General features: G+C 26.6%; 48 protein-coding genes and 1 riboswitch. Of the genes, 39 read left to right on the top strand and 9 right to left on the bottom strand.

Annotation, left to right across the window (positions count from 1 at the left end):
* Positions 1–160: 160 nt before the first annotated feature.
* From ACYUE0_RS13930 to ACYUE0_RS13945, 4 genes are read right to left on the bottom strand one after another with little or no spacing between them, the layout of a single operon-like run.
* Positions 161–487 (bottom strand): CGGC domain-containing protein, encoded by a 327-nt coding sequence (locus ACYUE0_RS13930; protein ID WP_460271053.1) that lies wholly within the window; start codon positions 485–487, stop codon positions 161–163.
* A 60-nt stretch (positions 488–547) separates the two neighbouring features.
* Positions 548–1,312, bottom strand: coding sequence for an ABC transporter ATP-binding protein (locus ACYUE0_RS13935; protein ID WP_010299543.1), 765 nt, complete (start codon positions 1,310–1,312; stop codon positions 548–550).
* 6 nt (positions 1,313–1,318) lie between these two features.
* Positions 1,319–2,398 (bottom strand): FecCD family ABC transporter permease, encoded by a 1,080-nt coding sequence (locus ACYUE0_RS13940; RefSeq protein ID WP_010299542.1) that lies wholly within the window; start codon positions 2,396–2,398, stop codon positions 1,319–1,321.
* 7 nt (positions 2,399–2,405) lie between these two features.
* Positions 2,406–3,461 carry an ABC transporter substrate-binding protein gene (locus ACYUE0_RS13945; RefSeq protein WP_460271054.1) on the bottom strand — a complete coding sequence of 352 codons (1,056 nt, stop codon included), beginning with the start codon at positions 3,459–3,461 and terminating at the stop codon, positions 2,406–2,408.
* A gap of 110 nt (positions 3,462–3,571) precedes the next feature.
* Positions 3,572–3,726, bottom strand: a riboswitch (cobalamin riboswitch).
* A 661-nt stretch (positions 3,727–4,387) separates the two neighbouring features.
* Here ACYUE0_RS13945 and ACYUE0_RS13950 point away from each other — a divergent pair.
* The 13 genes from ACYUE0_RS13950 to ACYUE0_RS14010 all read left to right on the top strand — a co-directional run bounded on the left by ACYUE0_RS13950 (position 4,388) and on the right by ACYUE0_RS14010 (position 14,617).
* The gene (locus ACYUE0_RS13950) at positions 4,388–4,759 is read left to right on the top strand and encodes a GntR family transcriptional regulator (protein ID WP_460271055.1); all 372 of its coding nucleotides are present in this window, start codon (positions 4,388–4,390) and stop codon (positions 4,757–4,759) included.
* Positions 4,760–4,773: 14 nt separating this feature from the next.
* Complete coding sequence (locus tag ACYUE0_RS13955; protein WP_460271056.1) at positions 4,774–5,643, top strand: ABC transporter ATP-binding protein; 870 nt, start codon at positions 4,774–4,776, stop codon at positions 5,641–5,643.
* Between the two features lie 36 nt (positions 5,644–5,679).
* Positions 5,680–6,324 carry an ABC-2 transporter permease gene (locus ACYUE0_RS13960; RefSeq protein ID WP_460271057.1) on the top strand — a complete coding sequence of 215 codons (645 nt, stop codon included), beginning with the start codon at positions 5,680–5,682 and terminating at the stop codon, positions 6,322–6,324.
* A gap of 12 nt (positions 6,325–6,336) precedes the next feature.
* A complete protein-coding gene (locus ACYUE0_RS13965) occupies positions 6,337–7,014 on the top strand; it encodes an ABC-2 transporter permease (protein ID WP_216450934.1) in 678 nt (225 codons plus the stop codon).
* 18 nt (positions 7,015–7,032) lie between these two features.
* A complete protein-coding gene (locus tag ACYUE0_RS13970) occupies positions 7,033–7,407 on the top strand; it encodes a GntR family transcriptional regulator (RefSeq protein ID WP_216450935.1) in 375 nt (124 codons plus the stop codon).
* 49 nt (positions 7,408–7,456) lie between these two features.
* Positions 7,457–8,308, top strand: a complete 852-nt coding sequence (locus ACYUE0_RS13975; protein ID WP_460271058.1) for an ABC transporter ATP-binding protein — start codon at positions 7,457–7,459, stop codon at positions 8,306–8,308.
* A 26-nt stretch (positions 8,309–8,334) separates the two neighbouring features.
* Entirely contained in the window at positions 8,335–8,973 is a 639-nt protein-coding gene (locus tag ACYUE0_RS13980) for an ABC-2 transporter permease (RefSeq protein ID WP_460271060.1), read from the top strand.
* A gap of 289 nt (positions 8,974–9,262) precedes the next feature.
* Positions 9,263–10,309, top strand: a complete 1,047-nt coding sequence (locus tag ACYUE0_RS13985) for a hypothetical protein (protein ID WP_460271061.1) — start codon at positions 9,263–9,265, stop codon at positions 10,307–10,309.
* Between the two features lie 25 nt (positions 10,310–10,334).
* Positions 10,335–11,222: an ABC transporter ATP-binding protein gene (locus ACYUE0_RS13990; RefSeq protein WP_460271062.1), complete on the top strand. Its 888-nt coding sequence runs from the start codon at positions 10,335–10,337 to the stop codon at positions 11,220–11,222.
* Between the two features lie 20 nt (positions 11,223–11,242).
* Positions 11,243–12,028 (top strand): ABC transporter permease, encoded by a 786-nt coding sequence (locus ACYUE0_RS13995; protein ID WP_061994326.1) that lies wholly within the window; start codon positions 11,243–11,245, stop codon positions 12,026–12,028.
* 21 nt (positions 12,029–12,049) lie between these two features.
* On the top strand, positions 12,050–12,259 hold the full coding sequence (locus tag ACYUE0_RS14000) for a zinc ribbon domain-containing protein (RefSeq protein WP_199870831.1): 210 nt from the start codon (positions 12,050–12,052) through the stop codon (positions 12,257–12,259).
* Positions 12,260–12,469: 210 nt separating this feature from the next.
* On the top strand, positions 12,470–13,189 hold the full coding sequence (locus ACYUE0_RS14005; protein WP_061994327.1) for a response regulator transcription factor: 720 nt from the start codon (positions 12,470–12,472) through the stop codon (positions 13,187–13,189).
* A 3-nt stretch (positions 13,190–13,192) separates the two neighbouring features.
* A complete protein-coding gene (locus tag ACYUE0_RS14010) occupies positions 13,193–14,617 on the top strand; it encodes a HAMP domain-containing sensor histidine kinase (RefSeq protein WP_061994328.1) in 1,425 nt (474 codons plus the stop codon).
* Between the two features lie 91 nt (positions 14,618–14,708).
* On the opposite strand, the gene rlmD is transcribed toward ACYUE0_RS14010, so the two are convergent.
* Together rlmD and ACYUE0_RS14020 are read right to left on the bottom strand one after the other, a co-directional pair.
* Positions 14,709–16,064: a 23S rRNA (uracil(1939)-C(5))-methyltransferase RlmD gene (rlmD, locus tag ACYUE0_RS14015; RefSeq protein WP_010299487.1), complete on the bottom strand. Its 1,356-nt coding sequence runs from the start codon at positions 16,062–16,064 to the stop codon at positions 14,709–14,711.
* An 11-nt stretch (positions 16,065–16,075) separates the two neighbouring features.
* Positions 16,076–16,519 (bottom strand): RDD family protein, encoded by a 444-nt coding sequence (locus ACYUE0_RS14020; protein WP_460271063.1) that lies wholly within the window; start codon positions 16,517–16,519, stop codon positions 16,076–16,078.
* A gap of 364 nt (positions 16,520–16,883) precedes the next feature.
* Between ACYUE0_RS14020 and ucpA the strand changes: the two genes are divergently transcribed.
* The 4 genes from ucpA to ACYUE0_RS14040 all read left to right on the top strand — a co-directional run bounded on the left by ucpA (position 16,884) and on the right by ACYUE0_RS14040 (position 20,459).
* Positions 16,884–17,675 (top strand): SDR family oxidoreductase UcpA, encoded by a 792-nt coding sequence (gene ucpA, locus ACYUE0_RS14025; RefSeq protein WP_460271064.1) that lies wholly within the window; start codon positions 16,884–16,886, stop codon positions 17,673–17,675.
* A gap of 234 nt (positions 17,676–17,909) precedes the next feature.
* Positions 17,910–18,956: a helix-turn-helix domain-containing protein gene (locus tag ACYUE0_RS14030; protein WP_460271065.1), complete on the top strand. Its 1,047-nt coding sequence runs from the start codon at positions 17,910–17,912 to the stop codon at positions 18,954–18,956.
* A 246-nt stretch (positions 18,957–19,202) separates the two neighbouring features.
* Positions 19,203–19,637, top strand: coding sequence for a MarR family winged helix-turn-helix transcriptional regulator (locus tag ACYUE0_RS14035; RefSeq protein ID WP_061994332.1), 435 nt, complete (start codon positions 19,203–19,205; stop codon positions 19,635–19,637).
* 45 nt (positions 19,638–19,682) lie between these two features.
* Positions 19,683–20,459: an EFR1 family ferrodoxin gene (locus ACYUE0_RS14040; protein WP_460271066.1), complete on the top strand. Its 777-nt coding sequence runs from the start codon at positions 19,683–19,685 to the stop codon at positions 20,457–20,459.
* A gap of 125 nt (positions 20,460–20,584) precedes the next feature.
* Here ACYUE0_RS14040 and ACYUE0_RS14045 read toward each other — a convergent pair whose 3' ends face one another.
* The gene (locus ACYUE0_RS14045) at positions 20,585–20,935 is read right to left on the bottom strand and encodes a winged helix-turn-helix transcriptional regulator (RefSeq protein ID WP_061994334.1); all 351 of its coding nucleotides are present in this window, start codon (positions 20,933–20,935) and stop codon (positions 20,585–20,587) included.
* Between the two features lie 128 nt (positions 20,936–21,063).
* Between ACYUE0_RS14045 and ACYUE0_RS14050 the strand changes: the two genes are divergently transcribed.
* The 3 genes from ACYUE0_RS14050 (at position 21,064) to ACYUE0_RS14060 (ending at position 22,679) form a co-directional block, all read left to right on the top strand.
* Positions 21,064–21,564, top strand: a complete 501-nt coding sequence (locus ACYUE0_RS14050) for a nitroreductase family protein (protein ID WP_010299477.1) — start codon at positions 21,064–21,066, stop codon at positions 21,562–21,564.
* A gap of 156 nt (positions 21,565–21,720) precedes the next feature.
* Positions 21,721–22,350 carry a flavodoxin family protein gene (locus ACYUE0_RS14055; protein ID WP_010299476.1) on the top strand — a complete coding sequence of 210 codons (630 nt, stop codon included), beginning with the start codon at positions 21,721–21,723 and terminating at the stop codon, positions 22,348–22,350.
* Positions 22,351–22,391: 41 nt separating this feature from the next.
* Positions 22,392–22,679 (top strand): putative quinol monooxygenase, encoded by a 288-nt coding sequence (locus ACYUE0_RS14060; RefSeq protein ID WP_199870179.1) that lies wholly within the window; start codon positions 22,392–22,394, stop codon positions 22,677–22,679.
* 122 nt (positions 22,680–22,801) lie between these two features.
* On the opposite strand, the gene ACYUE0_RS14065 is transcribed toward ACYUE0_RS14060, so the two are convergent.
* The gene (locus tag ACYUE0_RS14065) at positions 22,802–23,242 is read right to left on the bottom strand and encodes a transcriptional regulator (protein WP_061994336.1); all 441 of its coding nucleotides are present in this window, start codon (positions 23,240–23,242) and stop codon (positions 22,802–22,804) included.
* A 100-nt stretch (positions 23,243–23,342) separates the two neighbouring features.
* On the opposite strand from ACYUE0_RS14065, the gene ACYUE0_RS14070 reads away from it, so the two are divergent.
* The 16 genes from ACYUE0_RS14070 (at position 23,343) to ACYUE0_RS14145 (ending at position 41,102) form a co-directional block, all read left to right on the top strand.
* Positions 23,343–24,542, top strand: coding sequence for a protein kinase domain-containing protein (locus ACYUE0_RS14070; RefSeq protein ID WP_460271067.1), 1,200 nt, complete (start codon positions 23,343–23,345; stop codon positions 24,540–24,542).
* A 122-nt stretch (positions 24,543–24,664) separates the two neighbouring features.
* Positions 24,665–25,357, top strand: coding sequence for a hypothetical protein (locus ACYUE0_RS14075; RefSeq protein WP_460271068.1), 693 nt, complete (start codon positions 24,665–24,667; stop codon positions 25,355–25,357).
* Between the two features lie 26 nt (positions 25,358–25,383).
* Positions 25,384–25,737: a hypothetical protein gene (locus ACYUE0_RS14080; RefSeq protein WP_460271070.1), complete on the top strand. Its 354-nt coding sequence runs from the start codon at positions 25,384–25,386 to the stop codon at positions 25,735–25,737.
* Positions 25,738–25,997: 260 nt separating this feature from the next.
* A complete protein-coding gene (locus ACYUE0_RS14085; protein WP_460271071.1) occupies positions 25,998–27,545 on the top strand; it encodes a chitinase in 1,548 nt (515 codons plus the stop codon).
* A gap of 137 nt (positions 27,546–27,682) precedes the next feature.
* Entirely contained in the window at positions 27,683–28,213 is a 531-nt protein-coding gene (gene thpR, locus ACYUE0_RS14090) for an RNA 2',3'-cyclic phosphodiesterase (RefSeq protein ID WP_460271072.1), read from the top strand.
* A gap of 206 nt (positions 28,214–28,419) precedes the next feature.
* Positions 28,420–30,087, top strand: coding sequence for an ABC transporter substrate-binding protein (locus ACYUE0_RS14095; protein WP_460271073.1), 1,668 nt, complete (start codon positions 28,420–28,422; stop codon positions 30,085–30,087).
* 115 nt (positions 30,088–30,202) lie between these two features.
* Complete coding sequence (locus ACYUE0_RS14100; RefSeq protein WP_460271074.1) at positions 30,203–31,171, top strand: ABC transporter permease; 969 nt, start codon at positions 30,203–30,205, stop codon at positions 31,169–31,171.
* 19 nt (positions 31,172–31,190) lie between these two features.
* Complete coding sequence (gene opp4C, locus ACYUE0_RS14105; RefSeq protein ID WP_460271075.1) at positions 31,191–32,036, top strand: oligopeptide ABC transporter permease; 846 nt, start codon at positions 31,191–31,193, stop codon at positions 32,034–32,036.
* An 8-nt stretch (positions 32,037–32,044) separates the two neighbouring features.
* Entirely contained in the window at positions 32,045–33,016 is a 972-nt protein-coding gene (locus ACYUE0_RS14110; protein WP_460271076.1) for an ABC transporter ATP-binding protein, read from the top strand.
* A 14-nt stretch (positions 33,017–33,030) separates the two neighbouring features.
* On the top strand, positions 33,031–34,038 hold the full coding sequence (locus ACYUE0_RS14115) for an ABC transporter ATP-binding protein (protein WP_460271078.1): 1,008 nt from the start codon (positions 33,031–33,033) through the stop codon (positions 34,036–34,038).
* An 89-nt stretch (positions 34,039–34,127) separates the two neighbouring features.
* A complete protein-coding gene (locus ACYUE0_RS14120) occupies positions 34,128–34,802 on the top strand; it encodes an HD domain-containing protein (RefSeq protein ID WP_199870192.1) in 675 nt (224 codons plus the stop codon).
* Positions 34,803–34,905: 103 nt separating this feature from the next.
* Complete coding sequence (locus ACYUE0_RS14125; RefSeq protein WP_460271079.1) at positions 34,906–35,595, top strand: response regulator transcription factor; 690 nt, start codon at positions 34,906–34,908, stop codon at positions 35,593–35,595.
* Positions 35,592–36,659 carry a sensor histidine kinase gene (locus tag ACYUE0_RS14130; RefSeq protein WP_199870194.1) on the top strand — a complete coding sequence of 356 codons (1,068 nt, stop codon included), beginning with the start codon at positions 35,592–35,594 and terminating at the stop codon, positions 36,657–36,659. Before ACYUE0_RS14125 ends, ACYUE0_RS14130 begins: the two co-directional genes overlap by 4 nt.
* A gap of 232 nt (positions 36,660–36,891) precedes the next feature.
* Positions 36,892–37,566, top strand: a complete 675-nt coding sequence (locus ACYUE0_RS14135) for an ABC transporter ATP-binding protein (protein ID WP_010299449.1) — start codon at positions 36,892–36,894, stop codon at positions 37,564–37,566.
* Positions 37,567–37,571: 5 nt separating this feature from the next.
* Complete coding sequence (locus ACYUE0_RS14140) at positions 37,572–40,163, top strand: ABC transporter permease (RefSeq protein ID WP_460271080.1); 2,592 nt, start codon at positions 37,572–37,574, stop codon at positions 40,161–40,163.
* A gap of 171 nt (positions 40,164–40,334) precedes the next feature.
* Positions 40,335–41,102 (top strand): sugar phosphate isomerase/epimerase family protein, encoded by a 768-nt coding sequence (locus tag ACYUE0_RS14145; RefSeq protein WP_460271081.1) that lies wholly within the window; start codon positions 40,335–40,337, stop codon positions 41,100–41,102.
* A gap of 118 nt (positions 41,103–41,220) precedes the next feature.
* Here the strand turns inward: ACYUE0_RS14145 and ACYUE0_RS14150 are convergent, their stop codons facing one another.
* Positions 41,221–42,264: a YdcF family protein gene (locus tag ACYUE0_RS14150; protein ID WP_460271082.1), complete on the bottom strand. Its 1,044-nt coding sequence runs from the start codon at positions 42,262–42,264 to the stop codon at positions 41,221–41,223.
* A gap of 308 nt (positions 42,265–42,572) precedes the next feature.
* On the opposite strand from ACYUE0_RS14150, the gene ACYUE0_RS14155 reads away from it, so the two are divergent.
* The 3 genes from ACYUE0_RS14155 (at position 42,573) to ACYUE0_RS14165 (ending at position 46,303) form a co-directional block, all read left to right on the top strand.
* The gene (locus ACYUE0_RS14155; RefSeq protein WP_010299430.1) at positions 42,573–43,046 is read left to right on the top strand and encodes an HAD family hydrolase; all 474 of its coding nucleotides are present in this window, start codon (positions 42,573–42,575) and stop codon (positions 43,044–43,046) included.
* Positions 43,047–43,077: 31 nt separating this feature from the next.
* Complete coding sequence (locus tag ACYUE0_RS14160; protein WP_460271083.1) at positions 43,078–44,997, top strand: sigma-54-dependent Fis family transcriptional regulator; 1,920 nt, start codon at positions 43,078–43,080, stop codon at positions 44,995–44,997.
* Between the two features lie 232 nt (positions 44,998–45,229).
* Entirely contained in the window at positions 45,230–46,303 is a 1,074-nt protein-coding gene (locus tag ACYUE0_RS14165) for a 2,3-butanediol dehydrogenase (RefSeq protein WP_460271084.1), read from the top strand.
* The last annotated feature ends 453 nt before the right edge of the window (positions 46,304–46,756 follow it).

The raw sequence follows: 46,756 nt of genomic DNA on the forward strand, positions 1-46,756 counted from the left end.
TAACTACCTAAAAGAACAAGGGTTTATAACGTTAACCGAGAGTTATTTAAGATTTAGGTAATTCTATTGAACCGCCGTGTACCGAACGGTACGCACGGTGGTGTGAGAGGACGGAAAATAAAATAATTATTTTCCTCCTACTCGATTATAATATATGTATTTACTTATGGGTTCCATGTATTACTTTAAAGCCATTAGCTTTTAATATTTTTTCATGTTTAGAGTAGTTATCACATTCGACCTCTATGCAAAGAGCAATATGAATAGTATCAACATTTTTATTTTTTAATTGATTTATTTTATGTTGCCAATCTTCATCACTTCCTAATGTACTTGAACAGCCACTACAATAGAAAAAACTAGCCAAAGTCTCCTTTTTATTTTTATAAATAGTAAAAGCATCTAAATCGTTATTAAAAGCATTAAGGCATCCAGTTCCAGCGCATTTACCAATTAGTTTTCTACAAGACATAATTGCTATTGACATAAAAACACCTCCTTTAGGTATAATCAAATAAATGTGTAGTCTCTTATTTTTTCATATTCATTAAAAGTCTTCAAAAGTTATATAAATTGAATTTTTATTTGGATATTTGTGAATAGTACAGTCTACTTCATAAACATCTTTAATAAGCTCTTTTGTTAATATTTCATTAGGTGCTCCAGTTGCAGCAATATTACCATTATGCATAACATATAATTTATCACAATAAGAAGCAGCTAAATTTAAATCGTGCAATGCAGCAATTACAGTAATACCTAAAGATTTTGTTAACTTTAATATTTGAAGTTGATACTTTATATCAAGGTGATTAGTGGGCTCATCAAGAATAAGTAATTTCACTTGTTGAGCTAGTGCCCTTGCAAGTAGAACACGTTGTTTTTCACCACCAGATAAAGTTAAAAAACTTCTATATCTATAGTCAAACATATCAACTTTTTTAAGCATTTCATGAGTTATGTCAATATCCTTATCGTTATCAATTTCAAGAAGACCTTTATGAGGGCTTCTACCTAGTAAAACCATTTGTTCTACAGTCATATCAAAAGCAAGATTGTTGAATTGACTAACAACTCCTAAATTTTTAGCAACGTCTCTAATTGGTATATTTAAGAGGTTTTTTCCATTCAAAAGCATAACTCCAGATTTAGGAGAATATACTCTGTAAATAGACTTTAAAAGGGTAGATTTACCACTTCCATTTGGACCTATTAATCCAACAAACTCACCATTTTTTACAGTTAAAGAGACATTATTTACAATAGTTTTATTACCAAAAGCAACATTTAAATCTTTAATATCTAAATTCATAATAAGCTACCTTTCTCCAAATCCGTAAGCACGTGTTATCATAATATAAATAAAAAATGGTGCACCTAAAAGTGAAGTAATTATGCCAATAGGCATTTCCATATTTTTCAGTATTATACGGGATAGCACATCTGCCCAAACTAAGAATATAGCACCTAGAAGTACAGTAGTTGGTAAAAGTTTCTTATGGTCTGAACCAACTAAACTACGGGTAATATGAGGAATAACTAATCCTACAAAACCTATCATTCCACAACATGAAACAAGAACCCCTGATAAAATTGAAACGCTAATTAAATAAAACTTTCTATATTTATTTAAATCTATACCTAAAGTTATAGCAGTTTCATCACCTAAAAGCATTACATCCATAACCCTAGATTGTATAATAAAGATTATAATAAAAAATACAACTACGATTGTAGGTATCAATAAGTTTGTCCATTTAGCACCAGTTAAAGAACCCATACTCCAATATGAAAGTGAGTGAAGGGCACTGTTATCGTTTGTAAGATAAATCATAAAACTTGATAAGGCAGAACATATTAAGTTAACTACCATACCAGAAAGAACTAATTTTACAGATGTAGCTCTTCCACCTAAATTAGAAAGTTTAAAGACTACTATTGAGGCGAGTAAAGCTCCTATAAAAGCCCAAAAGGTTACACCTGTATTTTGTAAAACTCCAGTAAATAATGTGGAGGCACCAATTAATATTGAAAAAGTAGCACCTAGTGTGGCTCCGGAGGAAATCCCTAAAAGATAAGGATCAGCTAATGGATTTTGCACTGTAGCTTGCATAACCGTTCCACCAAGAGATAATCCTAACCCAGTTATTACACCAAGAAAAACTCGTGGCAATCGTATTTGCCAAACTATATCAATAGATGCCTGTGGAATTGACTTTCCTTTTAAACTTGTACCAAAAAGTTTATTTAAAATTATACTATAAACATCAGTGGCAGGAAGTTTTACAGAACCTATAGACACTGCTAAAACTATAGATACTAATAAAAGCAACATTAAAGCAATAACTATTAAATAATTATATTTACTTAGTATATTTGAAAAGTTTTTATTTTTCATAAATCACCTATTTATATAATTCAGGATATAATTCTTTAGAGTAGCGTTCAATAGCATCTACTACACGAATTCCACCGGCCCAAGTTTCAGCAAGCCCAGTAACAACTATTGCATTATTTTTAACGGCAGTTACATTTTTCAAGGCCTCATTAGAAGTGAAAATTTTAGCAATTTCAGGATCGTGAATATCTTTTCCATCGCCATCATGGATAAGAAGAATAGTGTCAGGATTTAAACTAACTATATTTTCTAAACTTACAGTTCCAGATTCTTCACCTAAATTTTCTAATCCAGCTTTTAAAGCCATATCACTTACAAGATCATTTTTGCCATATAATCTAAAATCACCTTTTTCTTCAGATTCTAAAATTAATGTTGTTTTTTTCTTGTCAATAGAATTTGTTTTTTCTTCTATTTTAGTTAATCTATCTTTATTGTCTTGGATATATTTATCTGTTTTATCCTTTATATTAAATATAGTTCCTAAGTCATCAATATCTTTAAATAAATTTTCAACAGTATAATTTCCAACGGATTTAACGGTATTACGCTGAGCAAATGTATTAGTACCTCTGCCTATCCATTCGCTTACATCACCAAGTGTTTTATCGGCAAAGACACTTTTCCATCCAAATATAAAATCTGGATTTAAAGATAAAACTTGCTCTTTAGTAGGATATTTTTCAGATACAACTGGAATTTTTGCATATTTGTCTTTAACTTTTTCTGATATAGGGTTGTCCAAATAGCATGTACCAACTAGCTTATCTTCTAATCCTAAGTCTAGCATCAATTCAGTTGTAGTTTGGTTAGTTGTTAAAACTCTTTCTGGTGCCTTATCAAAAGTAATTTCAATTTCTTCGTTATTCACATTATAATTTTTTATAGTTACAGGATAGCTTGAATTTTTATTTTCCTTGGTAGAACTGTTTTCAGTAGATACACTATTTGTATTAGTAGATTTATTATTACTAGAACAACCCATAAATGAAACTGTCATAGCAATGCAAAGTGTAGTACATAAAGTTTTCATAATTGTTTTTTTTATATTTTTTGATCTCATAAATAAAACTCCTTTAATTTTTTATAAATAAAAAAACCTATTTAACCTTAAGTGGCTAAATAGGTATAAGTACAAACTTATATAAACACTATCCCCATCTCTCGTAGGTTATTGTAGTGAAAAAATAGGCAGGTATTCTGGCTAAAGATTATTGATATAGAAAAAATAATCTTTTACAGTGGCGGGACCGCGTGGGATTTGCACCCAACTTCCCCTTTTATATAAAAGTGACTTTACTTTTATAACCTATTCTAAAAGTAAGTTAAATTGAATTTAACTTAAAATTTTATTGAATTATCATTGAAAAGCTTATCATAAATTAAAAAATATGTCAAATAATTTTGAAATGATTAATTTTTATAACTAATTGTTCAAATATATAGTGTTCCAAGTTAATTTTTAAACTTATTCAGTTATCAAGTGAGAAAACTCAAATTAATATTTTATCAATAACTAACAGATTATTTCAGTTAAAAGTTAATAGTGAACAGTTAAATAGTTGTGGTGATTATTACTAACTATGTTCCTAATAATACTAAACGTACTTTTTTAGAATCAGCTTTGATTGCTTTAGGTTTTATTTATATTTTTTCTTAACTGATAACAAAAATTTGATGTATAAATTTAAATATTTTTATAGAAGATAATTATAATTACAAAAAATTAATTTAAATTTTTATTGACAAGGTGTGTATATAGAGTATATACTGTGTATATAGGATATATACAAATTGAAAATAAAATTTATAAAGGAAATAGGATTTATGAAAATTATGTTTATAATTATAATGTTTTGTATAGCTATAGTTTTGGAGCATTTAATTTTCTTTAAAAAACGAGAAAAGATAGAAAAATAATTTTTTTTACTACAACTGTATATAGTGGGTATACTCACTATATAAATAATGTTGAAGAAGAGGGGTATTATGAATATTGTAATTGATAATTCTTCTGGAAAGCCAATATATTCACAAATAGAAGAACAAATTAAAAAATCAATATTTGAAGATAAACTTATATTAGATGATATATTACCATCTATAAGAGCACTGTCACAGGAATTAAAAATAAGTGTAATAACGACTAAAAGGGCTTATGAAGAATTAGAAAAGCAAGGATTTGTTTATACAGTTCCAGGAAAGGGAACTTTTATCTCAAATAAGGATAAAGAATTTATAAAATATACTATAATGGATAATGTTAAAAAATATCTTTTAAAGGGCATAAATGAAGGGAAAAAAATAGATTTATCCTTAGATAATATGAAAGAAAAATTAGAAATTATATATAAGTATTAAAGGAGTTGAGGAGTATGAAAAATGTTTTGGAGATAAAAAATATAACAAAAACCTATAAAAATTTTAAATTAGATGATGTATCTTTTAATTTAGAAAAAGGATATATAATGGGATTTATAGGTGAAAATGGAGCAGGTAAAACTACAACAATAAAATTAATAATGAATTTATTAAAAAGAGATAGTGGAGAAATTAAGATATTTGGAAAAGATAATGTTAAGTATTCTAAAGAAATAAAAGAAAAAATTGGTTTTGTATATGATGATTGTTTTTATTATGAAAAATTATCTATAAAGAAAAATGCTAAAATAATTTCTAACTTTTATAAGCAGTGGAGTTTTGAAACTTTTAGCAAATATTTAAAGATATTTGGATTAAATGAAGATCAAAAAGTAAAAGAACTTTCAAAGGGTATGAAAATGAAATTTGCAATTGCTATAGCACTTAGTCACAATGCTGAGTTTTTAATAATGGATGAACCAACTGCAGGTCTTGATCCAATTGTTAGAGAAGAACTTTTAGATATATTTCAAAAGGTAATTCAAAATGAAGATATAGCTATTTTAATATCAACACATATAACATCAGACCTTGAAAGAATATCTGATTATATAACTTATATTAATAAAGGAAAAATAGAATTTTCTAAACCTACAATTGATGTATTGGAAGAATATCGAATTGTAAAAGGTGATAAAAGTTTATTAAATGATGAAAATAGAAAAGCATTTATATCAATAAATATAACGAGTTTTGGATTTGAGGCTTTAACTAATAATGTATCAAAAATAAATGCTATATTTAAAGATAGTGTGATTTTGGAAAAGCCAACATTAGAAGATATTATGGTATTTAAAAGCAGAGAAGCAGTTGGAAATATATAACAACGAATTTAAAGATGTAATGGGGAGAGGATTAAGATGTTAAATGTAATAAAAAGAGAGCTGAAAATACAGCTTTTATCATTAAAAGGTTCACAATTTATAATGTTATTAATTGGTATGGCAGTAATAGCTATGACTCAAGGACAAGATTTTATAAATTATCTTATTATGGTTTTGGTAATAGGAGGACTTGGATATACAGAACTTGAAAGTAGAGACGGCGTTTATAAGTCTACACTTAGTTATCCTTGTACAAGGAAAGATTATGTTTTAGGCAAATTTATAGCTTCAATATTAGTGGCAATGATAGGATGTATATTAGCAATAGTATTAAATGAGATTTTATTGATAGCAATTCCTACAAAGTTTATAGGAGTAAATATACATTCATTAAAATCAATATTGCTTTATTCATTATTAATTATATCAATGTATTATTTGGCATATTTTTCATTAGGAATTAAAGCGGCTAAGATAAGTTATTATGTAGCGTTTATAGTTTTTATGATGGGATTTATGTTTATAAATAATATTTTCAAGTTTAAATTAGAGGGTAATATAGTAAAATTACTTTCTAATACAAGCATTCAATTTAATATAATACTTGTTATAGCAGTGTTAGCTATAACTGGGATATTAGCTACTTTATCTGTTGTAATATATGAAAAAAGAGATCTATAGGAGGTATAATATATGAATGCATTGCTTAAAAAAGATATAATAACTAGCAAAAATCCATTAATTATAATGAATTTACTTGTAGGATGCGTTATGGTAGTTTTAACGCTAATTGGTGCTAAAGCACCAGTTTATTTCCCAATATATATATTTGCAACTTTATTTATACCAATAATATTAAATAAATTTACAGCAACAGAAGAGACACGTAAATATTATGATATGTTAATAAATAGTTTTCCTGTTGATAGAAAAGATGTAGTAGTAAGCAAATATACTTTTTACTTATTAGTGTATTTTATAACATCAATATTTCTATTGTCTATAATTTTTATTTTGGGAAAAATAAGTGGTGAAGATTTAAAGATGTTGTTGTTTTCTCAATCATTCTCATTTTTATATTATGTAGTGATCATATGTGTTCCAAACTATATTTTTTATAAAGCTAGTTATGATGTGGCAGTAAAATATAGTGGATTTACACTATTAGGAATAATATATTTACCAATGTTAGTGCTTTTTTTAGCAGAAAAAATATTTCCAGCGGCTTCAAAAAAAGTTGTAGGTTTCTTTATGAAAAGCATAGAAAATGGATTTTTAATAATACCATTAATATTTTTAATAGGGCTAGTGATTTATGGGATAATAACAACTTTATCAATAAAGGGATATTGTAATAAAGATTTATCATAAACAGTTAGGAGGAGGAAGATGAATATAATAATAAACAATTCCTCAGGAGAGCCAATATACTCTCAAATAGAAAAACAGATAAAAGATGATATACTTATGAATAAATTATCTGCAAACGAACCATTGCCTTCAATAAGAGCTTTAGCTAAGGATTTGAGAATAAGTGTAATAACAACTAAAAGAGCTTATGAAGAACTTGAAAGAGATGGTTATATTTATACAGTACCAGGAAAGGGGTCTTTCGTTTCGGCTCAAGATAAGGAGCTTGTAAAGGAGCTTATTATAAGAAATATAGAAGAGTATTTTACAAAAGCAATAGAAGAAAGTGAGAAGATACAACTTTCATTAGATGAAATGAAAGAAATATTAGAAGTTTTATATGAAGAAAAGTAAATAGTTTGCAAAACTTATTTACAGATATAGTTAGAAGGAGAGAGCTTATATGGAAAATATATTAGAAGTAAAGAATTTAACCAAGGCATATAAAAATTTTAAATTGGAAGATATATCATTTACTCTTCCTAAAGGATACATTATGGGTTTTATAGGACAAAATGGTGCGGGAAAAACTACCACTATAAAACTTATAATGAATTTAGTAAAAAAGGATAGTGGCGAAATAAAAGTTTTTGAAAAAGATAATTTAAAATTTGAAAAAGAAATAAAAGAACAAATAGGATTTGTATATGATGAAGGATGTTTTTATGAACATTTATCATTAGAGGATAATGCAAAGCTTGTTGCACCATTTTATAAAGAATGGAGTTTTGATACATTTTATAAGTATGCAAATAAATTTGGACTTAATAAAGGTCAAAAATTTAAAGAACTTTCAAAGGGAATGAAAATGAAGTATTCCCTTTCAATTGCCCTTAGCCATAATGCAAAATTTATAATAATGGACGAGCCAACAGCAGGATTGGATCCAGTTGTTAGAGCAGAAGTTTTAAATATATTAAGGGAATTAATACAAGATGAAAATGTAGGTGTATTGTTATCTACTCATATAACTTCAGATCTTGAAAAAATAGCAGATTATATAACTTATATAAACAATGGAAAAATTATATTTTCTAAAAGTAAAGAAGAAGTATTAGATACTTATAAAATAGTAAAGGGAGATATAAGCCTTTTAACTAAAGAAAATGAAAAGTATTTTGAAGGAATAAGAAAAAGTTCTTATGGATTTGAAGCGCTAACTTCTGATGTAGAGTGGGTAAAAAAAGAATTTAAAGATAGTGTATTAATACAAGATGCAACATTAGAACTAATAATGATACTAAAAAGAAAGTAGAATATAATGATTTGGTAGGTTAAAATATGATGATTAAATCAATAGGCAAAGAGGTTAAATTACAAATTTTTAATTATAAAGGCTATTTAAATATAATGTTTCTTTTATTGCCTATAATTTTGATGTTATTAACTAATAAGGGAAATTATTATAATTATTTAATTAGTATGGTGGCAATAGCTAATATTGCCACTATACAATATGAAGTAAGGCAAAAAAATCATATATTATTTTTAAGTGTAGGTATGTCTAGGGATGAATATATAATATCAAAGTTTTTAGGGTCAGCAATAATAATTATTCTAGGAGGAATATTAGGATTTGTTATTAATGAATTATTAGATAAATTTATTATAAAATTACCTATGGATATATTTATAAAAGATGCAATATTAACGTTAATAATATTATTATTATCAATAAGTATTTACTATTTAATATATTATACATTAGGAAATAAGGCTGGGATGGTAGCTTATTTTATTGTTTTTATGGTAATAATTAATACTATGTTTGAAAGTAAATTTAGTCAATACTTAAAAGTATTTAATGGGGGACAATTGCTAAATAATATTCAACTATTAATCTTTATAATATTAACCATAGTTATTTTTATGACTATTATGTATATAACAGTATTTTTTTATAGAAAGAAAGATTTTTAGACATACAATTAAAAAATAAGGATTTAAAAAGGATTTGGAAGTGTAAGAAATGGTAAAAGAACCTATAGTTTTTGTTATTGCACTTGTACTAGTTTGTATAGGTGGGATAGTTTCTAGTTTAACAAAAACTATTATTAAAAATTATATAATGCATATTTAATAAAATAGAATTTAATTCTAAACAACTAGGTTTACTAGTTGTTTTTTTTATTTAAGGTTTATTTAAGTTTATGGTTACTTAAGTGTAAGGTTAAATATTTAAAATTATATTTGTCAGGAGGAGATAATATTGTTTAGATTAGAATTAAATAAATTGATAAAAAATAAGAATGGAATAATTGCATTGGCAATATTTATAATTTTATCACTTGTCATGGTGTTTTTAAATCCGCAACTGGAAAGTGAGAAATCTTATTTAGAACAAGAAAATTATGGTTTTGTAGATATGAGAGAGGGCAGTGTTTTAGCATCAGAAAATTTTGAAATAAAAATTAATGAACTTGAACAGTTAGCAAATCAATCTGCGAATGATAGTAGTAGCAAAAAAATGAAAAATATGGCTCAAGAAAAATTAGATAAAGTAAAGGTCATGAACTATAAGGATGTAGATTTTTGGAAGGTATATAACCATAAAGTAGCTCATCCATTAGCATTAATAGGATTATTGTCTATAATTGCAATGTTAATTTGCAATATATATAGTGATGAAGTGGTTTCATCAATGGATACATTAATACTAACATCTAAAAATAAATATAAAGCACTTAGTTCTAAAGGGATGTTAGCAATTGTAGTTCCAATAGTAGCATACGTAGGGTTTTTAGCTATAACATTCATTGAGACATTTTTAAAGTATGGTAGGCCTATTAACGGAAATTTACAAGCTTTTAGAATTGTTGATAACTTTATGATGCTAGAGGGTTCTTTTACCATAATGCAATATGTAGCTTTAAAAATAGTTTTTGTATTAGTTTTACTTTTAAGTTTATCAATTATAGGAGCTATAATATCATTTAAAACAGAAAGTTCTATGGCATCAATATCTATATTTGGTGTATACATAATTTTAGGCAAAATATTAGTATTTTTAATAAAACCTATAAGTAAGTTTTTAACTCAAATAGGGGGAGCAGACATAATTAGTATATTAAATTTTGGTAATTATCCAGACTTAATATTTCAGGGGAATAATTTAATAGGAATGTACTTAGGTGATATAAGTGTATTGGGATATGATATAAGTTTAATTAAAGCCATATTAGCTATATTAGTAATGATAACTATAGCAAGCATTATATATATGCTTAATAGTTTTAAAAGAATAGAAAGTAAATAATAGAATTTTAGGAGGTATTTATACTATGAATAAATTAGAAATAAAAAATTTAAATAAAAGCTTTGGAAAAAAAAGAGTAACTAATGATTTAACAGTTACATTAGAAAGTGGTGTTTATGGTCTTTTAGGACCTAATGGAGCAGGAAAAACAACACTTATGAAGCAAATAACAACATTACTTACAAGTGATAGTGGAGAGATTTTATATAACGGTGAAAATATAAAATCATTAGATGAAAAATATAGAGATGTTTTAGGGTATTTACCACAGCACTTTGAAGGTTATGGTAATTTTACAGCAAAACAATTCTTAAATTATATGGCAGCGTTAAAGGGTATTTCAAAAGATGGGCTTAAAGAAAAAATAGATAAAATATTACACTTAGTTGGATTATATGATGTTAGAAATAAATCATTAAAGAAATTTTCTGGTGGTATGAAAAGAAGAGTTGGTATAGGACAAGCTTTGTTAAATAATCCTAAAATATTAGTTCTAGATGAACCTACAGCAGGTCTTGATCCTCAAGAGAGAACACGATTTAGAAATTTATTAAGTGAAATATCTAGAGATAAAATAATAATTTTATCAACTCATATAATATCTGATATAGAGTCTATAGCAAGAGAAACAATAATAATTAAAGATGGAACATTACTTGTAAAGGGCAGTCATAAAGAAATTCTAGAAAATATGAAAGATAAAGTATATGTAATAAATACAGACAATGAAGATATAATTAGAGATATTCAAAATAAATATAAAGTAGTAAATATACAAAGAGGAATAGATAAAACTGAAATAAGAGTAATAGCAGATAAAGAACCAGTTTATAAAGAAGTGCATAAAATAGAGCCAAAATTTGAAGATGTTTATATGTTCTATTTTGATATTGAAGATGCAAAAGAAGTTTAGTAGTATAAAGGAGGATTGAAATGTATAATTTAGTAAAAAGTGAATTAAGAAAAGTACTACTTAAAAAAAGAGTATTTTTAGTTTGGATATTAGGAGCGCTATTATGTTCAGTACTTGTAAGATTTGATAGCTCATATCCCAATTATATATTAGAAAATTATGCTTCCGTATTTGATAAAACTTATGGAATAGCACCAATAATGGGGATGCTTATACTTATAATAACTTCATCTATGTATAATGTTGAGTATAACTCATATATGACTGATTTGATAAACTCAAGTAAAAATGGAAAGAAAAAAGTTGTTATGGCAAAAAGTATAGCAGGGAGTATAGCTACATCAATAGTATTATTGTCACTATATTTAATTATTGTATTTTCTGCTATACATTACTCAGGTGCTGAAGGTTTAAATTTACAATTAAAAGAATTATGGTATTTTGGAAATAGTGGTTCAACAATAACAGTTCTTCAAATGATTATAATATTAGGAATAACAATGGTAATGGGATGTATATTCTTTACTCAGATAACACTTTTATTATCATCTATAAGTAACAATGCAGTAATGCCGTTTATGGTAAGTGGATTATTCATGGGAATACCATATATAGCAGCAAACTTTTTACCAGCACAAATTCAAAAATATGCAGGACTTACTCCACTATGGGCTATGTATTCATCGACTTTTATAAGGTATAAAACACCTATGTTCATAGCAGGAATAGATTTACTAATGTTTATATTAGTATTAATAATAGTTCCTAAAATAACTTATAAAAACTTTGTTAGTGAAAAAAGATAAAATATAGGAAGGAGATTAGATATGAATAAAAAACAATATGTTTGTCCAAAATGTGGATGTAATGAATATGAAAATGATGAATTTCAAGCTACTGGAGGGAATTTAGCTAAAATATTTGATGTTCAAAATAAAAAATTTATTACAATAAGTTGTGCTAGATGTGGATATACAGAATTATATAAATCTAAAACAAAAGCAGGATGGAATATACTAGATTTCTTAACATCATAATTTAAACCAATATAATATATAATTATTTTATAAAACTGTTTCAATATAAAGATTTAATATATTGAAACAGTTTTTTTAAACTAAATTATAAAAGTTAAATTTATTTATCTATAAGAATTATATTAATTTTAAAACATTTATATTTAGTTATTATATGTATATAATAAAAGATATAAATATATGGTTTTAATTAAGAAAGGATGAGGTAGTGTGGAGGATATATCAATTAATAATAAAAAAATACTTTTAGTAGATGATGAAGTTGAAATATTAAAACTTTTATCAACAGTTTTGAAAAAAGAAGGATTGAATCATGTTTTTACTGCAGAAACAGGAAGTAAAGCATTAGAAGTTTTTAAAAGAGAGCTTCCTGACTTAGTTATATTAGATATAATGCTTCCGGATATGGAAGGATATGAAGTTTGTAAAAAAATGAGAGAAAAGGCTATGGTACCTATATTATTTTTATCTGCTAAAAATGAAGAATTGGATAGAATATTAGGCTTTGCTATAGGTGCAGATGATTATATAACAAAACCTTTTAGTCCTAAAGAAGTGGCATATAGAGCAAAAGCCCATTTAAGAAGAAGTGTTTATGTTGAAAATGCTAATAAAGAGGAAAGTATAATAAAGTTTGGTCCATTTGTATTAGATGAGGAAAAATTTGAATTAAGAAAAAATGGAGAAATAGTAGAATTAAAAGCAAAAGAATTTAAACTATTAGCTTATTTGGCTAATAATAAAAATCAAATAATAAGTAAAGAAAACATATGTGATAGAGTATGGGGTGAAGATTACATAGGATTTGATAATACCATAATGGTTCATATGAGAAGACTTAGAGAAAAAATAGAAGAAAATCCATCTAAGCCTCAGTATTTAGTAACTGCTAAAGGTCTTGGATATAAACTTGTTGTAAAGGATGAGTAATTTATGAATATAAAACTTACTGCAAGATTTGTTATAACAATAGTACTTATAAATGTGTTTATATTTTTTATAAATGTAACATTAGGAATGGTATCTATAATTAAAAATTCATCACAAGGGTTTGTGCTAGTAGAACCGATGACATATAAAGAAGTCAAATTAGATCCAGAAAATTTCACAAGGGTTTTTGGGGATAATATAGAATTATCTAATAATGAAATAATTATAAGAGATGAAGGTAAAAAAAGTTTAGATGAGAATAATCTTTGGGTTCAAGTATTAGATGAAAGTGGAAAAGAAATTACAAATTATAAAAAGCCTAAAGAGGTACAAGATGAATATACTCCTGTAGATATTGTTAATGCTTATAAATATACAGGTGGTGCAGAAGGGTTAGAAAACATATTAGTATCAAGTGTTGATATAGGGGATAGAAAGTTAAGTTACATAATTAATTTTCCAATGGGTAAATTGAGCAAGACAGTTATAATGTATAGCGAAAATATTATGGGAAATCTTATGAAAGATATATTAACAGGGGTATTAATCATGGATAGTTTAATTGCTATAATAGGTGGATTATTATTTAGTAGAAGACTTACAAAGCCAGTTGGAAGAATTATAGATGGAGTAAAAACTTTATCTATGGGAAATTATAATTTAACATTTAAAGAAAAGGGTATTTATTTAAATGTATTTAGAAATTTAAATGCATTGTCGTCTATTCTTAAAGAAAATGAGGTTGAAAGAAAGAAAAATGAAAAAATGCGAGAGGAATGGATAGCAAATATATCTCATGACATAAAAACTCCACTAGCTTCTATAAGAGGTTATTCAGAACTTATAAATGGTGATTACGATTTTACAGAAGAAGAAATACAAGAATATGGTGAAATTATATATCAAAAATCTTTATATATAACAGAGTTAGTTAATGATTTAAATTTAAGTACTCGTTTAAAAAATAACGCATTATTTTTAAAAAAAGGTAGGGCCAATTTAGTAAGCCTAACTAAAGAAGTTATAATAGCTATATTAAATGATAACAAATATAGTAATAGAGATATTGAATTTATTCCTAAAACAGAAGTTGCAGAAAAAGAAGTAGATATTCTTTTATTGAAACGTTGCTTAACAAATTTAATTTTTAATGCAATAGTCCATAATGATGAAGATGTAAAAATTAGAGTTGAATTAGAAAAAAGAGAAAGAATATATATAACGATAAGTGATAATGGAAAAGGTATAAGTGAAGAAGACTTAAAGCATATATTTGATAGATATTATAGAGGAACAAATACAGGTGAACTTCACAAAGGTTCAGGTCTTGGAATGGCTATTTCCAAGGAAATAATTAAAAACCATGGTGGAGATGTACAAATTGAAAGTAAGTTAAAAGAAGGCACAAAAATAACAATAATTTTATAAAAAATATAATATAAGATGAACTAAGTTATTAATAAGTTACATTAAAAAAGCTAAGCAAACTTTTGCTTAGCTTTAATGTAACTTATTATAATTACTTATATAGTCTACATACAGTTTCCACGTGTGGTGTGTGTGGGAACATGTCTTTTAATTTTATCTTATCTATTTTATATCCAGCATTAGTAAGAACTTGCAAGTCAGTTACCAATGATTTTGGATTACATGATACATAAATTATTTCTTTAGCATCAAATTTTATTACATAATCTAATGCAATAGGGTGAACTCCAGCTCTTGGTGGATCTAGAATGATTATATCTGGTTTAATTTTTACATCTTTTATTACCTTAGCTACATCACCTGCTATAAATTCACAGTTATCTAAATTGTTTAATTTAGCATTTTCTTTAGCAGCATCTACTGCTTCTTCAATTAATTCTATTCCTAGGACTTTTTTTGCTTTTGGGGCTACTATTTGACCGATGGTACCAGTACCACAATATAAGTCAAAAACTATTTTATTTTCAGAGTCACCCATAAAATCTCTAACCATGGAATAAAGTTTTTCAGCACCCTTTGTATTTGTCTGGAAGAATGCAAAGGGATTAATTTTAAATTTTAATCCTAATAAGTCTTCAACTATGTAATCTTTACCGTATAAAACTTTTATTTCATCAGCTTGAACCACATCAGATAGTGAGTCATTTAATGTATGTATAATGCTTACTATTTTTCCATTAAGATTAAGAGATTTTAATTCTTCAACAAATTTTGTTAAATCATAACTATTTTGAGTTGTAGTTACTAAATTAACAAGTATTTCGCCGGTATTTATAGCTTTTCTAACTACTAAGTTTCTTAAAAAACCTTCATGCTTTAGAACTTTATAATATGGAAGCTCTGTATTTTTAAAATGATTTAATGTAGTTGTTAATATAGTTCTAAAATCATTATCAACTATTTTGCAGTTATCAACAGTTATTATACTAAAGTTTCTGTTTTTAACATGCATTCCTAACGTTAGTTCTCCGCCTTTTTCCATATCTCCAAAGGTAAATTCCATTTTATTTCTGTATTCAAAAACAACAGGACTTTCTTCTATACCTAAGAAGTCATAATCTTTAATATTACCCTCATCTAAAAGTTTTTTAACTTGTTCTGTTTTAAACTTTAATTGAGTTTCATAATCTAAGGATGCATGACTACAACCACCACATTGATTAGAAATATCACAATGTGGCTTTATTTTATAATCTACATCCTCTAATACTTCTATAAGTTTTGCTTGAACGCCATTTTGACTACTTTTTTTAGTAACTCTAGCCTTTACTTTTTGTCCTGGTAATGTGTTTTTTATAGCAACTTTTTCGCCTTCATAAAAAGCTATGCCTTTTCCAGGAAACTCAGTTGTTTCTATTAAAAATTCATACTCTTTTCTTTTTCTCAAGTAAATCGCTCCTAATTTTTATTTTTTGTTAAATGTATGTTTGATAGCTTTTGACCAAGTGTCATTTTGTTTTTCATTGTTGTCATTAATACATTATATAATATAAGTGCAGGAATAAACAATATAACTATAAATAAAAATTTGTCGCTTATATAAAATTTAAAAATTCTTAGAATAAAGTCTATAACAATGGTTCCTAATATAGATATACTAGCAGTTATAAGTACATCTATAAGTTGGCTTTGTAATGCATCTTTAAAAGTAATTGAATCGGTAAAAGTGTTATTATTAAGTTGAAGTTCTTCACCTTGCAATTCTTCAGAGTTTTCATTATTAGTAGCTATAGTTTCAATAGTATCATTAGATTCTGTAAACTCATCTAAAGATGCGTCATTAGATAGTTGCATATCCTCTTCTAAAGGTTTGTTATCATTTTCATTATTTTTTAAATCCATTTTAAATCCTCCTAAAAAACTTATTATTTATATTAAACATTAAAAAGTTTTATGTTTTTAAATATACCCATTAATTGGGTTTTCATAACTTACTATATTATAAATTCAAAAGGTTACAGTATAATGACAGATATATTTAATATATTTCCATATATAAGTTAAAAATTAAATCATAAAAAAGAGCATGAATTTTATTATTTAAACTGGAATTGGAATTTATTTCATTATAAGTATAACAAAGAGTGTAAATAAATACTAATATAGATTTAATTTAAATAGAAAAGTGTTTCGCTAATTTATGGAATATAATGTATATGCATATTATAATTGATGTAAAAATCATAGGTTTATTAGGAGGAAAGTTATGGGGAAATTAGAAGGTAAAGTTGCACTTATAACAGGAGCATCTAAGGGAATTGGAGAAGGAATTGCTAGAACTTATGCAAAGTATGGAGCAAAAGTTGTACTATTGGCAAGATCTTCATATGTTGATAGCTTAGCAGATGAATTAAATAAAAAAGGGTTTGAGGCTTTAGCAGTTAAAGCAGATATAGCTAATAAAGGAGAAGTAGAAAATGCAGTAAAAAGTGCTGTTAGTAAGTTTGGTAAAATAGATATATTAGTAAATAATGCAGGAGTTTGTAAATTAGGAAATTTTTTAGAAATGACAGATGATGATAGAGATTTTCATATTGATGTAAATATAAAAGGAGTATGGAATGTCACAAAAGCGGTTTTACCTTTAATGATTAAAGAAAAGTATGGAAAAATAATTATAATGTCATCAGTTACAGGGGATATGGTAGCAGATGCAGGTGAAACTGCTTATGCTACTACAAAGGCTGCATTAGTTGGTTTTACTAAGTCTTTAGCAATAGAGGTGGCTAAACATAACATAACAGTCAATGCTATTTGTCCAGGTTATGTAGAAACACCAATGGCAAAAAGTATTGCAATGCAATCAAATGGGGAAAATCCAGAAGAAGTAACTAAAGGAATAGAAAATGCTGTACCGTTAAAAAGATTGGCAAAACCAGAAGAGGTTGGAGAACTTGCTGCATTCTTAGGGTCAGATGAGTCATCCTATATTACAGGAACACAGGTTGTTATAGATGGAGGAAGTACTCTGCCAGAAACAGTTAGTGTAGGTGTTTAATTTATAAATAGATAAAGTAGATTATAAGTTATTTCAAATTAACTGAAAAAGTACAAACCTAATTCATTGTATCTGTTTAAAAATAATTATAAAGGGTAAACCACAAGAAAAATTTTTATCAACTTATAGGTTAGTTATGTAAAAATACAAGTTATTGTATATAAGATTGCAAGAATCTATAATTAAATTAATTCATGAATTAACTAATTATAGGTATAGGTGGAGGAGATTTTTATGGTTATTGAAATTGGAAAACAGATAAAAAATTTACGTATAGAAAAAGGAGTTACTCAAGAAGAATTAGCTAATCATTTAGGAATTTCGTATCAAGCTGTTTCTAAATGGGAAAATAATATTACAGCACCAGATATTCAATTACTTCCTATGATTTCAGTTTATTTTGGGATTACTATAGATGAGCTTTTTGTTATACCATATGATGCTCAAATGAAAAGAATAGAAAACATGTTATATAATGAAAGAATAATAAGTGAAGAGGTTTTTAATTATGCTGTTAATTTCCTTGAAGGAATTATTAATAGTGAACCTAAAAACGCTAAAGCATACTATCTTTTAGGAGAGCTTTATAATCATAGGGCTGAAAGTGATAATAAAAAGGCATCGAATTATATAAAAGAGGCTTTGAAATATAAACCATATGAAAAGAACTATCATACTGCACTTATTCATGCAGAAAAAGGTGTATTTGGAGATGAATATTATAATAGACATGATGATTTAATTAAGTACTATGAGGAGTTTACACAAAATCACCCTAAATATTGGAGTGGACATTTGTTTTATTTAGACCAATTAATTAGAGATGGTTATTATAAGAAAGCTAAAAAAGTATTAGAGCATGTAAAGCAATTAAATCATACCTGTTTAGATTTTATGTATGAAGGTGATATTGAGTTACAACAGGGGAATATAGAAAATGCTTTAAGATTGTGGAATAAGGGAGTAAGTGAATTCCAAGGAGATTGGAGAGCTTATGTTTCACGAGGAGATCGTATGATGAGATTAGGTGAGTATGATAAAGCACTTAAAGACTATGCAAAATCTATGGAATTACAAGAAAAACCTCGTATTGTGGATCCACTTGAATTTATGGCTAAAATATATGAAACACTAAAAAAATATGATAAGGCTATAGAAGTTTTGCAACAGGAGATATCAATTATACAGAATGAATATAATGTCTTTACAGGAGAACTGGTTGATAGACATAAAAGAGAAATTGAAAGATTAAAAAAGATTTATGAGAATAAATCTTTATAAGTTAAAATATTTAAACAATTATATAGATAATTAATTTAAAAATAATATTAATTTAATTTAAATTTTTAAGCTCATAAGGTTTTCTTGTGAGCTTGTTATTATATAAATATTAAAAAATATTTATGTAGTTAAGTTAAATATAATGAAGGGATAGTGTACAATTCATAAAATAGAAATTTTACAATAATTTTTAGTTGTGTGCACAACTAAAATGCTTTATAATAAATCTACAAAGGAGAAAATGATATGAACGATTATAGAGAAATAGGCGATTTAATTTATTTTATTTCAAAAGAAACTAAAACACGAATGGATGAAGGTGTTAAAGAAAATAAATTAGGTCAAGGGCAAATGCTTACCATAATGAATTTAATGAAATTAAAAGATAATATACCGATAAGTCAAGAATTGCTTGCTGAAAATATGGGAATTAATAAGGGAAATATAAGCAGAAATTTAATGAAACTTAGTGAAAATGGATTTATAGATATTATTCAAGATAATGACGATAAAAGAAAGAAGAATATAATATTAAAAGACACTTTTTTTAATGAATTTATTGAAATTAGCAAAGTTTTAGAAGATATTTTTAAGGATATGATAAAAAATATAAGAGAAGAGGACCTTTTAATTACATTAAAAGCTTTAAAACAAATGAAAAATAATTTATATAAGAAATAATGCAGTGCACTTATATTAATATATAAATTTTCAGGAGGATAAGATATGAAAATTTCGATAATGTACTTTTCAGGTAGTGGTAATACAAAATACATAGCAGATAAGTTAAAATCAAAATTAGAGGATATAGGATTTGATGTTAAGGCTAATAGTATAGAAGAAAAAATAAGTTTTAATGATGATATAGATTTAATTGTTATTGGAGGACCTATTTATGCTGGAAATGTTCCAGAAAAATTAATAAAGTGGTTATTAAGAAATGTGCCTAATACTATAAATAAGACAAAAGCTATAGTTTATTCAACATCGGCTGGTTTAATAAATGCTAATGGTGTAGATTCATTAGCATCAAAATTAGAAAAAAAGGGATATGAAGTTATAGGAAAAGAAACATATGTTATGCCTAAAAATTTTTATTTTGGTAAATATAAAAGGAATACAGAAGAAGAAATTGAGGTTATGTTTACAAATGTGGAAAGTCAAATAGACGTTTTAGTTAAAAATATAGAAAATAACAATATAGAAAAGATAAATGATAATAAGAGCATAGTTTCAAAGGATATTTTAGCAGAAGTATTTTCTATTATGGCTAAGTTTATGGGCAAAAGTTTTTCAACAAGTGATATGTGTAATGGATGTGGATTATGTGCTAAACAATGTCCACAAAATAATATAATTATTAAAAATAAAGTTGTTAAATTTAAAAATAAGTGTATGATGTGCACTAGATGTATACATAGTTGTCCTAATAATGCTATTAGATATAAAAAACAACAATACCCACAGTATAAAATAGAAAGTTATATTAATAAAAATAAATAAATATATAATAATTAAAGCACTTTGGAAATATTATTTTCTAGAGTGCTTTAGTTATAAAGAAATAGTTATTAAATACGTATAAAAAGGATTTTATGCATACTATAAAGAAATAGAACATGGAAATATTAAGTATTTGATTTATAGTATTCATCGCCCCACGTACACATCATTTTAAGAATAGGCATTAAACTTTCACCTAAATTTGTTAAGGAATATTCTACTTTTGGAGGAACTTGAGGATAAACTTTTCGGTTAATTAAATTATCAGATTCTAGTTCTCTTAGTTGCTGAGTTAGCATTTTTTGAGTGGTGTTAGGAAGCAATTTTTTTAATTCATTAAATCGTAAAATTCCTTTAGTACCTAAATGCCAAATTATAATTGGTTTCCATTTTCCACCGATTAAATCTACTGTAATTTCAAAGGTACATGTATAATTTCTATTTTTGAATTCTATAGTGTTACAACTAGAAGTCATATAAATCATCCTTTCTACAGTACCCTTTTAGGTACTATGGTACAAAATAGTGCGTACTTGTTATATATAAACTGATTTTTTATAATGATAGCATAACTTTTAACCAAAAACAATTAGGAGGAATATATATGGATGCAATATTAAAAAGAAAAAGTATAAGAAAGTATAAAGACATAAAGATAGAAGATGAGATTATTGAAGAATTGTTAAGGGCAGCAATGCAAGCACCTTCTGCTGGAAATGAGCAACCTTGGGAATTTATAGTCTTAAGAGATAAGGAAATTATGAGAAAAATTACTGATATTCATCCTTATTCGAAAATGTTATTAAATGCAGATGTGGCAATTGTAGTTTGTGGTGATGAATCAAAGGAAGTATTTAAAGGATATTGGGTGCAGGATTGCTGTGCTGCGACAGAAAATATATTATTAGCCGTTGAAGATAAAGGATTGGGAGCCGTATGGTTAGGGGTTTATCCTATGGAAGATAGAGTGAATGGTTTAAGAAGAATTTTAAATTTACCAGCTAATGTAACTCCATTATCAATAATCCCAATTGGATATCCAAATGAAAATAAAGAAGCAGTAAATAGATTTGATGAAACAAGAATACATTATGATAGATGGTAAATAAATTGTTTAGTGAATGCTAACTAAGTTAGTATTTTATTAATCAATTTAATATACAAGGACATGAATAAATTATATACATTATAAAAAATTATTAGATATTAAAATAAATCAGAAGTAAAAAATAGAAAACTTAATTTTACAGGAGGTAATTTTATGAAGGTTGTTGCATTTAACGGAAGTCCTAAGAAGGAAGGAAACACATATAATGCTATAAGGATGGTTGCAGAAGAGCTTGAAAATGAAGGAATAGAAGTTGAAATTGTTCATGTAGGTAATAAAATAATAAGAGGATGTCTTGCTTGTAATGCTTGCGCAAAAAATAAAAATGGGAAATGTATAATTGATAATGATGAAGTAAATGAATTTATACAAAAGATGAAAGAGGCAGATGGAATAATATTAGGTTCACCGGTACATTACTCAGGTATAGCTGGAACTATGAAATCATTTTTGGATAGAGCATTCTATGTTGCAAATGATGGGGCTTTAAGACATAAGGTAGGAGCATCTGTAGTTGCTGTTAGAAGATCAGGAGGAGTTGCTACTTTTAATCAATTAAATAATTATATTAATTATGCGGAAATGCTTATGCCAAGTACAAATTACTGGAATGTAATACATGGAGCAATGCCAGGTGAAGTTTCAAAAGATGAAGAAGGAAAACAAATAATGAGAGTTCTTGGAAAAAATATGGCTTGGCTTATGAAAACAGTTGAAAATGGCAAAAAAACAATTAAAGAACCGGAAAGGGAAAATAAAATACTTACAAACTTTGTTAGATAATTGATAATTCAATTATAAAAAATTAAAAGGTAGGGATTTAAATGATAAAGGTAGTTGCTAGAAATGTTGCTAAAGAGAATAAACTTACTGAAGTTATTCAGCTTTACAAAGAACTAGTAGGATTAACAAGGAAAGAAGAAGGATGTATAAAGTATGAATTGTATCAAGATGAAAATGATCCTACAATTATTACGATGATTGAAGAGTGGGAAAGTAAAAAGGCTTTGGATGAGCATTTGAAATCAGAGCATTTTACTAGAATTGTTCCAAAGATAAAAAAGTTCATGACGAAACAAACAGATATGAATGTATACAATAAATTAATTTAATACTTGTGATAAAAATTGGGCAACTTTACGCAAAGTCAATATTAATTTATGTATGAATAATATGTTAAAATAAAAAACTTCCAACATTGTAATCTAGGTTAATGTGTTGGAAGTTTTTTATTTTAACAATCGCCTAATAAATCAAAATTTAAATCGCTTAATAAATGATTAGTAGTAGTTACATTTAGCTTCTTTTTTATTGCAAAAATTATAGCTGAATCTCTTGAATCTTTTGCATATAATTGTCCTACGTTTCCAAGGGTTAAAATTCTTTGTATTTCTTCAAGACTTAATTTAGCAGCAATACAAAGTTGTAAAATTTTATCACGGCTAGGTTTTTTCTTTCCGCTTAAAATTTGATAAGCATAAGTTCTATCAAGATTAGAGTCATCTATGATTTTACTTTTTTTAAGTTTTTTTTCATGTAGAATATTTTCAAAATAAGTGCAAAAATCTAAGTTGTTAAAAGCAGTTTTAGTTTCATTTATGTATGTATTTAATTTGGTTGTATCATCTATTGAATTTAATATATCTAAAAGTTCAGAAGTTTTTTTATCTTTCACAAGTACAATCCTCCTTAAAATTCATTGGTATGATTATCATAAGCATACCAGTATGATATAATTTTCATTGGAGAAAAGCAACGATTAAAGGGGAGTTTTAATGGAAGATTTACTTAAAGAATATGTAGAATATAGATTATCAAATTATAAAGTATTAACTAAGCTTAGTGAAAATAAAAAAAGTAAGATTTTTTTGGTACAACATGTTGAGACAAATGTTATTTATGTAAAAAAAATTCTTATTAATTACGATATAGAGGTTTATAAAGAAATACAAAATATTAGAAGTATATATACACCATATATTTATGAGGTTTTAGAATATAGTGGTAAATTAATATTAATAGAAGAGTTTATAAATGGTTCTACATTAGAAAAAACTTTAGAAAATATTAGTGAGCCTTTAAGTGAAATTAAAACTATTGAATATATAATTTGTCTTTGTAATATACTAGAAAAACTTCATAGTTTAAAAAAGCCTATAATTCACAGAGATATAAAGCCATCTAATATTATTATAAGTAATGATGATGTCTTGAAATTAATAGATTATGATGTGGCCAGGACTTATAAAATAGAGGAAAATCATGATACAGTTATTATGGGTACACATGAGTATGCACCACCAGAACAATTTGGATTTTCACAAACAGATTGTAGGAGTGATATATATTCTATAGGAATATTAATGAATTTTATGACAACAAAAGATTATCCTAAAAATAAAAAAAATAATGGAATTTTAAAAAAAGTAATAGAAAAATGTACAAAATTTTTACCAAATGATAGGTATCAATCCATTAAAGAATTACAAGAAGAATTAAAATTAAAACTAAATACATATAAAGAAGATTCTATATGTAAAGTAAATTCCGCCAATATAGAATTATCAAAAATAGAGCCTTTAGACTTAAAGAAAAGGGTTGATGTATTTAAAAACTTTTTTAACAATGAGATAGAAAATTATAAATATAAACCGGACAATATGAATTTGAAAAATTTTTATAAGGCTATTCCTGGGTTTAGAAGTGGCCAAACATGGAAAAGCATTATAGCATGTATTTGGTATATATTTTTAATGCTTATAGTGGTAATTATATTTCCTACTTCAAAAAACATTTCTGAAGATGTAATAATGTTTTTCATGTTTGTAGTATTAACAATTTTATATACAAATTTTTTAAATATAAGAAAACACATACCTATAATAAATAATTTGAAAATTTATATAAGAATTTTAGGTTATGTATTATATACATTTATAATTATAATGATAACAGGAGCACTTTTAAATATTTAAATTAAAAAATATTTTTTACTCGTTTTGTATGCTTACAGCACACCAAATAAAATAATATAAGTTTTATAATAAATCTGTCGCAATAAGTTATGTGACAGATTTATTTTTTGGGGTGATGTAATATGAACAAAGGAAAAGTTAAAAAGAAAATTTATAAAAGATGGTGGTTTTGGACTGTAGCAATTATTTTTATTTTAATCTTAGCAAATCCACTTAATAACAATAGCAAAACTATTAAAGAAAAAAATAGTGTTGAAAGTGATAAAAAGAAATCAGAGGAAAAAGTAGTAGAAGATAAAACTAAAACCAGAGATAACTCAACAGCAGTAGAAACAGTATTAGCAACGGGAAATTTTATAGTAGGACAAGACATACCTAAAGGAAGATATGTATGTACTAGTGATTCAAGTGGAAATTTTATTATTTATGATAAGGATAATATTCCAGTAGTTAATGAAATTTTAGGGGATGAAAATTTTGGGGTTACAAAAGTGACTGTTGATATTAAAGATGGTGAAAAAATAGATATAGGTGGAATTAAAAATGTTAAATTTACTCCAGCAAATACTGAGTTATTACAGGAGTTAACTACAGGAATATGGGAAGTTGGTCTTGATATTAAAGAAGGCAGATATGTTGCATCATCAGCTAAGGGACAAGGGAATTTTATAGTTTATAGAAAGGGGCTTCCAATAACTAATGAAATATTATCTGATTCAGGAGAGTTTGGAGTTCCTAGTATAACACTTGAAATTAAAAATGGGGATTTAATTCAAATAAGTGCATTAGAGAAAGTTATATTTAATTCAAAATAAAGCTAATAATGGAGGTTAATTAAGTAATGAAAAAAAGTAAAGCATTAGTTATATCAGCAGTATTAGGTATCATATATTCAATTTATTTAGTAAGTTATTTTGGTGGAACAATATTTGGAGCAGGGTCAGGAGCTGAAGCTGTAGGTGGTGCAATTGCAACAGCATTAGTTACACCACATATGATATGTATAGTTTTAGCTACAATATTTAATACACTAGGTGCATTTTTAAATAAATCTGGGTTTGCATTGACAGGTGCAATACTTTATTGTGTTGGTGGTGTTGTATTTATAATGTATATATTCTTTGTTATGCCAATGATAGTGCTAAGCTTTGTTGGGTACGGAAAAGTTAAAAAGAATATGATTTTAAGTAAATAATAAATTGGATAAAAACTGTATTAAAATAGGATTTAAATTCTAGTTTAATACAGTTTTTTAGTATGTATAAAAATATATGTAATATTATATATTTTTTTATAGATAAACCAAATAAATACTTATATTTCAATTTAAATTTTAAAACAACTATAAAAAATATTAAAGTTTTTATAAATGATAACGAATTCATTATTGTAGAACAAAACATCAAAAATATTAGGAAAATTAAGAAATGTTAATTTATTTTTAGGAGGTATATTATGAAATCACAAAAACTTGCTGCAATTATGTTATCAGCAGTAGTAATATTAGGGGCTGCTAGTCCAATTTTAATGGAAGGTACTACAGTTCAAGCTAAGGAGATAAGCACTAAAAATATACAAACAAAAATATCTACTAATATTGGAATTGGTCAAGAATCATGGGGTTCTACTGTATTTGCTCCATATGTAGATGCTTGTTCGTATCCTGTATTTTCGCTTACTGATTATGCAAAGGCAACAGGAACAAAACACTTTATATTAGGTTTTGTAGTTGATAAAAATGGACAACCATCTTGGGGAACATATTATGATATGGAGGAAGGTCCTACAGATTATCAAGGTGGTAGTTTGTTAAAAGAAATTCAAGGTTTAAGACAAATGGGCGGAGATGTAATGGTTTCCTTTGGTGGAGAAGCTAATGTACCATTAGCATCATCAATTAAAGATGTTAATAAATTGAAGGATACTTATAAAAAAATTATTAAGGATTATGGATTAACACATGTAGATTTTGATATTGAAGGGGCATGGACAGCAGATTTTGATTCTATAGAAAGGCGTTCAGAAGCCCTTGCATTACTTCAAAAAGAGCTTAAAGCTGAAAATTATCCTCTTGAAGTATGGTATACACTACCAGTGTTGCCTTCAGGAATGACTAATGGAGTAGACGTAGTAAAAAGTGCAGTTAAACATGGCGTAGACTTAAGCGGTGTAAATGTAATGACTATGTGTTTTGGTAGCAAAGTACCAGACGGAACTATGGGAGATTTAGTTATAGATTCAGCTAAAAGCGTTCATAAACAATTAAAAAATATATACACTCAAGCTAATATAAAGAAAAGTGATGCAGATATTTGGAAAATGATAGGAGTTACTCCTATGAATGGTTTAGATTATAGTGGAAATATAGTTGATCAAAATGAAGCAAAGGAAGTTTTGAATTTTGGTAAGACTGTAGGAATGAGACTTATAGGTATGTGGTCTGTAAATAGGGATTTCCAAAATTCTCAAGGAAAGACTAATTATGTTTCTATAAATGATAGTTCTATATTACAAGAAAAGTTTGAGTTTGGTAAAATACTTTCAAAATATGATTCAAATGATGGAACAGAAGTAATAGAAAAACCAGATACAGAAGATCCAGGCGATGGTGGTGAAGTAGATGGAGTTTCTGCATATAAAACAGATAGAGCATATGTAGCAGGAGAACAAGTAAGTTATAAAGGAAAGATTTATGAAGCAAAATGGTGGACAAAGGGAGACTTGCCAGATGCAAAAGTAAGTAATTCATGGGAAACACCATGGAAATTAATTAAAGATGGCACAGATGTAGAGACTCCAGGAGAAAAACCAGATGAAAAACCAGGAGAAGATGGAGAAACATCAGAAGATGCACCATTATATAATTCTGATAAGGAATATATGGCAGGAGATAAAGTAACTTATAACGGAAAAGTATATAAAGCTAAATGGTGGTCAAAAAACTTTGCACCAGATGCAAAAGTAAGTAATTCATGGGAAACACCATGGGAATTAGTAGGGTAGATAAAATATAAATAATGAATTAAAAGCTGTCTTAAAAGTAAAATTAAGATGGCTTTTAGTTTATAAAAATGTATAAAGAAATAATTTTAAACTAAGATTATACTAAAGTACATAAATAAGAGAAAGTAGTGAAAACAATGAGAGTATTTTTTGCAATTACATTTTATGAAGAAACAAAAGATAAATTATTAGAGTATAAAAATTTAGTAGCTAGTAATTCAATTAAAGGAAAATTTACAGATAAAGATAATCTTCACCTAACACTTGAATTTATAGGAGAAGTTGATGAAAAAAGTTTGAAAGTATTAATTAGTATATTACATAGATTACAAAAAGGTCCAAGAAACCTTGTTACATCTGATATTGGTTCATTTAAAAAAGGAAATAAAGAAATAATTTGGCTTGGAATTAAAAAAAATGAAGAACTTATAGAATTACAAAAGGAGTTAAAAAAATTATTAGTGGATAATAAATTTAAAGTTGATGATAGAAAATATACCCCTCATATTACAATTGGAAGACAAATAATTCTTGATAATAAAATAAAAGCAAACAAATTTGAATCCATAGAAATTCCTATACGTTCTATAGCAATTATGGAAAGTAAAAGAGTTAATGAAAAGTTGGTTTATGAGCCATTAGAAGAAATAATGTTGCAAAATATGTGAACAAAAAATTAATGATAGTTATAAATTTTTGTAGATATTAAAATTTTTGAATATATTTGAAATAATTATAATTAAAGATGCGTTTATTTAAAAATATAATAGCAAATTATGTATAAAAAGTTAATAAAATGACAAATTATGTTATAATTAGCAAGTGCAATAGCATATAAGTGAAAAAATACATATATTTTAGAGGGGGAATTAGTGTGAAAGGAAGGATATGTAAAATTTTAACATCAGTTACTATAGTTTCTTTATTATTAACTGGTTGTGGCAATACAAATAAAACAGTAATCAATCAAAGTGAAAGTCAAGAAGTAAAAAAAGGAGGGGTGGTTAAGCAAGCACTTACAGAATCGCCAGAGGGAGTGTTTATGCCAGCCTTTTTTACATTCAACTATGATGTAAACGTAAATAGTATGCTATATGATGGATTATTATTTATTAATGATAAATTTGATTTTGAACCATGTCTTGCAGAATCTTATAAAGTATCAGATGATAAAAAAACTATAACATTTAAAATTAGAAAAGGTGTAAAATGGCATGATGGACAGCCTTTTTCAGCTGATGATGTAAAATTTACTTTTGATTTTGTATGTAACCCTAAATATAATGGACAATATACAATGTATGTGAAAAATATAAAGGGATATGATGCATATAAAGAAGGCAAAACAAATGAATTAGAGGGTGTAAAAAAAGTAGATGAAGATACAATAGAAATTACTACTACTGACATATATGGTTCAGGATTGCTTAATTTTGGATATATGATGAAAATAATACCAAAACATATTTGGGAAAAAGGTGATATTGAAGCTGTACAAAAAGATACAAATCTTATAAGAAACCCAATAGGAACTGGTCCTTTTAAGTTAGGTAAGTTTACTCCAGATCAAAGTGTTGAATTAGTTGCAAATGATAATTATTGGGGTGGAAGACCTAACATAGATAAATATATATTCCAAGTAGTTAGTGCAGAAACTGTTGATGCTCAACTTTCAAACAAAGAACTTGACATTGTTAGTGCAGGAAATCTTACAAAAGAAGAAGAAGAAAATTATAAAAAACAAGGGTTTAAAGTAGATGAAGTAACATATAATGTATATCAGTCTATGGGACTAAATTTAAAAAATCCTTTATTTAGTGAGAAAAAGGTAAGACAAGCTTTCGCATATGCCTTAAATCGTGAAGCAATTGTAAGAGATGTTTTAGAAGGTCATGGTGAAGTAGCTAATAATCCATTCCCATCAAATTTTTGGGCTCATCCAGAAGGATTAAATGAATATAAATATGATTCCCAAAAAGCTATAGACTTGTTAAAAGAAAGCGGATGGGAATATAAAGAGTCTGATAAAAAAATGTATTGTAACGGAAATCCAGTTAAATTTACATTAAAATATACATCTGGAGATGATCAAAAAACAAAACAAGCTTTAATGATGCAACAAAACTTTAAAGACATTGGAATAGAATTAGAACTTCAACCATTAGAATTTACAACAATGTCCGCTGATGTGAAAAAGGGAGATTTTGATGCTTATCTAATGGGTATGGGTAACTCAAATGATGCAGATATATCAGCAAATTATCTTTCAACTTTAAAACCACCAAATGGATATAACTATACAGGCTTTAATAGTAAAAAAGTAGATGATATGTTAACAGAAGGCTCTAAGCATTTAAGTAAAGAAGAAAGAAAGCCTATATATAATGAAGTAGCATTAGAATTAAATGAAGAGTTACCAGCAATATATACTTATCATTGGAACAGTATATTAATTTATAATTCTAATATTAAAAACTTCAAAAATACTCCAATTGGATATTATCAATATATAAAAGATTGGTATATTGATGGTGAACAATAAAATTTATTAAATATAATATTAAAGAAGAATAAAACTTAAATTGCTTTGCTAATATTAATTTATTAGTAAGGCAATTGTTTTGTTTAAATAAATTTATAGTATTTGAGGTTAGAATATGAGCAAATATTTTATAAAAAGAATTTTAATAATCATTCCTGTTTTTATAGGATTATCTATAATTATATTTACACTTATAAATATTGCGTCAGGAGATCCATATAGTAATATGTTAGAAAGTCAAATAAGCATTTCTGCTGAAGATAGAGAAAGTGCCCTTAAAGCTATTGGTTATTATGATCCAGTATATTTAAAGTATACAAAATGGGTGGGAAATATATTAAAAGGTGATATGGGAATTTCTATAAGATATAATGAACCAGTTGTTGATATAATACAAAGAAGAATTTCAAATACATTTTTACTTTCAATAATTACCTTAATACTTACCACATCTTTAGCAGTGCCTTTAGGAATAATATCAGCATCTAAACAATATTCAATTCAAGATAGATTACTGACGGTATTTGCATTTTTAGGAATATCAGTGCCGGGATTTTTTGTAGCATTAGTGGTAGTAAAAATTTTTGCTATTGACATGAGTATATTCCCTATATCAGGGATGAGTACTGTAGGATATGATTTAACAGGATTTGATAAATTTATAGATATAACAAAACATATGATTTTACCAGTTTTATCAATGACATTAGTGGAGGTAGGGTCACTTTTAAGATACACTAGATCTGCTATGCTAGATGTTATTAATCAAGCATATATTAGAACTGCAAGAGCTAAAGGGATAAGTGAAAAAATGATTATATATAAGCATGCTTTTAGGAATGCACTTATACCAGTTATTACTTTAATAAATATGTCACTTGGATATATTTTTGCAGGAACTATATTAATTGAAACTATATTTGTTTGGCCAGGAATGGGAACGTTATTTTATCAGGCTATATCTAATAGAGATTATCCATTAGTAATGGCATGTGCAATGATACTTTCGTCATGTATTTTAATAGCAAATTTAATTTCTGATATTGTTTATTGCCTTATTGATCCAAGAGTAAGAATTAAATAAAAAAGAATGGTGGAATTCTATGAAAATAAAAAGAAGAATAATTAAAAATTTATTGAAGAATAAGAGGTCATTATTTGGGGTGATTTTTTTAACTTTAACAATTTTAACCTCTATTTTTGCGCCTTTAATTTTAAATAGAGATAGAGATTTAATAAACACAGCTATATCAAATATGTCACCGAGTTTTAAATATATACTTGGTACTGATGATTTAGGAAGAGATAATTTTATAAGATTAATTTATGGTGGTAGAGTTTCCTTAGCAGTGGGAATAGGAGCAACACTTATATCAGTATTAATAGGTGTTTTTTTAGGAGCTGTAGCAGGATATTTTGGAGGAGCTATAGATATTATTATAGTAGTTCTTATAGATGTGTTTATGTGTATTCCTTTTTTAGTAATAGCTTTAATACTTGCATCAATTATAGGAGCTAGTGTTTGGAACTCAATTTTAATAATAGGTTTTTTGGGATGGACAACAATTGCCAGAATTGTTAGGGGGCAAGTTTTTGAATTAAAAGAAAGACAGTTTATAGAAGCGGCAAAGTGCCTAGGAATGGGACCTATGGATATAATATTTAAACATATTATTCCTAATATTGCATCTACTATTATTGTTTATGCAACTTTGGGGGTTGGAGGTGCTATATTAGCGGAATCAGGGTTAAGTTATTTAGGTATGGGTGTAAAGCAACCAGTCCCAAGTTGGGGCAATATGCTATCTGTTGCTAGAAATATGAAATCCCTTACCATGTATTGGTGGCAATGGGCACCACCAGGTATTATGGTGTTTTTAACTATATTATCTATAAATTTTATAGGAGATGGATTAAGAGAAGCCATAAATCCTAAGGCAAAGGAGTAAAGTTTTGTATGAAAGATACTATATTAGAAGTAAAAGATTTAATTACAACTTTTAAAGCAGATGAAGGTAAATTTAGGGCAGTAGATGAGGTTAATTTCACTGTTGAAAAAGGAAGGGCATTAGGAATTGTTGGAGAATCAGGGTGTGGAAAAAGTATAACAGCTATGTCTATTATGAGACTTATTGAAAAACATAATGGAACAATAGAAAGTGGACAAGTTATTTTTAATGGAAAGGATTTATTAAAGCTAAAAGAAATAGATATGAATGTAATTAGAGGCAATGAAATCTCTATGATATTTCAAGAACCTATGATAGCTCTAAATCCTGTACTTAAAATAGGTAACCAAATAGGAGAAATGCTAAAAATACATAAAAATATTACAGGAAAAGAAAATAAAAATAGAGTTTTAGAGATGTTAAAGCTCGTAGGAATAAAAAAGGAGAATGAGATTATAAATTCATACCCTCATCAACTTAGTGGTGGAATGTGTCAAAGGGTAATGATAGCTATGGCTTTATCTTGTAGCCCAAAATTATTAATTGCAGATGAACCTACAACAGCACTAGATGTAACAATTCAGGCTCAAATATTAGATTTAATTAATGAAGTTAAAGAAAAATTAGATATGTCCGTAATTTTTATAACACATGATTTAGGGGTTATATGTGAAGTAGCTGATGATGTTATGGTTATGTATGCGGGAAAAGTGGTAGAAAAAGCCTCTGTAAAAGAGATATTTGATAATCCTTTACATCCATATACTATAGGGTTAATTAATTCCAGACCAGAGAATTTTAAGCGTGGTGAAAGGCTAAAGTGCATTGAAGGAAATGTTCCTAAATTCTCAGAATCATCAGCTGGTTGTGAGTTTGTAGATAGGTGCTTTACTTCTATGGATATATGTAAAAATTCTAAGCCAACATTAAAAGGTATAAAAAGCGGACATGAAGTTAGATGTTTTAAATATTCTGAGTAAGGGATGATATTTCAATGGAGAATTATAAGTTAAGTAAAGAACCATTATTAGAAGTTAAAAATTTAAGATGTTATTTTAATGATAAAAAATTATCATTTAAAAAAAATAAAGAAGTAACTAAAGCTGTTGATGATATATCTTTTAAAATTAATAAAGGAGAAGTTTATGGGCTTGTAGGTGAATCGGGATGTGGAAAGTCTACAACTGGCAGAGCAATATTGAGTTTAGTACATAAAACAGGTGGCACCTTAAAGTTTGATGGAAATTTAATCTATGATGTAGAAAATAACTATAGTATAACAGATAAGAAAATGCAAAGTTTAAGAAAAGATATGCAAATGATATTTCAAGATCCATATTCTTCATTAGATCCATGTATGACTGTGGAAAATATAATTAAGCAAGGAATGCTAAAACATGGACTCTTAAAAAATAAAAATGAAATGAACGAAGTGTTACATATATTGAAATTGTGTGGATTAAGAAATGACTGTATTAATAAATATCCACATGAGTTTAGTGGTGGTGAAAGACAAAGAATAGGAATAGCAAGAGCCTTAGCTATTAATCCTAAATTTTTAGTTTGTGATGAGCCAACAGCTGCATTAGATGTATCTATACAAGCACAAATTATTATGCTTATGGATAAATTAAAAAAAGAAATGGGATTAACTTATCTATTTATATCGCATAATTTAAGTTTGGTTAGGTATTTTTGTGATAGGGTAGGGGTTATGTATCTTGGAAAAATAGTAGAAGAATGTAATGCAGAGGAATTATTTATTACACCAAAGCATCCTTATACTAAATGTTTAATTTCATCTATACCTAAAACCCATCCAACAGAAAAAAAAGAAAGAATAATATTAAAAAATGAATTGCCTAGTAGTAGTGATACTATAAATGGATGCAAGTTTCACACCAGATGTCCGTATGTGCAGCAAATATGTAAAAATAGTATTCCAAAATTAAAAGAAATAGAACCAGGGCATTTTGTAGCATGTCATAAAATTTTTAATTAGATTTATATTGAATCTAAAACAAAAATTTACATAATAAAACATATTATATATAATTAAAAGTAAAGTATTTATATATGGGGGCATTATATATGAATGAAGATACGAAATATAAAAAAATTATAGAAATTGTTAAAAATAAATTAACTTGTTCAGCACATAATTTGGATCATGTATTTAGAGTTTATAATATGTGTAGGTTACTTGCAGAATATGAGAAAAATGTTGATTTAGAGGTTTTAATTATAGCAGCATTATTACATGATATTGCAAGAGTAGAAGAGAGTAGTGATAAAACCGGGGAAATCGATCATGCTATTTTAGGTAGTGAAATTGCAGAAAATATATTAATAGATCTAAATTATGGGAAAGAAAAAATAGAAAAAATAAAGCATTGTATTGTTACACACAGGTTTAGAACAGGAAATGAGCCAAAAACAATAGAGGCTAAAATACTTTTTGATGCAGATAAACTTGATGTTATTGGAGCAAGTGGAATAGCTCGTACTTTTATGTTAGCAGGGCAATTTGGTCAAAGATTAATAGTAGATGAATCAATAGATGATTATTTAAAAATTAATACTGTTGAAAATGGAAGATTAAAAGAGGTTTCTAAACATACACCTTTTATTGAATATGAAGTAAAATTTAAAAAAATTCCTGATAAATTGTACACAAAGAAAGCAATAGAAATAGGTAAAGAAAGACTAAAATTTATGGATGAATATTTCAGTAAATTAAAGTCGGAGATTAAAGGTGTTGAATAAAAATAGTTTATTATACATTAAGTAAATTAAAATCTATTCAATTCATTTAAATATACAGTGATAAAATATAATGTTAAAGAAAGATATGGTGGGGGTATGAAATTTGTATAAAATATTGATAGTAGAGGATGATGTGATTTTAAACAATGGAATTAGTTTTAATTTTAAAATGGATGGATTTGAAGTATTTCCAGCTTTTACATTAGAAGAAACTAAGATTATTTTATATAAAGAAGATATTGATATTATTATATTAGATGTTAACTTACCAGATGGAAGTGGATTTGAATTTTGTAAGGAGATAAGAAAAACTTATTCTAATCCAATTATATTTTTAACAGCTTGTGATATGGAACTAGATGTTATAACAGGACTAAAAATTGGTGGTGATGATTATATTACAAAGCCCTTTAGTTTGAATATATTAAGGGAAAGAGTTTTAGCAGTTTTAAGAAGATATGGCAAAAGTAAAAGTATTATTTTAGATATATTAAAAAGTGGTGAATTTGAATTTGACTTTGATAATATGACTATATATAAAAATGGAGAAACAATAGATTTGCCACCAACAGAATATAAAATTTTAAAAAAATTAGTAACATCAAAAGGTGAGATTTTAACAAGACAAACATTATTAGAATCCATATGGGAAGATGATAGGTATATAGAAGAACATGCATTAACAGTAAATATTAATAGACTTAGAAGAAACATAGAAGATAATCCATCAAAGCCCAAATATATTAAAACTATTTATGGTGTAGGATATTGTTGGGGTGGTGAAGTGAATTGAAAAGTGTAAAATTACTCTTATTAGATAATTTATACAAAGTATTTATTATGATTATTTTAATTATAAGTAGTATTTTTCTTTTATGTACTAAATATAAATTAAAAAATGTTGTAGATGTAAATATAGATTTAAATGAATTATTAAATTATATTTTTATTATGAATAGTATATTTATATTTACTATTTTCATACTTATCACTGGATTTGTATATTTATTAAGGAATAAGGTTTTAAACTTTTCTAATAGAATGAGTGACATTATTGATAAAATTATATGTAATGAGGGAAATATTGTATTTGATACAGATAAGGAAACTTTACTTTCAAAACTTGAAAATAAATTAAAACAACTTGTTGATATAATAGAAACTGATAGAAAAAAATATTTTATGGAAAAAGATAGTATCAAATCTTTAATTTCAGATATTTCACATCAAATAAAAACTCCGATAGCTAATATATGTATGTACAATGATACATTAATTGAAAGAGAATTAGATGAAAATAATGAAAAACTATTTTTAAGTAATATGAGAAATCAAGTTTCAAAGCTCCAATGGTTAGTACAAGCCTTAATTAAAATGTCTAGACTTGAAAGTAATATAATTACGCTTAATAATAAAAATACTTTTTTAATGGATACGATAGCAGGTTCTTTAAAAGGAATTTATTTAAAGGCAGAAAATAAAAATATAAAACTTACAGTTAGCTGTCCACAAAAGCTCAAGTTATGCCATGATAGAAAATGGACCAGCGAAGCAATATTTAATGTTATTGAAAATGCAGTTAAATATACTGAAAATGGAGGAAAAATTCAGATTAAGGTAGATGAATGGCAACTATTTACCAAAATAGATATTACAGATACAGGTATTGGTATAGAAAATAAAGATATAAATAATATATTTAAAAGATTTTATAGAGGTAGAGAAGTAACTGAATTTGAAGGTGTAGGAATTGGATTATATTTAGCAAATGAAATAATAACAAAACAAGGTGGATATATTAAAGTAATTTCTAAAAAAGGTAAGGGTAGTACTTTCTCAATATTTTTAAAGAATTAAAAGTAGCAACATTTTTATTATGCTGCTTTTTTTTTATAGACATTCAAAACAAATCACAAATTTATTAACTTAAAAAAGTAACAATATTAAAATTGAAAATTAAAAAGTGTATAAATATGAATATCACTAAACTGTTACTTTTAGACTTTAGAATATCTCAATTCTGTGAGGTCTGTAGCAATATAGTAGTGATATTATAGTGCTAACAGGTATTTGAGAGGAGATAAAAGATATGGGTATATTAAAAGTAGAAAATTTAAAAAAGTATTATGGTAAAGATGAAAATTTAGTTAAGGCCTTAGATGGTGTTAGTTTAGAGATAGATAAGGGGGAGTTTGTTGCCATAGTAGGAACATCAGGCTCTGGAAAGAGTACATTATTGCATTTAATAGGGGGATTAGATAGGGCCAGTAAAGGTAAAGTTGTTATTGATAATAAAGAAATATTTTCAATGAATGATGATGAACTTACAATTTTTAGACGTAGAAATATAGGGTTTATATTTCAAAATTATAACCTTGTTCCAATTTTAAATGTATATGAAAATATAGTATTACCAATAGAACTTGATGGAGAAAAAGTTGATTCTAAATATGTTGATGAAATAATAGAAACTTTAGGATTAACAGATAAAATTAACAGGCTCCCTAACAATCTTTCAGGTGGTCAACAACAAAGGGTAGCTATTGCTAGATCATTAGTAACTAAACCATCTATTATACTAGCAGATGAACCAACAGGAAATTTAGACTCTAAAACAGAGCAAGAAGTACTAGGACTTTTGAAATTTACAAGCAATAAGTTTAATCAAACTATAATCATGATTACTCACAATGAACAAATAGCACAGATGGCAGATAGAATAATTAGAATTGAAGATGGAAAAATTGTTGTGAATAGGGGGTAGAAATTATGTTGCAAAATAATAATAGAAATTCTGTTAATAAATTGAGTAAAAAAAGCTTGAAAGCTAATAAGATGAGAAATGTATGCGTAATACTTGCAATAATATTAACTACCATATTAATAACAATTACTATATCAGGAGGTATAACATTTTATAAAACTAACAAGATTTATGATATAGTTTCTAATTATAATGTTAATTGTGATGGATATCTTAACATAAACCAAGAAAGTGAAAAAAAGTTAAATTCAGTAGATAATGTTGATAAGGTAGGAATTATTCAATTAGCTAGTGTTGAAGGGGTTAAAAATAAAGAATTATTAAATGAAAATATAGCTTTAGAGTCGGTGAAAAATAAAATTGCATTTGATATGATGGCTGTAGTTCCTATAGAAGGGTCTTACCCTAAAAAACCAGAGGAAGTTTTTGTTCCAACTTGGATATTAGAAGTTTTAGAGGTAGAGAAAAAAGTTGGAAAAAAAATAAATTTAGATGTTGAAATTAACGGTGAAGTTAAGACTATAGAGTGTGTTTTAAGTGGTTATTATGAGTCTTTAGTACCAAGGGGTTCAAATCAAACAAAAATTTTTGTGAGTAATGAATTTATAGAAAAGTATAATAGTGAGATAATAGATAAAAAAAATACTAAGGTAGCCTTTATTAATCTTAAAAATTTAAATGATGAATCTTCATTTAAGACAGCTAAAGATGAAATACAAAAGATAGGACAAAAAATAGGAGCGTTAAGTTATAAAGCAAACCCTAAATATGATAAAGAAGAAAATGGAGTGTTTCAATCAGACAACATGGAACAAGTCATAGCTATAAGTGTTGGATTATTAATAGTTATGATTACTGGATATTTAATAATATATAATATTTTTCATATATCTGTAGCTAGAGATATTAGATTTTATGGTCTTTTAAAAACAATTGGAACTACATCAAAACAACTAAAAAAAATAATACTAAAACAGGCAATTAAACTTTCTATTATAGGTATACCAATAGGACTTATTTTAGGATATATTGTGTCAATAATTATTGTTCCTATGGCACTTAAATTTACTATATTTGGTAATATAACTGTAGTTTCCCATAGCTTAAGTATGTTTTTAATATCAACAATTTTTTCATTAATAACTGTTTTAATAAGTTGTAATAAGCCAGCAAGAGTGGCAGGGAAAGTTTCACCGATTGAAGCAGTTAGATATGTAATTTCTGATAATAAATCAAAGAAAAAGGTTAAAAAGGGTGCCTATGGAGCTAAAATTCACAAGATGGCATGGAGCAATATTATAAAAAATAAGAAAAGAGTTATACTATCTATACTCTCAATTTCATTAAGTGCCTTAACTGTTATATTCACTGTAAATGCAACTATGGGGTTAGACCCTAAAAAGCATGCAAATGCTCAAATGACATCAGATATTTCAATTAAAAATCTTGTATATAATGGTATTCAGTCAGGAAAAGGATATGAACCTATAACAGAAGAATTTATAGAGAAAATTAAAGAGTTAGATATAGTAGAAAATGTAACACCTTATTACAGTGGAATTACACCGGAACAGGATGGAACAATAATTATGTTTTGGAGTAAAATTAAAATTGATGAAAATTTTAAAAAAGAACTGCAAGGTTATGGTGACCCTAATAAAAAATATACAGGTTTTTCTATTGATCAAAGAGAGGAAAATACAATATATACAAGTGTTAGAGCTTTAAAAGCTGATATTGTAGATAAAGAAGTAGAAACATTAAAGTTAATTGATGGAACTATAGATAAGGAAAAATTTAAAAAGGGAAATTATATTATCTTTTATCCTACATCAGAAAAAGATAATTCTGTAAAAGCTGGAGATGCTTTACCTTTAACTTTTCAAATACGAGATGAAAATGGAATTTTTAAAGAAGTTAAAAAAGATTTTAAAGTTATGGCTGTTGTTTCACATCAAGATGGTGAATTTGCATCAAATAATTTAGAATTTTTAAATATAGAAGAAAATGCATTTAAAGAAATATTTCCCAATTATAAAAATTATGTAGATTGTCTTAATATTAAATTAAAAGATGGAACTGATTTAAAAAATGCAGACAAAGTTATATCAAAACTTATCATTGAATCTGGCAATAGTTCTTTAAAATTAAGTTCCAAAAATTTTTTTATAGAAGGTCTAAAAAGTATTAAAGTAACATTTTTAGCAATTGGAGCTATTATTTCAGGAATTCTAGGTTTAATAGGAATTATAAATGTAATGAATACAGTTCTAACAGGTATTTTTTCAAGAAGAGTAGAATTTGCTATGCTTGAATCTATTGGTATGACAAAAAAGCAGCTTAAAAAGATGATATTATTTGAAGGTCTATATTATATAGTATTATCATCATTACTCATAATACCATTAGGAATTGCTGTGTCATATGTAGCACCAATGATGTTACCGATTTATGGAGGATTAAATATTTCTATATGTATAATATCGATTTTAGTAGCTATAATAAGTATAGCCATATTAATAATGATAATTCCAATTATCGGATATAAATTAGTAAGTAGAGAAAGTATAGTAGAAAGACTTAACTTCGTAGAATAGAATAAAATTAATTTTAGAGGTGTAATATAGAAATAACGCCTCTAATTTTTATTGAAAATATTTCAATTTTAAAAATAGTGTTAAATTTAAGTTTTTAGGAAAGTATAAATTGAAAATTTCGTTAAAAACTTATATTATAAAGCATATAAAGTTTTACAAAGGAGTATCATTATGAAAAAAATATATTTATCACATCTTTTAGAGGATAAAGATATGGAGAAAGTTTTGAAAAATTATCCTATTGGTATAGAAATAATAGAGTTTGGCATTGGTCAATCATTAGACTGTAAAGAAGAAAGTTTAAAAAACTATAAGGAAAGATTAAATAAAATAATAGAAAAGCCATCACTTTCAGTACATGGACCTTTCTTAGATTTATGCCCTGCAAGCTTTGATAGTTTAATAAAAGATGCTACTATGAAAAGGTTTGAAAGTTCCTATTGGATGGCAAAAGAAATAGGTGCAGAACGTATAATTTTTCATACGTGCTTTAATAAAATGGTATACTTTAAGAGCTCTTGGGAATATAATTCTAAAATATTTTGGAAAGAATTTTTATCTAATAAAGATGATTCAATAAAAATACATATAGAAAATGAATATGATAGTGATTATGAGCATATTGTAAATCTTATAGATGGAGTAAATCATCCTGCATTTTCAGTATGTCTTGATATAGGTCACGCAAACTATTGTTCTAAAATACCATTAGAAGATTGGATAAAAGGGCTTGGAAAAAGAATTGGTCATGTACATTTACATAATAATTATGGAATAAAAGATAATCATAATGGAATTTTAAATGGGGACATTTCTATCTTAGATGTCCTAAACAAAATTAATGAAACGTCTAAAGATGCAACATGGACCTTAGAGGTTGGCAAATATGATGAAATAATTAGTTCGTTAGAATGGTTAAAAGAAAATAAATTTTTATAAAAACTTTATATATTTAAATTATATTATAAAAAATCCTCCTTTGGTTGATAAGTAGTTGGTTTTTATACCAATACTTAAAATACAAAGGAGGATTTTTTATATAAATTACTATGTTTTATTACAAATATGGAGTAATAAAATAGTGTTGTATTAAAGCTAACATTAAATTAAAGATTAATATTAAAGAAATAATAATTATATGACGTTTTTTATGCATTACTACAATAGCTATATATTCTCTAATTAATGCATTTGGCAAGAAATAAAGTGCTGTTTTAGAACCAATTCCTTGGCTTTTTAAACCAGCCATTTTTGCATACAGAGCAGCACGAAATAAATGAAAATTATTTGTTATAAATATGCTGTTGTATTTATTACTTAAATTATCCATTATGTTTTTTGAATATGTCATATTTTCAAAGGTAGTAGTTGATTTATCTTCTAAGATTGTATCTTCAAATGGAATACCTTTTTCAACTGCATATTTTTGCATAGCTAAGGATTCTGAAATTTTTTCATCATTTCCTTGTCCGCCAGAAAAAATAATTTTTGGAGGAGTTGTAACAATACTTTGCTTATTATAAAATTCAATTGCTCTATTAATGCGACTTGCCAATAGAGGTGGAACCTTATCTCCAATTAATCCACTACCTAAAACAATAATAAAATCTTGATTTAATTTTGGATGATTAAATTGATATAGAAATGATATCATCAAAAAATTAAAAACATCAAAGAAATAATATAATGAAATTATAATAAAACTACTTAAGAAAATATTTATTTCTTGAGAAAATAAATTTGTTGATAAAATAAAGGAGCCAATAAGGAATAATATTAATCCAATAGCTATAAATAAAGTTAATAAATTAGAAAAACGTTTTCCCTCACGATTTATAAGAATTTTAGTATTTATGAATAAGCCTACTATTAATGCATGAATACCAAATATAGGAATCAACAATAAGAAAAAAATAAAAATAAGGGCTATAATAATTAAAAAACGATTTTGTGTTGAAAATGCAGCATATATAGATGTTATTATAGCTGAAAATAAAAATATATTAAATAATAATCCATTAATTAACTTTCTTGAATCAAGCAGATAAGATGTTAAAAAAATTATAAATGTAAATAACGTTAAGCCTAATAGAAAAAACATGTTGTAACCTCCATATGATTTTAAGTTGAGTTTTATTTAAAATTCATTCAATATATATTTTATCCTAAAAAGTATAAATATTATATGTTTTTTAATAGCACTTAATTATACATCAGAAATTTTAAACAGTGAAAATATGCTAAAAGTATATAAAGTTGTAAAATTAAGTTTTTTACTTTTGATATAGGTTAAAAATAAAGCTTATTTCATTATATGATAGTATAATGAATGTGTATAGTAAAAACTAAAAGCATATAGGGAAGAGAGTTTTATAAGATTATATATTAAGTGAGAGGAGTATTGAACAAATGATAATAGTTGATATACCAGGTTATAAAAGTATTGGAATAAAAAATGTTGTCTTTGATTTTAATGGGACCATTGCAGAAGATGGTGTATTAATTGAAGACGTAAAAGAAAAAATCAAAGAATTATCATATAAAGATGTTAATATATTTGTTGTTACAGCAGATACTTATGGTACTGTAGAAAAGCAATGTATGGAACTTCCTGTTAAAGTAAAAATTTTTAATAAGGATAATGCATGTGAAGATAAAAAGAAAATAGTTCAAAAGCTTGGTAGCGATAGTACTGTAGCAATTGGCAATGGGAAAAATGACATAGAAATGTTTAAAAACAGTATAATGTCTATAGCTATAATTGGAAAAGAAGGATGTTTTACTAAAGCTGTTTTTCAAGCTGATATTGTAGTAAATAATATAGTTGATGCAATAGATTTAATATTAAAGAAAAATAGGGTAAAAGCTACATTAAGAACATAATATCTTTTAAAGAAAAAGAGGGGAGATTTTAGTGGAAAAATACATAACATTCATAAAAAATGCTTGGGAAAATTTTATATATGATGATATTATCAATGAACAAGTAAGAAATGAAATATTAGAATCATGGATTAGATGTAAAAAATATAATGTTAATCCTATGGGTGGAAAAGGTAAAAATAAGCATAGTAATATTAAAGAGCTTATAGATAAAAATAGGGAATTAATAAAAATAGCTAAGCCAGTTATGGAAAGTGTATATAAAATAGTTGAAGGGTCAAGTTTTGCTATGATTTTAGCAGATAAAGATGGTTATATACTTGAGGTTATTGGTGATGAAGATATAATGGATAGGGTAAATGAATTAAATTTTTTAAAAGGGGAATTATGGAGTGAAGAAGAGGTTGGGACTAATGCAATAGGAACTGCTCTTTATTTAAAAAAACCAATACAAACAATAGGAGCAGAACATTTTGGTATAAGTCAACATTCTTGGACATGCTCTGCATCACCTATATACGATGAAGATAAAAAGATAATAGGATGTATAAATATGTCTGGAAATTATTATGATGCACATTCACACACTTTAGGAATAGTGACATCTGCAGCAGAATCAATACAAAAACAATTTGCTTTAAGTAGGTCATATAACCTTTTGAATGTAACCTTTAATTCCATATCAGATGGAATGATAGTCATTGATTCAGATAGTAATATTAAGAGAATAAATGGTAGAGCGTTAGAGGTATTAAACTTAACTTTAGATGATGTTATGAATTTAGATATTAAAAGTTTAATTACTAATATTGATTTTAAAGCATTATTAAAAGGTGATAAAAAAGAAATTTATAATATTGAGAGTGATTTTAAAATAAAAAATGACAAAATAAAATGTATTGTTAATGCAGTTCCAATGAATGTAAATAATAAAAATATTGGTATGGTAATAACTTTTAAAGAAACAAAACATATACATAAATTAGTTAGTAAACTAGCAGGATTTAAAGCTAGCTATACCTTTGATGATATAATAACAGAAAATAAGAATATGAAAAATATGATATTATTAGCGAAAAAATCTGCTAAAAGTGATTGTAATGTATTAATAGAAGGGGAAAGTGGAACAGGAAAAGAACTTATAGCGCAATCTATACATAATTATAGTGATAGAAGAAATAAACCGTTTGTAGCTGTAAATTGTGCATCTATACCAAGAGAATTAGTAGAAAGTGAACTTTTTGGTTATGAAAAAGGGGCATTTACGGGAGCAGCTAAAGAAGGGCATGCAGGAAAATTTGAATTGGCAGATGGAGGAACAATATTTTTAGATGAAATAGGTGAATTACCGCTAGATATGCAGAGTAAACTTTTAAGGGTTTTAGATAATGGAAAAATAATTAGAGTGGGAGGAACTTTTGAAAAGCAATTAGATGTAAGGGTAATAGGTGCAACAAATAGAATATTAAAAAAAGAAGTAAATAGAAAAAATTTTAGAAATGATCTTTATTATAGACTAAGTGTTATGAATATTAAAACAATACCGTTAAGGCAACGAAAGGAAGACATAGGATTGTTAGTTAATTATTTTACAAAAAAATTATCTATAAAAAAAGGAACAGAAGTTAAAAAAATTAATAAGGATTATGTGGAAAAGTTAAAAGATAACTATTGGGAAGGTAATGTTAGAGAATTAAGAAATGTTGTAGAACGTGACTTTTATTTAAGTGAAAAAAATATATTAGTTTCTTATGAGGTAGAAAATACATGTAAAAAAGAGGAGAAAATATTTGAAAATGTAATTGATATTAAAACATTAGAAAAAGAAGCTATAGAAAAAGCTATAATACAAAGTAATGGGAATATGGTTCAAGCGGCAATTTTATTACAGATAGGACGATCTACACTTTATAGAAAAGTAAAGAAATATAATATTGCTTATAAAATTTAAAGTGTATCAAAATGAGAAAAGTAGATATATGTATCAAAATGAAACAATTACTCTTGTTTCATTTTGATACATTTTTTATTTTACACTCATAATTAAATATATAGTCTATTGTAGAAAATATGTAAGAAAGACTAATTTAAAAATTAACAAAATAAAGAATTTAAATAGTTGGCATAATTATTGCTTTATTTAATTGTGAATAGTTTAACTAATAAAATTTAGGAGGAATATTATGAAAGCAGCATTATGGTATAAGAAAAATGACGTTAGAGTTGAGGAAATAGAAGAACCTAAAGTTGTAAAGGGAAGTGTGAAAGTAAAAGTTAAGTGGTGTGGTATATGTGGTTCTGATTTACATGAGTATTTAGGAGGACCGATTTTTATACCAGTAGGTCAGCCACATCCTTTAAGTGGCACTACTGCACCTGTTGTATTAGGACATGAAATTTCTGGAGAAGTAGTTGATATTGGTGAAGGTGTTTCTAATTTAAAAGTTGGAGATAGGGTAATTGTTGAACCAATAGTAGCATGTGGAAAATGTCCAGCTTGTTTAGAAGGAAAATATAATTTATGTTCATCTTTAGGATTCCATGGACTTTGTGGAAGTGGTGGTGGATTTGCTGATTATACTGTATTTCCACAAGAATTTATACACAAGATACCAGAAGGCATGAGTTATGAACAAGCAGCACTTGTTGAACCTATGGCCGTTGCACTACATTCTATAAGGGTAGCTAATTTTAAAATAGGTGATACAGCATTAGTTTTAGGATCAGGACCTATTGGACTAGCTACAATTGAATGTTTAAAAGCAGCTGGTGCTAAACTTGTTATAGTTTTACAAAGAAAATCAATAAGACAAGAATATGCTAAAAGAGCGGGTGCAGATTTTGTTTTAGATCCAAATGAAGTTGATATAGCATCAGAAGTTAAAAAACTTACAAATGGAGTAGGAGTAGATGCTGCATTTGAAACTACAGGAGCAAAAATAGGTTTTGATACAGGTGTTAATAGCTTAAAATTTGAAGGGACTATGGTAGTTACAAGCATATGGGAAGATGGATTAAATTTCAATCCAAACGTTTTAGTTTTCACAGAGAAAAAAATTGTTGGTACATTAGCTTATAGACATGAATTTGAAGCAACTATGGCTCAAATGAATGATGGAAGGATAAAGGCAGATGGATATATAACAAAGAAAATTCACTTAGATGATATTGTTAAAGAAGGATTTGGTACATTAACAGGTCCAGATAAGAAGAAGCACGTTAAGATATTAGTAACACCAGATAAATCACTTTTATAAAAATTACTATAGAAATATAGGGATGCAATCTATAACTTAAATTTATACATCAAATTTTTGTTATCAGTTGAGAAAAATAAGTACAAATATAGTTAGTTAAGAATTAAGAATTAAAAATTGTTGATGAAACTGTGCATCAGTTTCTTAAAGTTAAAAATACATTGAGAATTACTAGGAGCAAAGTGAGTAGTAATAACCACAACTGTTCACTATTAACTCTTAACTAAAATAATCTGTTAGTTATTAAAAAAATATTGATTTGAGTTTTCTCATTTGATAAATGAATAAGTTTAAGATTTAATTAGGAACCCTATATAGGGTTCCAAGTTGACTTTTAAAATTATCCATTCCAAAACTTGGATACCTAAAATAGTGAGACATGCTCAGAATCACTTAGAATTTAACACTGCATCTTGTATGAAAATATTTTAAGGTTATTGAATAAATTTAAGT

The sequence above is a fragment of the Clostridium sp. CTA-19 genome (assembly GCF_054767855.1).

What these genes read in the sequence shown, in the direction of transcription:
- ACYUE0_RS13995 (WP_061994326.1), top strand. Translation starts at nt 11,243, where the DNA reads ATGTATAATTTAGTAAAAAGTGAATTAAGAAAAGTACTACTTAAAAAA.
- ACYUE0_RS13975 (WP_460271058.1), top strand. Translation starts at nt 7,457, where the DNA reads ATGGAAAATATATTAGAAGTAAAGAATTTAACCAAGGCATATAAAAAT.
- ACYUE0_RS14050 (WP_010299477.1), top strand. Translation starts at nt 21,064, where the DNA reads ATGGATGCAATATTAAAAAGAAAAAGTATAAGAAAGTATAAAGACATA.
- ACYUE0_RS14155 (WP_010299430.1), top strand. Translation starts at nt 42,573, where the DNA reads ATGATAATAGTTGATATACCAGGTTATAAAAGTATTGGAATAAAAAAT.
- ACYUE0_RS14010 (WP_061994328.1), top strand. Translation starts at nt 13,193, where the DNA reads ATGAATATAAAACTTACTGCAAGATTTGTTATAACAATAGTACTTATA.
- ACYUE0_RS14080 (WP_460271070.1), top strand. Translation starts at nt 25,384, where the DNA reads ATGAAAAAAAGTAAAGCATTAGTTATATCAGCAGTATTAGGTATCATA.
- ACYUE0_RS13965 (WP_216450934.1), top strand. Translation starts at nt 6,337, where the DNA reads ATGAATGCATTGCTTAAAAAAGATATAATAACTAGCAAAAATCCATTA.
- ACYUE0_RS14150 (WP_460271082.1), bottom strand. Translation starts at nt 42,264, where the DNA reads ATGTTTTTTCTATTAGGCTTAACGTTATTTACATTTATAATTTTTTTA.
- ACYUE0_RS14110 (WP_460271076.1), top strand. Translation starts at nt 32,045, where the DNA reads ATGAAAGATACTATATTAGAAGTAAAAGATTTAATTACAACTTTTAAA.
- ACYUE0_RS14100 (WP_460271074.1), top strand. Translation starts at nt 30,203, where the DNA reads ATGAGCAAATATTTTATAAAAAGAATTTTAATAATCATTCCTGTTTTT.
- thpR (WP_460271072.1), top strand. Translation starts at nt 27,683, where the DNA reads ATGAGAGTATTTTTTGCAATTACATTTTATGAAGAAACAAAAGATAAA.
- ACYUE0_RS14115 (WP_460271078.1), top strand. Translation starts at nt 33,031, where the DNA reads ATGGAGAATTATAAGTTAAGTAAAGAACCATTATTAGAAGTTAAAAAT.
- ucpA (WP_460271064.1), top strand. Translation starts at nt 16,884, where the DNA reads ATGGGGAAATTAGAAGGTAAAGTTGCACTTATAACAGGAGCATCTAAG.
- ACYUE0_RS14040 (WP_460271066.1), top strand. Translation starts at nt 19,683, where the DNA reads ATGAAAATTTCGATAATGTACTTTTCAGGTAGTGGTAATACAAAATAC.
- ACYUE0_RS14045 (WP_061994334.1), bottom strand. Translation starts at nt 20,935, where the DNA reads ATGACTTCTAGTTGTAACACTATAGAATTCAAAAATAGAAATTATACA.
- ACYUE0_RS14020 (WP_460271063.1), bottom strand. Translation starts at nt 16,519, where the DNA reads ATGGATTTAAAAAATAATGAAAATGATAACAAACCTTTAGAAGAGGAT.
- opp4C (WP_460271075.1), top strand. Translation starts at nt 31,191, where the DNA reads ATGAAAATAAAAAGAAGAATAATTAAAAATTTATTGAAGAATAAGAGG.
- ACYUE0_RS13940 (WP_010299542.1), bottom strand. Translation starts at nt 2,398, where the DNA reads ATGAAAAATAAAAACTTTTCAAATATACTAAGTAAATATAATTATTTA.
- ACYUE0_RS14120 (WP_199870192.1), top strand. Translation starts at nt 34,128, where the DNA reads ATGAATGAAGATACGAAATATAAAAAAATTATAGAAATTGTTAAAAAT.
- ACYUE0_RS14070 (WP_460271067.1), top strand. Translation starts at nt 23,343, where the DNA reads ATGGAAGATTTACTTAAAGAATATGTAGAATATAGATTATCAAATTAT.
- ACYUE0_RS13930 (WP_460271053.1), bottom strand. Translation starts at nt 487, where the DNA reads ATGTCAATAGCAATTATGTCTTGTAGAAAACTAATTGGTAAATGCGCT.
- ACYUE0_RS14035 (WP_061994332.1), top strand. Translation starts at nt 19,203, where the DNA reads ATGAACGATTATAGAGAAATAGGCGATTTAATTTATTTTATTTCAAAA.
- ACYUE0_RS14055 (WP_010299476.1), top strand. Translation starts at nt 21,721, where the DNA reads ATGAAGGTTGTTGCATTTAACGGAAGTCCTAAGAAGGAAGGAAACACA.
- ACYUE0_RS14135 (WP_010299449.1), top strand. Translation starts at nt 36,892, where the DNA reads ATGGGTATATTAAAAGTAGAAAATTTAAAAAAGTATTATGGTAAAGAT.
- ACYUE0_RS13970 (WP_216450935.1), top strand. Translation starts at nt 7,033, where the DNA reads ATGAATATAATAATAAACAATTCCTCAGGAGAGCCAATATACTCTCAA.
- ACYUE0_RS14030 (WP_460271065.1), top strand. Translation starts at nt 17,910, where the DNA reads ATGGTTATTGAAATTGGAAAACAGATAAAAAATTTACGTATAGAAAAA.
- ACYUE0_RS14060 (WP_199870179.1), top strand. Translation starts at nt 22,392, where the DNA reads ATGATAAAGGTAGTTGCTAGAAATGTTGCTAAAGAGAATAAACTTACT.
- ACYUE0_RS13950 (WP_460271055.1), top strand. Translation starts at nt 4,388, where the DNA reads ATGAATATTGTAATTGATAATTCTTCTGGAAAGCCAATATATTCACAA.
- ACYUE0_RS13955 (WP_460271056.1), top strand. Translation starts at nt 4,774, where the DNA reads ATGAAAAATGTTTTGGAGATAAAAAATATAACAAAAACCTATAAAAAT.
- ACYUE0_RS14145 (WP_460271081.1), top strand. Translation starts at nt 40,335, where the DNA reads ATGAAAAAAATATATTTATCACATCTTTTAGAGGATAAAGATATGGAG.
- ACYUE0_RS13990 (WP_460271062.1), top strand. Translation starts at nt 10,335, where the DNA reads ATGAATAAATTAGAAATAAAAAATTTAAATAAAAGCTTTGGAAAAAAA.
- ACYUE0_RS14085 (WP_460271071.1), top strand. Translation starts at nt 25,998, where the DNA reads ATGAAATCACAAAAACTTGCTGCAATTATGTTATCAGCAGTAGTAATA.
- ACYUE0_RS14075 (WP_460271068.1), top strand. Translation starts at nt 24,665, where the DNA reads ATGAACAAAGGAAAAGTTAAAAAGAAAATTTATAAAAGATGGTGGTTT.
- ACYUE0_RS14165 (WP_460271084.1), top strand. Translation starts at nt 45,230, where the DNA reads ATGAAAGCAGCATTATGGTATAAGAAAAATGACGTTAGAGTTGAGGAA.
- ACYUE0_RS13960 (WP_460271057.1), top strand. Translation starts at nt 5,680, where the DNA reads ATGTTAAATGTAATAAAAAGAGAGCTGAAAATACAGCTTTTATCATTA.
- ACYUE0_RS14000 (WP_199870831.1), top strand. Translation starts at nt 12,050, where the DNA reads ATGAATAAAAAACAATATGTTTGTCCAAAATGTGGATGTAATGAATAT.
- ACYUE0_RS14140 (WP_460271080.1), top strand. Translation starts at nt 37,572, where the DNA reads ATGTTGCAAAATAATAATAGAAATTCTGTTAATAAATTGAGTAAAAAA.
- ACYUE0_RS13945 (WP_460271054.1), bottom strand. Translation starts at nt 3,461, where the DNA reads ATGAGATCAAAAAATATAAAAAAAACAATTATGAAAACTTTATGTACT.
- ACYUE0_RS13980 (WP_460271060.1), top strand. Translation starts at nt 8,335, where the DNA reads ATGATGATTAAATCAATAGGCAAAGAGGTTAAATTACAAATTTTTAAT.
- ACYUE0_RS13935 (WP_010299543.1), bottom strand. Translation starts at nt 1,312, where the DNA reads ATGAATTTAGATATTAAAGATTTAAATGTTGCTTTTGGTAATAAAACT.